Source organism: Variovorax sp. JS1663, from assembly GCF_002157355.1.
GTDB lineage: Bacteria > Pseudomonadota > Gammaproteobacteria > Burkholderiales > Burkholderiaceae_C > Variovorax.
Window position 1 is genome coordinate 56,507 of the sequence record NZ_LYMK01000007.1, and the last position, 56,651, is coordinate 113,157.

General features: G+C 69.0%; 50 protein-coding genes and 1 pseudogene (2 of these 51 running past the window's edge). 39 read left to right on the top strand and 12 right to left on the bottom strand.

Translation table 11 applies throughout. The features are described from left to right. Window positions 1-49, bottom strand: the beginning of a protein-coding gene (locus tag A8M77_RS08340; RefSeq protein WP_192871567.1) for an AraC family transcriptional regulator. The gene continues 935 nt to the left of window position 1, outside the view; 49 of the gene's 984 nt are visible here — the first part of the coding sequence; it begins with the start codon at window positions 47-49; its stop codon lies off the left edge, out of view. A 234-nt stretch (window positions 50-283) separates the two neighbouring features. On the opposite strand from A8M77_RS08340, the gene A8M77_RS08345 reads away from it, so the two are divergent. The 20 genes from A8M77_RS08345 (at window position 284) to A8M77_RS08440 (ending at window position 23,475) form a co-directional block, all read left to right on the top strand. Then, on the top strand, window positions 284-1,945 hold the full coding sequence (locus A8M77_RS08345; RefSeq protein ID WP_086921089.1) for a carboxylesterase/lipase family protein: 1,662 nt from the start codon (window positions 284-286) through the stop codon (window positions 1,943-1,945). A gap of 113 nt (window positions 1,946-2,058) precedes the next feature. Continuing rightward, entirely contained in the window at window positions 2,059-3,705 is a 1,647-nt protein-coding gene (locus A8M77_RS08350) for a 3-(methylthio)propionyl-CoA ligase (RefSeq protein WP_086921090.1), read from the top strand. A gap of 162 nt (window positions 3,706-3,867) precedes the next feature. Next, window positions 3,868-5,115: a branched-chain amino acid ABC transporter substrate-binding protein gene (locus tag A8M77_RS08355; protein WP_086921091.1), complete on the top strand. Its 1,248-nt coding sequence runs from the start codon at window positions 3,868-3,870 to the stop codon at window positions 5,113-5,115. Between the two features lie 87 nt (window positions 5,116-5,202). Further along, a complete protein-coding gene (locus A8M77_RS08360; RefSeq protein WP_086921092.1) occupies window positions 5,203-6,156 on the top strand; it encodes a branched-chain amino acid ABC transporter permease in 954 nt (317 codons plus the stop codon). A 4-nt stretch (window positions 6,157-6,160) separates the two neighbouring features. Beyond that, window positions 6,161-7,522, top strand: coding sequence for a branched-chain amino acid ABC transporter permease (locus A8M77_RS08365; protein WP_086921093.1), 1,362 nt, complete (start codon window positions 6,161-6,163; stop codon window positions 7,520-7,522). 82 nt (window positions 7,523-7,604) lie between these two features. After that, on the top strand, window positions 7,605-8,375 hold the full coding sequence (locus tag A8M77_RS08370; protein ID WP_086921094.1) for an ABC transporter ATP-binding protein: 771 nt from the start codon (window positions 7,605-7,607) through the stop codon (window positions 8,373-8,375). 12 nt (window positions 8,376-8,387) lie between these two features. Beyond that, window positions 8,388-9,083, top strand: a complete 696-nt coding sequence (locus A8M77_RS08375; protein ID WP_086921095.1) for an ABC transporter ATP-binding protein — start codon at window positions 8,388-8,390, stop codon at window positions 9,081-9,083. A 189-nt stretch (window positions 9,084-9,272) separates the two neighbouring features. Then, window positions 9,273-11,375: a 3-hydroxyacyl-CoA dehydrogenase NAD-binding domain-containing protein gene (locus A8M77_RS08380; protein ID WP_086921096.1), complete on the top strand. Its 2,103-nt coding sequence runs from the start codon at window positions 9,273-9,275 to the stop codon at window positions 11,373-11,375. Window positions 11,376-11,393: 18 nt separating this feature from the next. Next, window positions 11,394-12,872 (top strand): M20 family peptidase, encoded by a 1,479-nt coding sequence (locus tag A8M77_RS08385; RefSeq protein WP_086921097.1) that lies wholly within the window; start codon window positions 11,394-11,396, stop codon window positions 12,870-12,872. 32 nt (window positions 12,873-12,904) lie between these two features. Then, window positions 12,905-14,080, top strand: coding sequence for an acetyl-CoA C-acyltransferase (locus A8M77_RS08390; protein ID WP_086921098.1), 1,176 nt, complete (start codon window positions 12,905-12,907; stop codon window positions 14,078-14,080). A 17-nt stretch (window positions 14,081-14,097) separates the two neighbouring features. After that, window positions 14,098-15,930: an acyl-CoA dehydrogenase gene (locus tag A8M77_RS08395; protein WP_086921099.1), complete on the top strand. Its 1,833-nt coding sequence runs from the start codon at window positions 14,098-14,100 to the stop codon at window positions 15,928-15,930. Beyond that, window positions 15,930-16,133, top strand: a complete 204-nt coding sequence (locus A8M77_RS08400) for a hypothetical protein (RefSeq protein ID WP_086921100.1) — start codon at window positions 15,930-15,932, stop codon at window positions 16,131-16,133. Before A8M77_RS08395 ends, A8M77_RS08400 begins: the two co-directional genes overlap by 1 nt. Before the next feature lie 25 nt (window positions 16,134-16,158). Further along, entirely contained in the window at window positions 16,159-16,956 is a 798-nt protein-coding gene (locus A8M77_RS08405) for an SDR family oxidoreductase (protein WP_086921101.1), read from the top strand. 1 nt (window position 16,957) lies between these two features. Continuing rightward, window positions 16,958-17,419 (top strand): PaaI family thioesterase, encoded by a 462-nt coding sequence (locus tag A8M77_RS08410; RefSeq protein WP_086921102.1) that lies wholly within the window; start codon window positions 16,958-16,960, stop codon window positions 17,417-17,419. A gap of 9 nt (window positions 17,420-17,428) precedes the next feature. Next, window positions 17,429-18,445 (top strand): NADP-dependent oxidoreductase, encoded by a 1,017-nt coding sequence (locus A8M77_RS08415; protein WP_086921103.1) that lies wholly within the window; start codon window positions 17,429-17,431, stop codon window positions 18,443-18,445. A gap of 25 nt (window positions 18,446-18,470) precedes the next feature. After that, a complete protein-coding gene (locus A8M77_RS08420; RefSeq protein WP_086921104.1) occupies window positions 18,471-20,183 on the top strand; it encodes an acyl-CoA dehydrogenase family protein in 1,713 nt (570 codons plus the stop codon). 38 nt (window positions 20,184-20,221) lie between these two features. After that, window positions 20,222-21,160: a glutathione S-transferase family protein gene (locus A8M77_RS08425; RefSeq protein WP_086921105.1), complete on the top strand. Its 939-nt coding sequence runs from the start codon at window positions 20,222-20,224 to the stop codon at window positions 21,158-21,160. A gap of 117 nt (window positions 21,161-21,277) precedes the next feature. Then, window positions 21,278-22,183, top strand: a complete 906-nt coding sequence (locus tag A8M77_RS08430; protein WP_086921106.1) for an SDR family oxidoreductase — start codon at window positions 21,278-21,280, stop codon at window positions 22,181-22,183. A gap of 124 nt (window positions 22,184-22,307) precedes the next feature. Next, window positions 22,308-22,775 carry a hypothetical protein gene (locus tag A8M77_RS08435; protein ID WP_143694563.1) on the top strand — a complete coding sequence of 156 codons (468 nt, stop codon included), beginning with the start codon at window positions 22,308-22,310 and terminating at the stop codon, window positions 22,773-22,775. 340 nt (window positions 22,776-23,115) lie between these two features. Beyond that, on the top strand, window positions 23,116-23,475 hold the full coding sequence (locus A8M77_RS08440) for a DUF1428 domain-containing protein (protein WP_086921108.1): 360 nt from the start codon (window positions 23,116-23,118) through the stop codon (window positions 23,473-23,475). A gap of 15 nt (window positions 23,476-23,490) precedes the next feature. Here the strand turns inward: A8M77_RS08440 and A8M77_RS08445 are convergent, their stop codons facing one another. Next, window positions 23,491-24,423, bottom strand: a complete 933-nt coding sequence (locus A8M77_RS08445; protein WP_086921109.1) for a LysR substrate-binding domain-containing protein — start codon at window positions 24,421-24,423, stop codon at window positions 23,491-23,493. 122 nt (window positions 24,424-24,545) lie between these two features. Here A8M77_RS08445 and A8M77_RS08450 point away from each other — a divergent pair, with 122 nt between their 5' ends. Continuing rightward, on the top strand, window positions 24,546-25,241 hold the full coding sequence (locus tag A8M77_RS08450) for an FMN-dependent NADH-azoreductase (protein ID WP_086921110.1): 696 nt from the start codon (window positions 24,546-24,548) through the stop codon (window positions 25,239-25,241). A gap of 18 nt (window positions 25,242-25,259) precedes the next feature. Here the strand turns inward: A8M77_RS08450 and A8M77_RS08455 are convergent, their stop codons facing one another. The 4 genes and pseudogenes from A8M77_RS08455 to A8M77_RS08470 form a co-directional block, all read right to left on the bottom strand. Continuing rightward, window positions 25,260-25,748 carry a tetratricopeptide repeat protein gene (locus tag A8M77_RS08455; protein ID WP_086921111.1) on the bottom strand — a complete coding sequence of 163 codons (489 nt, stop codon included), beginning with the start codon at window positions 25,746-25,748 and terminating at the stop codon, window positions 25,260-25,262. 148 nt (window positions 25,749-25,896) lie between these two features. Beyond that, window positions 25,897-26,970: a DUF72 domain-containing protein gene (locus A8M77_RS08460; RefSeq protein WP_086921112.1), complete on the bottom strand. Its 1,074-nt coding sequence runs from the start codon at window positions 26,968-26,970 to the stop codon at window positions 25,897-25,899. 85 nt (window positions 26,971-27,055) lie between these two features. Next, a pseudogene (locus A8M77_RS08465) lies at window positions 27,056-27,226 on the bottom strand (alkaline phosphatase family protein); the annotation flags it as partial. An 80-nt stretch (window positions 27,227-27,306) separates the two neighbouring features. Further along, window positions 27,307-29,580 carry a glycoside hydrolase family 3 N-terminal domain-containing protein gene (locus tag A8M77_RS08470; protein ID WP_086921113.1) on the bottom strand — a complete coding sequence of 758 codons (2,274 nt, stop codon included), beginning with the start codon at window positions 29,578-29,580 and terminating at the stop codon, window positions 27,307-27,309. Window positions 29,581-29,682: 102 nt separating this feature from the next. On the opposite strand from A8M77_RS08470, the gene A8M77_RS08475 reads away from it, so the two are divergent. From A8M77_RS08475 to A8M77_RS08510, 8 genes are all read left to right on the top strand, one after another. Continuing rightward, window positions 29,683-31,158, top strand: coding sequence for a sensor histidine kinase (locus tag A8M77_RS08475; RefSeq protein WP_086921114.1), 1,476 nt, complete (start codon window positions 29,683-29,685; stop codon window positions 31,156-31,158). Beyond that, window positions 31,155-31,793: a response regulator transcription factor gene (locus tag A8M77_RS08480; protein ID WP_086921115.1), complete on the top strand. Its 639-nt coding sequence runs from the start codon at window positions 31,155-31,157 to the stop codon at window positions 31,791-31,793. Before A8M77_RS08475 ends, A8M77_RS08480 begins: the two co-directional genes overlap by 4 nt. A gap of 126 nt (window positions 31,794-31,919) precedes the next feature. After that, window positions 31,920-32,441 (top strand): GlcG/HbpS family heme-binding protein, encoded by a 522-nt coding sequence (locus A8M77_RS08485; protein ID WP_086921116.1) that lies wholly within the window; start codon window positions 31,920-31,922, stop codon window positions 32,439-32,441. 14 nt (window positions 32,442-32,455) lie between these two features. Continuing rightward, window positions 32,456-33,151 carry an ankyrin repeat domain-containing protein gene (locus tag A8M77_RS08490; protein ID WP_086921200.1) on the top strand — a complete coding sequence of 232 codons (696 nt, stop codon included), beginning with the start codon at window positions 32,456-32,458 and terminating at the stop codon, window positions 33,149-33,151. 44 nt (window positions 33,152-33,195) lie between these two features. Beyond that, window positions 33,196-33,843, top strand: coding sequence for an FMN-binding negative transcriptional regulator (locus A8M77_RS08495; RefSeq protein WP_086921117.1), 648 nt, complete (start codon window positions 33,196-33,198; stop codon window positions 33,841-33,843). Next, window positions 33,844-34,053 (top strand): hypothetical protein, encoded by a 210-nt coding sequence (locus tag A8M77_RS08500; RefSeq protein ID WP_086921118.1) that lies wholly within the window; start codon window positions 33,844-33,846, stop codon window positions 34,051-34,053. After that, window positions 34,040-35,119, top strand: coding sequence for a tRNA adenosine(34) deaminase TadA (gene tadA, locus A8M77_RS08505; RefSeq protein WP_086921119.1), 1,080 nt, complete (start codon window positions 34,040-34,042; stop codon window positions 35,117-35,119). The genes A8M77_RS08500 and tadA overlap by 14 nt, the downstream gene beginning before the upstream one ends. Beyond that, on the top strand, window positions 35,116-36,048 hold the full coding sequence (locus A8M77_RS08510) for an LD-carboxypeptidase (protein ID WP_086921120.1): 933 nt from the start codon (window positions 35,116-35,118) through the stop codon (window positions 36,046-36,048). The genes tadA and A8M77_RS08510 overlap by 4 nt, the downstream gene beginning before the upstream one ends. Window positions 36,049-36,116: 68 nt before the next feature. On the opposite strand, the gene A8M77_RS08515 is transcribed toward A8M77_RS08510, so the two are convergent. Continuing rightward, window positions 36,117-36,398, bottom strand: coding sequence for a hypothetical protein (locus A8M77_RS08515; protein ID WP_086921121.1), 282 nt, complete (start codon window positions 36,396-36,398; stop codon window positions 36,117-36,119). A gap of 365 nt (window positions 36,399-36,763) precedes the next feature. On the opposite strand from A8M77_RS08515, the gene A8M77_RS08520 reads away from it, so the two are divergent. The 4 genes from A8M77_RS08520 (at window position 36,764) to A8M77_RS08535 (ending at window position 41,067) form a co-directional block, all read left to right on the top strand. Next, window positions 36,764-37,711 (top strand): adenylate/guanylate cyclase domain-containing protein, encoded by a 948-nt coding sequence (locus A8M77_RS08520; RefSeq protein WP_086921122.1) that lies wholly within the window; start codon window positions 36,764-36,766, stop codon window positions 37,709-37,711. A gap of 93 nt (window positions 37,712-37,804) precedes the next feature. After that, a complete protein-coding gene (locus tag A8M77_RS08525; protein WP_086921123.1) occupies window positions 37,805-39,199 on the top strand; it encodes a phenylacetate--CoA ligase family protein in 1,395 nt (464 codons plus the stop codon). Between the two features lie 88 nt (window positions 39,200-39,287). Continuing rightward, the gene (locus tag A8M77_RS08530) at window positions 39,288-39,506 is read left to right on the top strand and encodes a hypothetical protein (protein ID WP_086921124.1); all 219 of its coding nucleotides are present in this window, start codon (window positions 39,288-39,290) and stop codon (window positions 39,504-39,506) included. A gap of 136 nt (window positions 39,507-39,642) precedes the next feature. After that, entirely contained in the window at window positions 39,643-41,067 is a 1,425-nt protein-coding gene (locus A8M77_RS08535) for a methyl-accepting chemotaxis protein (protein ID WP_443270649.1), read from the top strand. Here the strand turns inward: A8M77_RS08535 and A8M77_RS08540 are convergent. Continuing rightward, window positions 41,064-41,837 carry an MHYT domain-containing protein gene (locus A8M77_RS08540; RefSeq protein ID WP_086921125.1) on the bottom strand — a complete coding sequence of 258 codons (774 nt, stop codon included), beginning with the start codon at window positions 41,835-41,837 and terminating at the stop codon, window positions 41,064-41,066. The genes A8M77_RS08535 and A8M77_RS08540 overlap by 4 nt on opposite strands. 211 nt (window positions 41,838-42,048) lie before the next feature. Here A8M77_RS08540 and A8M77_RS08545 point away from each other — a divergent pair, with 211 nt between their 5' ends. The 5 genes from A8M77_RS08545 (at window position 42,049) to A8M77_RS08565 (ending at window position 48,691) form a co-directional block, all read left to right on the top strand. Further along, entirely contained in the window at window positions 42,049-42,327 is a 279-nt protein-coding gene (locus A8M77_RS08545; RefSeq protein WP_086921126.1) for a hypothetical protein, read from the top strand. A 75-nt stretch (window positions 42,328-42,402) separates the two neighbouring features. Next, window positions 42,403-42,774, top strand: a complete 372-nt coding sequence (locus tag A8M77_RS08550) for a hypothetical protein (RefSeq protein WP_086921127.1) — start codon at window positions 42,403-42,405, stop codon at window positions 42,772-42,774. A gap of 95 nt (window positions 42,775-42,869) precedes the next feature. After that, window positions 42,870-44,177: a TolC family protein gene (locus tag A8M77_RS08555; protein ID WP_086921128.1), complete on the top strand. Its 1,308-nt coding sequence runs from the start codon at window positions 42,870-42,872 to the stop codon at window positions 44,175-44,177. Then, on the top strand, window positions 44,174-45,484 hold the full coding sequence (locus A8M77_RS08560; RefSeq protein WP_086921129.1) for an efflux RND transporter periplasmic adaptor subunit: 1,311 nt from the start codon (window positions 44,174-44,176) through the stop codon (window positions 45,482-45,484). The genes A8M77_RS08555 and A8M77_RS08560 overlap by 4 nt, the downstream gene beginning before the upstream one ends. Window positions 45,485-45,502: 18 nt before the next feature. Then, complete coding sequence (locus tag A8M77_RS08565; protein ID WP_086921130.1) at window positions 45,503-48,691, top strand: CusA/CzcA family heavy metal efflux RND transporter; 3,189 nt, start codon at window positions 45,503-45,505, stop codon at window positions 48,689-48,691. Here A8M77_RS08565 and A8M77_RS08570 read toward each other — a convergent pair. From A8M77_RS08570 to A8M77_RS08585, 4 genes are all read right to left on the bottom strand, one after another. Continuing rightward, entirely contained in the window at window positions 48,637-49,659 is a 1,023-nt protein-coding gene (locus A8M77_RS08570) for an alpha/beta fold hydrolase (RefSeq protein WP_086921131.1), read from the bottom strand. The genes A8M77_RS08565 and A8M77_RS08570 overlap by 55 nt on opposite strands. A gap of 182 nt (window positions 49,660-49,841) precedes the next feature. Further along, window positions 49,842-52,307, bottom strand: a complete 2,466-nt coding sequence (locus tag A8M77_RS08575; protein WP_086921132.1) for a response regulator — start codon at window positions 52,305-52,307, stop codon at window positions 49,842-49,844. Further along, window positions 52,304-54,007: a SpoIIE family protein phosphatase gene (locus A8M77_RS08580; RefSeq protein ID WP_158100893.1), complete on the bottom strand. Its 1,704-nt coding sequence runs from the start codon at window positions 54,005-54,007 to the stop codon at window positions 52,304-52,306. Before A8M77_RS08580 ends, A8M77_RS08575 begins: the two co-directional genes overlap by 4 nt. Window positions 54,008-54,156: 149 nt before the next feature. Continuing rightward, on the bottom strand, window positions 54,157-55,989 hold the full coding sequence (locus tag A8M77_RS08585; protein WP_086921134.1) for an acyclic terpene utilization AtuA family protein: 1,833 nt from the start codon (window positions 55,987-55,989) through the stop codon (window positions 54,157-54,159). 145 nt (window positions 55,990-56,134) lie between these two features. On the opposite strand from A8M77_RS08585, the gene A8M77_RS08590 reads away from it, so the two are divergent. Beyond that, window positions 56,135-56,651 carry the start of an acetyl/propionyl/methylcrotonyl-CoA carboxylase subunit alpha gene (locus A8M77_RS08590; protein WP_086921135.1) on the top strand. It continues 1,478 nt past the right edge of the window, so only the first 517 of its 1,995 coding nucleotides appear in the window; the start codon lies at window positions 56,135-56,137; its stop codon lies off the right edge, out of view.

Below are 56,651 nucleotides of genomic sequence, written 5' to 3' on the forward strand. Positions count from 1 at the left end.
CCGCATCGTGCAACAGCGATTGCGCGTCCAGCCCTTCGGCCTCGAACATCGTGAGCACGCCTTCCAGCCAGGCGGCCGAGCTGCTGCGCCCGCCCGGCTGCGGGCCGCCGCCGGACCGGAGGGGGCGCAGCTGGGAATTCGGGGGGATGGAGGCTCCTGAAGTCACTGTTTTGGCGCGCTTGCGATAGGGGGAAATGGCGGGGCGGTTCCTAGAATGCTTTCGATCCCGGCGCGCGGCAGTATGGGTGCCCGTCGCCGCGGCAGGAATTCCGATTAACCCGGTATGGAGGCGAGACGCGCGATGCCAGTACGAGCCCACGGTCCCACGGTGCGCCCGACCTCGGCCGGCGAGATCGAGGGCGTGGACGACAGCGCCGGCTCCGGCACCTGGTCGTGGAAGGGCATCCCATTCGCCCAGCCGCCGGTCGGTCCGCTGCGCTGGCGCGCACCGGCGGCGCCCGAGCCCTGGACCGGCGTGCGCGAGGCCCGCAGCTTCGGCCAGGCCTGCCTGCAGATCGGCCGCATCTACGGCCCAGGCGCCAACAACCGCTACGACGCGACCATCGCCAGCACGCTGAACACCCCGGTCGGCAGCGAGGATTGCCTGACGCTCAACATCTGGCGCCCGGCCTCCGCGGCGCAGAAGCTGCCCGTGCTGTTCTTCATCCATGGCGGCAGCAACATCTCGGGCTACACGGCCGACCCCGTCTATGACGGCGCGCGGCTGGCCATGGCCGCTGATGCCGTGGTCGTCACCGCCAACTACCGTCTGGGCGTGCTCGGCTTCCTGAACCTGCCCCAATTGCACACCGGCAGCGGCTCGGGCGAGGACTCCGGCAACTTTGCCCTGCTGGACATCATCGCCGCGCTGCGCTGGGTGCAGACGAACATCGCGGCCTTCGGCGGCGATGCGGGCAACGTCACGGCCATGGGCCAGTCCGCCGGCGCCATCAACCTGCTGGCCCTCATGACCTCGCCGCTGGCCCAGGGACTGTTCCACAAGGCCATGCCGCTGAGCGGCGGCATCTCGCTGGCCAGCAACCTGCCGGCGGGCAGCCTGCCCACGCTGCTGCCGGCCTCCGCCTACCTTGCGCAGGGCAGGGCGCTGCTGCTGCACCTGCTGGTGGACGGCGGCAAGGCGGCCGATCTCGAGGCCGCCGAAAGCTACGCCGCGGGCCAGACCGATGCCCAGATCGCCGACGACCTGCGTGCCCAGGACGCCCGGACCATCCTGGGCACCGTACTGGCCAAGGGCCTGACCGGCTCCGGGCCGATCCCCGATGGCACGGTGGTGCCGGCCGACCCGATCGCCGCCATCGCCGCAGGGCGCTACGCGAGGGTGCCGACCGTGGTGGGCATCACGCGCGACGAAGGCAAGCTCTTCGCCCCCTTCCTCACGCTCTTCGGCGGCAAGCCGGGCATCCGGATCGACGATGCCACGCGCTTCACGCTGATGCAGGACTTCGACCCCGACGCGCCCGCCGCGCTGAGCGCGGACTGCATCCTCGACCCCTCCTACCTGCCGGTGACCGCGCCGGGCACCGGCTACGACGCCGTGACCGACCTGATCACGCAGCGCTTCATGGCCGCGAGCCGCGACAACCTGCTGGACACCCTGAAGACGCGGCAGTCCGATCTCTGGCACTACCAGTTCGACTGGGCGCAGGAGCCGCCGCCGTGGAACGAGGTATATGGGGCCGCGCATGCCTTCGACCTGCCTTTCGTCTTCGGCAATTTCGGCCCCTCGGTGTTCGCCAACGCGACCAACGGGCGCGCCAACCAGGCCGGCAGGCAGGCCCTGTCGGACGCCATGATGGCCAGCGTCGCCGCCTTCCTGCGCACGGGCGATCCGAACGACCCCGCGCTGGGCGCTGCCTGGCCACCCTGGCCAGCGAGGATCGTGCTCGACGCCACGCCGGACGCCGCGCGCATCGGCGTCCGCTGAAGCGCCCCGACTGCGGGTTTGTGTCATTGGAATTCGCACGCAGTTGCGTGAATCTCGGCTGCGCAGGCTCGCGGGAGCGCCGCGGCCCGTCCATCTGAACAAGGAGTTGATCGATGTTGGGTTTGATGCAGGACCAGCCGCTCTTGATCTCGTCGCTGATCGAGTTCGCCGAGCGCCACAACGGAGACGGCGAGATCGTCTCGCGGCGTGTCGAGGGCGACATCCACCGCAGCAGCTGGCGCCAGATCGCGTCACGTGCGCGACAGGTTGCCAACGCGCTGGACCAGGAGCAGCTGCTCTTCAGCGATCGCGTCGCGACGCTGGCCTGGAACGGCTACCGTCATCTCGAGCTCTACTACGGCGTCAGCGGCAGCGGCCGCGTGCTGCACACCATCAACCCGCGGCTGCATCCCGACCAGATCGCCTGGATCGCGAACCATGCCGAAGACCAGATCCTGTGCTTCGACCTCAGCTTCCTGCCGCTGGTGCAGGCGGTGCACGCCAAGTGCACGACGGTGCGCAAGTGGATCGCGCTGTGCGACGCCGACAAGCTGCCCGAAGGCAGCGGCATTCCCAACCTGGTCAGCTACGAGTCCTGGATGGCCGCGCTGTCCGACCGCTACGACTGGCCCCGCTTCGACGAGAACTCCGCCTCGAGCATGTGCTACACGAGCGGCACCACGGGCAACCCCAAGGCGGCGCTCTACAGCCATCGCTCGACCCTGCTGCATGCCTACGCCGCTGCGCTGCCGGACGTGATGAGCCTGTCGGCCCGCGACTCGGTGCTGCCGGTGGTGCCGATGTTCCACGTCAACGCCTGGGGCATCCCGTACTCGGCCGCGCTCACCGGCTGCAAGCTGGTGTTCCCCGGCCCCGCGCTGGACGGCAAGTCGGTCTACGACCTGATCGAAGGCGAGCACGTGACCTTCGCCGCCGGCGTGCCGACGGTCTGGCAGATGCTGCTGGGCCACATGCAGTCGCAGGACCTGAAGTTCTCCGCGCTCAAACGCACCGTCATCGGCGGCTCGGCCTGCCCGCCGGCCATGATCAACGCCTTCCAGCAGCAGTACGGCGTGGAGGTGCTGCATGCCTGGGGCATGACCGAGATGTCACCGCTGGGCACCCTTTGCACGCTCAAGAACAAGCACCTGGCGCTGTCGCAGGACGAGCAGACCACGCTGCGCCTGAAGCAGGGCCGGGCCATCTTCGGCGTCGACATGAAGATCATCGACGGCAACGGCGAGGAGCTGCCCTGGAACGGCAAGGCCTCCGGCGACCTGCTGGTCAAGGGGCCGTGGGTGGTCAAGGAGTACTTCAAGGGCGAGGGCGGCGATCCGCTGGTGCCCGATGCGCAGGGCCGCGGCTGGTTCCCCACCGGCGACGTGGCCACGATCGACGCCGACGGCTTCCTGCAGATCACCGACCGCAGCAAGGACGTGATCAAGTCCGGCGGCGAGTGGATCAGCTCCATCGACATCGAGAACATCGCGGTCGCCCATCCGGCCGTCGCGATCGCCGCCTGCATCGGCGTGCCGCATCCCAAGTGGGACGAGCGGCCCATCGTGGTCGTGGTGAAGAAGCCTGGCGCCGAGCTCACGCGCGAGGAGCTCCTGTCCTTCTACGGCGGCAAGACGGTGGCCAAGTGGCAGGTGCCTGATGACGTGGTCTTCGTCGAGGCCATTCCGCTGGGCGCGACCGGCAAGATCCTCAAGACGAAGCTGCGCGAGCAGCTGCGCGACTACAAGCTGCCGGAGTGCTGAAGAACGTCCATCCTACCGACCGGTAGCACCAGCCCGGTGCGGCCTGTCGCATGGGTGATAGAAACCATCCCCGCGGCAGGTTTCTTACGGGCATTCCCTGACGGGCAGGGGTGCAAAGACCAGTAACCTCATCTCGCATTGCAGCATGACCAGGAGACAGAAATGAAGTTCGCACTGAGCACACTGAGAATTGCAAGCGCGGCCGTCCTCGCCGCCGTCGCCACCGGCGCCATGGCCCAGAAGGGCGAGACGGTCAAGATCGCATGGCTCGATCCGCTGTCCGGCCTGATGGCCGCGGTGGGCACGAACCAGCTCAAGACCTACCAGTTCCTGGCCGAGGAGTTCAACAAGAAGAACGTCGCCGGCGTCAAGTTCGAGATCATCGGCATCGACAACAAGCTCAGCCCGCAGGAGACCACCAACGCGCTGCGCTCGGCCCAGGACCAGGGCGCCCGCTACGTGCTGCAGGGCAATGGTTCCGGCGCCGCGCTGGCCATCATCGACGCGCTCGAGAAGAACAATGCGCGCAACCCCGGCAAGGAAGTGCTGTACATCAACTACGCCGCCGTCGACCCGGACCTCACCAACAGCAAGTGCAGCTATTGGCACTTCCGTCTGGACGCCGACACCTCCATGAAGATGGAGGCGCTGACCACCTTCATGAAGGACCAGCCGGACGTCAAGAAGGTCTACCTGCTCAACCAGAACTACTCGCACGGCCAGCAGGTCGCCAAGTTCGCCAAGGAGAACCTGGCGCGCAAGCGGCCCGACGTGCAGGTGGTCGGCGAGGACCTGCACCCGCTGGCCCAGGTGCGCGATTTCGCGCCCTACGTCGCCAAGATCAAGGCCTCCGGCGCCGACACCGTCATCACCGGCAACTGGGGCTCCGACCTGGCGCTCCTGATCAAGGCCGCCAACGACGCCGGCCTCGGCAACGTCAAGTTCTACACCTACTACGGTACGGTCAGTGGCACGCCGACCGCCATGGGCGCGGCCTCGGCCGGCAAGGTCTACCAGGTGGGCTACGGCCACTACAACATGGGCGGCGACATCCAGCGCCTGTCCGAGGAATTCAACAAGAAGTTCAACGAGGACCGCTACACCTCCTCTGCCTACACCGCCTTCACGATGCTGAGCGAGGCCTTCGCCAAGGCCAAGTCGACCGACCCGGTGAAGGTGGCCGCGGTGCTGGAAGGCATGAAGTTCAAGAGCTTCAACGGCGAGGTCGAGATGCGCAAGACCGACCACCAGCTGCAGCAGGGCCTGTACATCGCCAAGTGGGAGAAAGCGGAAGGCAAGTACAAGGTCGATGCCGAGAAGACGGGCTACACCTTCGTGCCGGTGAAGTACTACGAGCCCTACGTGGCCAGCACGCCGACTTCCTGCCAGATGAAGCGGCCCAGCCCCTGATGGCATAGGACCACCGCACCACAGGCCGGTCGAGGCCCGACTTCAAAACTCGGGCCTTTTTCATTTCCGCTCGATCCCACTGGAACGATGAACCTCGAATTCTTCGTCATCTCGCTGCTCAACGGCGTCAGCTACGGGCTGCTGCTGTTCATGCTGAGTTCCGGCCTGACGCTGATCTTCAGCATGATGGGCGTGCTCAACTTCGCGCACGCCAGCTTCTACATGCTGGGGGCCTACGTGGCCTACACCCTGTCGGGCATCGTCGGCTTCTGGCCGGCCCTGTTCATCGCGCCGCTGCTGGTGGGCCTGCTGGGCGCCGGCTTCGAGCGCTTCAGCCTGCGGCGCGTGCACAAGTTCGGCCATGTGCCGGAGCTGCTGGTGACCTTCGGTCTCTCCTACCTGATCCTGGAACTGGTGCAGCTGGTTTGGGGCCGCTCGACCGTGCCCTACGGCCTGCCGCCGCAGCTGCAGGGGCCGCTGTTCACGCTCTACGGCACCCAGTTCCCGAAATCGCGCTCCTTCATCATGTTGGTGGCACTGCTGATGCTGCTGTCGGTCTGGCTGGTGCTGACGCGCACGCGCATCGGCCTGGTGATCCAGGCGGCGCTCAAGCATCCCGAGATGGTGGAGGCGCTGGGCCACAACGTGCCGCGCGTCTTCATGCTGGTGTTCGGGGGCGGCGCCGCGCTGGCCGGTCTGGCCGGGGTGGTGGGCGGCAACACCTACGTCACCGAGCCGGCGATGGCGGCCTCGGTCGGCTCGATCATCTTCGTGGTGGTGGTGGTCGGCGGCATGGGCTCGCTGGCGGGCGCCTTCCTCGCCTCGCTGCTGATCGGCATCATCCAGACCTTCGCTGTCGCCATGGACCACTCGCTGGCCTCCGGCCTGCAGGCGCTCGGCGTGGCGGTGGGCGAGCAGACCTTCGGCTGGGAGCTGCTCAGGCTCACGATCTCGCAGGTGGCGCCGATCCTGCCTTATCTGTTCCTGGTCCTGATCCTGATCTTCAGGCCCAAGGGCCTGCTCGGCACGCGAGAGGATTGAGACCATGAGCACGACACACAACAGCCTGCAGCAGGCCCAGGCCTCGGCCACGCCGGCACAGGCCGGCGCATCGCGCCCCACGAAGTACTACCGCTTCAAGCCCTGGAACATCGGCCGCTACCTGATCTGGAGCCTGTTCGCGTTGGCGCTGATCGTGGCGCCGCTCGTGTTCCGCAGCAGCCTGGCGCTGACCATGGCATCGCAGATCGGCTATCTCATCATCATCTGCCTGAGCTACAACATCCTGCTCGGCCAGGGCGGCATGCTGAGCTTCGGCCACGCTGTCTACACCGGGCTCGGCTCCTTCATCGCGATCCACGCGATGAACCTGGCAGGCAAGGGCGGCTGGCCGATCCCGCTGGTGCTGATCCCGGTGATCGGCGGGCTGGCCGGCATGTTCTTCGCGATCCTGTTCGGCTTCGTCACCACCAAGAAGTCGGGCACCACGTTCGCGATGATCACGCTGGGCATCGGCGAGCTGGTGGCGGCCATGTCGCTGATGTTCCCCACCTTCTTCGGCGGCGAAGGCGGGGTGACCACCGACCGTGTCTACGGCAACTTCCTGGGGCTCAACTTCGGCCCGCAGATCCAGGTGTACTACCTGATCGCGGTCTACTGCTTCGTCTGCACCGCGCTGATGTACGCCTTCACCGGCACGCCGCTGGGCCGCATGCTCAACGCGGTGCGCGACAACCCGGAGCGGGTCGAATTCATCGGCTACAACACCCAGCGGGTGCGCTACTTCGCCTTCATCATCGCCGGCTTCTTCGCCGGCGTCGGCGGCGGGCTGGCGGCGATCAACTTCGAGATCGTCAACGCGGCCGACAGCCTGAACGCCATCCGCTCCGGCGGCTACCTGCTGTTCACCTTCCTGGGCGGGGCGACCTTCTTCTTCGGGCCGATCATCGGCGCGGTGCTGCTGGTCTTCGCCTCGGTGCTGCTGTCGGAGCTCTCGAAGGCCTGGCAGCTCTACTTCGGCCTGGTCTTCGTGTTCATGGTGATGTTCGCGCCCGGCGGCATCGCCAGCCTGATCATGATGAACCTGCGGGTGGCGAAGTTCGGCAAGTTCAACCGCTTCTGGGGCCTGTACGGCGCCTTCTTGCTGGCGGCCATTCCGCTGATCGTCGGCGCGGCGGCGGTCATCGAGATGATCTATCACATCCAGCTCAACTCGGCCCTCGGGCCCTCGCTCAACTTCTTCGGCGTGACGCTCGACACCTCGGGCTTCGCCAGCTGGGCGATCTCGGCGGCACTGCTGGCCGTCGGCGTCGGCCTGGTCGAAGTCATCCGGCGGCGCTTCGTGCGGGTCTGGGGCAAGGCCCAGGAGGAGATCGAGGCCGAGATCAAGCGGAGGGAGCTGGCATGACCGCAGCGCAGAACCGCTTCAAGCAAGGTCGCGCCCCCTCGGGGGGCAGCGAGGACACGGCAGTGCCGAGCGTGGGGGCCCTATGACCCATGCACTGGAATTGAAGGGTCTGCGCAAGAACTTCGGCAAGACCGAGATCATCCGCGGCGTCGACCTGGCGGTGGAGGCGGGCGACCGCGTCGCCATCATCGGCCCCAACGGCGCCGGCAAGTCCACGCTGTTCAACCTGATCAGCGGGCGGCTGACGCCCACCAGCGGCGAGGTGCTGCTGCACGGCCAGCGCATCGACGGCATGAAGCCCTTCGAGGTCAACCGGCTCGGGCTGTCGCGCAGCTTCCAGATCACCAACATCTTCCCCAAGCTCAGCGTGTTCGAGAACCTGCGCTGCGGGGTGCTGTGGAGCCTGGGCTACCGCTACAGCTTCCTGCGTTTCCTCTCGAACCTCGACGACGCCAACGAGCGTGCCGAGGAACTGCTGCGTCAGGTGGGCCTGGAGAAGAAGCGCGACGTGCTGGCGGTGAACCTCACCTACGCCGAGCAGCGCGCGCTGGAGATCGGCATCACCATCGCCGGCGGCGCCAGCGTGATCCTGCTGGACGAGCCTACTGCCGGCATGAGCAAGACCGAGACCGCGCACTTCATCGCGCTGATCAAGCAGGTCACGGTAGGCAAGACCCTGCTGACCGTGGAGCACGACATGGGCGTGGTCTTCGGCCTGGCGGACAAGATCGCGGTGGTGGTGTATGGCGAAGTGATCGCTTTCGACACCCCGGCCGCGGTGCGGGCCAATGCGCGCGTGCAGGAGGCCTACCTCGGCTCGTCGGTCGCGGACGCGCAGGGCGCAGGACACTAGGGATCGGTTGACATGCTCAAGCTCGAAGACATCCACGCCTACTACGGCAAGAGCCACGTGCTGCACGGCGTCTCATTCGGCGTCAACGCCGGCGAGATCGTCGCGCTGCTGGGCCGCAACGGCTCGGGGCGCTCCACCACGGCCAAGGCCATCATGGGCCTGGTCCACGCCGAGGGCGGCCTGCACTGGAAGGGGCAGGACATCCTGCGCCGCAAGGCCTACGAGATCGCGCACCTGGGGCTAGGCTACGTGCCCGAGAACCGCGACGTGTTCCCCAAGCTCACCGTGCACCAGAACCTGCTGCTCGGCCAGAAGGGCAGCGGCAAGGGCAGCCGGTGGTCCTTCGACGACATGTACGGCATGTTCCCGCGCCTGAAGGAGCGCCAGCACACCGAGGCCGGCGTTCTCTCCGGCGGCGAGCAACAGATGCTGACCCTGTGCCGCACGCTGATGGGCGACCCGGACCTGATCATCATCGACGAGCCGACGGAAGGCCTCGCGCCCAAGATCGTCGAGCTGGTCGGCCAGTACCTGCGCACGCTCAAGGACAAGGGCATCTCGGTGCTGCTGATCGAGCAGAAGCTCACCATCGCGATGCAGATCTCCGACCGGGCGCTGGTCATGGGCCACGGCAGCATCGTGTTCGACGGCACGCCGGACAGCCTGCGCGCGGATGCGACCATCCGCAAGGAGTGGCTCGAGGTCTGACGCGTTGTGAATGTCTCGCCAGCGACTGAACTTCATTGCGAGGTCGCGGCAAAGGCCTAGAATTCCCGAAAAAAAGAACGTCCGTGCTTTTTAGATGCGGTGCAGCAGCGCAAGGTGCATGCTCCCCGTCTCGAATCCGGTGTCCCGAATCCGCTTTTTCGATCCTCTCCCATCCCAAAGGAACGCAGCATGACGGCTGAATACAAAGTGCTCGGCGATGTCGCCGTGATCACCCTGGCGAATCCCCCGGTCAATGGCCTGGGCTACTCGACCCGCGTCGGCATCACCGAGGGCCTGTCGAAGGCGCTGGACGACGCCGCCGTCAAGGCGATCGTGATCACCGGCGCCGGCAAGGCCTTCTCCGGCGGCGCCGACATCAAGGAGTTCGGCACGCCCAAGGCGATCCAGGATCCCAACCTGCTGAGCGTGATCCTGGCGCTGGAGCATTCGACCAAGCCCGTCGTCGCGGCCATCCATTCGGTCTGCATGGGCGGCGGCCTGGAACTGGCCCTGGGCTGCCACTACCGCGTGGCGGCCCCCGGCACCAGCGTCGCGCTGCCCGAGGTCAAGCTGGGCCTGCTGCCCGGCGCCGGTGGCACGCAGCGCCTGCCGCGCGTGCTGGGCGTGGAGACCGCGCTCAACATGATCGTGAGCGGCGAGGCCGTCAAGAGCGAGCTGCTCGCCTCGCTGCCCGGCCAGAAGCTGTTCGACAAGCTGGCTGGCTCGCCGGAGTCGCTGTTCGATGAAGCGGTCGAGTTCGCCAGGTCGGTGGCCGCCAGGGACGGCGAGCTGCCACTGGTGCGCAACCTGCCGTGCAAGCATCCGCAGGGCGATGCGTACTTCCAGTTCGCGCGCAACACGGTCGGCGCGATGTCGAAGAACTACCCCGCGCCGCTGAAGTGCGTGGATGCCGTCGAGGCGGCGACCAAGCTCAAGTTCGACGACGGCATGGCCGAGGAGCGGCGCCATTTCACCAACCTGATGTTCACGCCCGAGTCGATCGCGCTGCGCCACCTGTTCATGGCCGAGCGTGCCGCCTCGCGCATCCCCGACGTGGCGGACGACACGCCGCAGCGCGCCATCAAGACGGTGGGCGTGATCGGCGCCGGCACCATGGGCGGCGGCATCACCATGAACTTCCTGAATGCCGGCATCCCGGTCACCATCCTCGAGACGAAGCAGGAGGCGCTGGACCGCGGCATCGCGACCATCCGCAAGAACTACGAGGCGCAGGTCAAGAAGGGCAAGCTCAAGGCCGACAAGTACGAGCAGCGCATGGCGCTGTTGAAGACCACGCTGTCCTATGACGACCTGAAGGACGCCGACCTGATCATCGAGGCCGTGTTCGAGGAACTCGGCGTCAAGGAAAAGGTGTTCGGCGAACTGGACCGCGTCGCCAAGCCCGGCGCCATCCTGGCCTCCAACACCTCCACGCTGGACGTGGACAAGATCGCCGCCTTCACCAAGCGCCCGCAGGACGTGGTCGGCATGCACTTCTTCAGCCCGGCCAACGTGATGAAGCTGCTGGAAGTGGTGCGCGGCGCGAAGACCGGCAAGGACGTGCTCGCCACGGTGATGAGCGTCGCCAAGAAGATCAAGAAGACGGCCGTGGTCTCGGGCGTGTGCGACGGCTTCATCGGCAACCGCATGATCGAGCAGTATTCGCGCCAGGCCGGCTTCCTGCTGGACGAAGGCGCCACGCCGCAGCAGGTGGACAAGGCCATCGAGAAGTTCGGCTTCGCCATGGGCCCGTTCCGCATGGGAGACCTGGCCGGCAACGACATCGGCTGGGCCATCCGCAAGCGCCGTGCCGTCGAGTATCCCGACATGAAGTACAGCCGCACCGCCGACAAGCTGTGCGAGTTGGGCCGTTTCGGGCAGAAGACCGGGGCAGGGTGGTACGACTACCAGGCCGGCAAGCGCGACGCGATCCCGTCGGCGCTGGTCACCAAGATGATCGAGGACCACCGCAAGGAACTGGGCATCACCCCGCGCAAGATCTCCGACGACGAGATCGTCCAGCGCCTGGTCTATGCGCTGGTCAACGAAGGCGCCCACATCCTCGAGGACGGCATCGCCTCCAAGTCGGGCGACATCGACATGGTCTACCTCACTGGCTACGGCTTCCCGATCTGGCGCGGCGGCCCGATGCACTACGCGAACCAGGTGGGCCTGTACAACGTGGCGGAGGCCATGAAGCGCTTCGCGAAGAACCCGCGCGACGACGCGGCCTTCTGGCAGCCCGCGCCGCTGATCCAGAAGCTGGTGGCCGAAGGCAAGCAGTTCGGCTGAAGCCCGCGGGGACCGGTCGTGATCAAGAGGTTGGTGCAAGCAGGGCTCGCGCTGCTGGCGGCGCTCGTGGCGCTGGCCGTGGTGGTCGCGGGCAACACCTGGCGCCGGCCTTCGCTGCAGCTCCAGATGCCGCCGATCCAGAAGGCGGCGGTGGACGAGCGCGCCGCCGCCCAGCGGCTCGCCGGCGCGATCCCGATCCGCACTGTCTCCAGCTTCGAGGGCCTGCAGCAGAACGGCGAGGAATTCAAGAAGCTCCACGCCTACCTGGCCCAGCAGTTCCCGAAGCTGCACGCCACGCTCAAGAAAGAGGTGATCGGCGACAACGCGCTGCTCTACACCTGGACCGGCAGCGACCCGTCCGCCAGGCCGATTGCGCTGATGGCCCACCAGGACGTGGTGCCGATCGCCCCCGGCACCGAGAAGGCCTGGGAGGTCGACCCCTTCAGCGGCGAGATCAAGGACGGCTTCATCTGGGGCCGCGGCGCCTGGGACAACAAAGGCAATCTGCTGGCGCAGATGGAAGCCGTCGAGATGCTGCTGGCCCAGGGCTTCCAGCCGCGGCAGACCATCTACCTGGTGGCGGGCGACGATGAAGAGGTCAGCGGCCTGCGGGGTGCCAGGCCCATCGCCGAGCTGCTGAAGTCGCGCGGCGTGAAGCTCGAATGGGTGCTCGACGAGGGCCTGCTGGTCACCGAGGGCGTGCTGCCGGGCCTGGACAAGCCGGCCGCGCTGATCGGCCTGGCCGAGAAGGGCTACGGCACCTTCTTCCTGTCGCTGGACGTGCCGCCCGGCCATTCGTCCATGCCGCCCTCGCGCACCGCGATCGGCAGCATGAGCGCCGCGCTCGCCCGCCTCGAAGCCGACCCGATGCCGGCCGCGATCAGCGGCGTGGCCGGCGAGATGTTCGCCACGCTGGCGCCGGAGATGAGCGGCTTCAACCGCATCGCGCTGTCCAACCTGTGGCTCTTCGGCCCCGTGGTGCAAGGACAGCTCGAAAAGGGCGCCAGCAGCAACGCGATGCTGCGCACCACCACGGCGCTGACCATCGTGCGCGCCGGCAACAAGGACAACGTGCTGCCCGGCCGGGCCGAGGCTGCCGTCAACTTCCGCGTGCTGCCGGGCGACAGCCTGGCCTCGGCGGAAGCGCATCTGCGCAAGACCCTGGCCAACGACGCGATCGCCATCAAGGCCTACCCCGGCAACTCCGAGCCCTCGCCGGTCTCGTCGACCGACAGCCTCGGCTACCGCACGATCGCCCAGTCGGTGCGACAGGTCTTTCCGGAGGCGGTCGTCGCGCCCGGCCTGATGATCGCGGCCACCGACTCGCGCCATTTCTCGATCATCAGCGACGCGGTCTACCGCTTCTCGCCGGTGCGTGCCAAGCCGGAGGAGCTGCCGCGCTTCCACGGTACCAACGAGCGCATCTCGATCGCCAACTACGTCGAGATGATCCAGTTCTATCACCAGCTGCTGCGCAACACCGCGCAGCCCCAGTAAGTTTCTTCTTTCCCGTTGCAAAGGACCTCACCATGACCCGCGCCGTCATCGTCTCCACCGCCCGCACGCCGCTCGCCAAGAGCTGGAAGGGCGCCTTCAACATGACGCATGGCGCCACGCTGGGCGGCCATGCCGTGCAACACGCGGTGGCACGCGCCGGCATCGAACCCGCGCAGGTCGACGACGTCATCATGGGCTGTGCCAACCCCGAGGGCGCCACCGGCGCCAACATCGCGCGCCAGATCGCGCTGCGCGCCGGGCTGCCCATCACCACCTCGGGCATGACCATCAACCGCTTCTGCTCCTCCGGCCTGCAGACCATCGCGACCGCCGCGCAGCGCATCGTGGCGGGCGAGGGCGAGGTCTACGTGGCCGGCGGCGTGGAGAGCATCTCCTGCGTGCAGAACGAGATGAACAAGCACATGCTGGCCGACCCCTGGCTGGTCAAGCACAAGCCCGAGATCTACTGGAACATGCTGCAGACCGCCGAGCAGGTGGCCAAGCGCTACGACATCGGCCGCGACGCCATGGACGAATACGGCGCTGCCAGCCAGCAGCGGGCCGCCGCGGCGCTGGAGAAGGGCCTGTTCAAGGACGAGATCGCGCCGATCACCGTGCTGGCCGGCGTGGCCGATCCCGTCATGGGCCTGCGTACCAAGGAAGTGACGGTGGAGAACGACGAGGGCATCCGCGCCGGCACCACCAAGGAAGGCATCAGCGGCATCCGCCCGGCGATTCCCGGCGGCCTGATCTCGGCCGGCAATGCCAGCCAGTTCTCCGACGGCGGCGGTGCCTGCGTGGTGGTGGAGGAGTCCTATGCGGAGAAGAAGGGCCTGAAGCCGCTGGGCCGCTTCCTCGGCTTCGCGGTCGCCGGCTGCGAGCCCGACGAGATGGGCATCGGCCCGGTGTTCGCCATTCCCAAGGTCCTCAAGCGTCTGGGGCTCACGATGAACGACATCGACCTCTGGGAGCTCAACGAGGCCTTCGCGGTGCAGGTGATCTACTGCCGCGACAAGCTGGGCATCCCGGGCGACCGCCTGAACGTCAACGGCGGCGCCATCGCGGTGGGCCACCCCTACGGCGTGAGCGGCCAGCGCCTGACCGGCCATGCGCTGATCGAAGGCAAGCGCCGTGGCGCGAAGAAGGTCGTGGTGACCATGTGCATCGGAGGCGGCATGGGCGCGGCGGGGGTGTTCGAGGTTCTCTGACCTGGACAGCGAAAGCCATGAGCCTTCGTCCCACCCTCGACTTCCTCCTCTACGACTGGCTCCAGGCCGAATCGCTCAACCAGCGCGAGCGCTTCGCCGACCATTCGCGCGAGACCTTCGATGCGGTGCTCGACACCTGCGAGCGCATCGCGCGCGAGAAGTACGCGCCGAACAACCGCATCGTCGACGCCCAGGAGCCGCATTTCGACGGCGAGAAGGTGATCCTGCCGCAGGCCACGCACGAGGCCCACAAGGCCTTCGTCGAATCGGGCATGCTGAGCGCGGCGCAGGACTACGAGATCGGCGGCATGCAGCTGCCCTACACCTTGCAGGCGGCCGCCAACAGCTTCTTCGCCATGGCCTCGGTCAGCATCGGGGCGAACATGCTGACCAGCGGCAATGCCAACCTGCTGATGGTGCACGGCACGACCATGCAGCAGGACGTGTTCGCGAAGAACGAGTTCTCCGGCCGCTGGGCGGGCACCATGTGCCTGTCGGAGCCGCAGGCCGGCTCCAGCCTCAGCGATGTGGCCACGCGCGCCGTGCCCGACGGGCCGGACTTCCAGGACGATCCGCTGGGCCCGCGCTATCGACTCACCGGCAACAAGATGTGGATCTCGGCGGGCGACCACGAGCTGACGGAGAACATCGTCCATATCGTTCTGGCCAAGATCCCGGACGAGAACGGCAAGCTCGTTCCCGGTACGCGCGGCATCTCGCTGTTCATCGTGCCGAAGAAGCTGGTCGACACCGAAGGCCGCCTGACCGGCCAGCGCAACGACGTCGCGCTCGCGGGCCTCAACCACAAGCTCGGCTGGCGCGGCACCACCAACACGCTGCTGAATTTCGGCGAGGGCAAGTTCCCCGTGGACGGGAAGGCCGGCGCGGTGGGCTACCTGGTCGGCGCGCCCGGCAAGGGCCTGCACTGCATGTTCCACATGATGAACGAGGCGCGCATCGGCGTCGGCACCGCGGCCACCATGCTGGGCATGGCGGGCTATTACGCCTCGCTGGACTACGCGAAGAACCGGCCACAGGGCCGGCCCGCGGGACCGGCCGGCAAGGACGCGGCCAGGCCCCAGGTGCGCATCATCGAGCACGCCGACGTGCGCCGCATGCTGCTGGCACAGAAGTCGTACTGCGAGGGCGCGCTGGCGCTGGAGCTGTACTGCGCGCGCCTGGTCGACGAGCAGAAGACCGGCGAACCCCAGGCTGCCGACGACGCGCGCCTGCTGCTGGAGGTGCTCACGCCCATCGCCAAGAGCTGGCCCAGCGAGTGGTGCCTGGAGGCCAATTCGCTGGCCATCCAGGTGCACGGCGGCTACGGCTACACGCGCGACTTCCCGGTGGAGCAGTACTGGCGCGACAACCGGCTGAACATGATCCACGAGGGCACGCACGGCATCCAGGCGGCCGACCTGCTGGGCCGCAAGGTGCTGATGGAGGACGGCCGCGGGCTGCAGCTGCTGGCCGCGCGCATCACCGGCACCGTGGCCCGCGCCGTGGCCGTGCCCTCGCTGGCCGCCCATGCCAAGGCGCTGGCCGAGGCTCTGCAGCGCGTCGGGAGTGCGACGCGCGCCGCATGGTCCACGGGCAGCCCGCAGGAGGCCCTGGCCAACGCGGTGCCGTACATGCAGGCCTTCGGCCACCTGGTGCTGGCCTGGATCTGGCTCGACGTGGCCGAGCGCGCCCTGCAGGGCGACGTGTCCAAGGCCCGGCCGGCTACGATGGGGCGCGTCGGCGCCGCCGACTATTTCTTTCATTACGAGCTGCCGAAGATCGACGCCTGGCTCCAGGTGGTGGAGCGCCGCGATCCGACCTGCGCAGCCTTGCCCGAGGAAGCCTTCTGATGACCCAAGACCCCGCGAAGCCCCATGCCGCGCTGGAGAAATGGACGTGGATCCTGATCTACGTCGGACTGTTCCTGCTCATCCTGGGCATTGCGACCGGCCGTGCGAACGAGGCGGTCGGCTGGTCCGTCGCCGTTCCCGGCGCTGCGCTGGCCGCGGTCGGCATCGTGCTGATCTACGTCCGCTCCAAACTCAAACCCTGATACCCCGAAGACAACGGAGAAGTCCATGAGCGCAAGAAGCATCCAGGAACTATTCGACCTGAGCGGCAAGACCGCGCTGGTCACCGGCGGCTCGCGCGGCCTCGGCCTGCAGATGGCCCACGCGCTGGGCGAGGCCGGCGCGAAGATCATGCTGAGCTCGCGCAAGGCCGAGGACCTGGAGCAGGCCGCCGCCGAGCTGCAGTCCGCCGGCATCGACGCACGCTGGATCGCGGCCGACTGCTCGAAGGAGGAGGACACCCGCCGCCTGGCCGACGAGACCCTGGCGCGCATGGGCGCGGTCGACATCCTGGTCAACAACGCGGGCGCCAGCTGGGGCGCACCGGCCGAGGACCACCCGGTGGAGGCCTGGGACAAGGTGATGAACCTCAACGTCCGCGGCTACTTCATCCTGGCGCAGCAGGTCGCGCGCGGCTACATGATCCCCAAGAAGAGCGGGCGCATCATCAACATCGCTTCCATCGCCGGGCTGAACGGCAACCCGCCCGAGATGCAGACGCTGGCCTACAACACCTCCAAGAGCGCGGTGATCGGCTTCACGCACACGCTGGCGGCCGAATGGGGCCGGTACGGCATCAACGTCAACGCGATCTGCCCCGGTTTCTTCATGACCAAGATGGCGGCCGGGCTGATCAAGTCGCTGGGCGAGGAAAAGATGGCCGCGGCGGCTCCCCTGGGACGCCTGGGCGACGACGAGGACCTCAAGGGCATCACGCTGCTCTATGCCAGCGATGCGGGCAAGCACATCACCGGCCAGTGGATGGCGGTGGATGGCGGCGTGAGCGTCGTTCTGGGCGCGGCCTGACATGGCTTCCGATTCCGACGACCTCAACCTCCGCTCCTTCACGAGCCGGATCCCGTTCGCTCGCCACCTGGGCTTCAAGATCACGAAGTTCGAGGGCGGCGAATCCGAGATCGAGTACACCCCACAGCCCGAGCATCTCAACACTTTCGACGTGGCCCACGGCGGTGCCTGCATGACGCTGCTCGACATCACCATGGCCGCAGCGGCGCGCAGCCAGACACCCGAAATTGGCTGCGTCACGATCGAGATGAAGACCAGCTTCATGCACCCGTCGGTCGGTCCGCTGCGCGCGCGCGGCCGGCTCATGCACCGCACCGCCACGCTCGCGTTCACCGAGGCGACGATCTACGATGCACAGGATCGAGCCTGCGCCCATGCCACCGGCACCTTCAAGTACGTGAAGAAGCGCCTGCCCACCGGCCCGGCGAGCGCCAATGAGATGCGCCCGCCGTCCACCGATTAGGAGACCCCCATGCCCACCAACCGCCAGCAACTGCTCGACAACCGACCCGAGGGCGAGGCCGTCGCCTCCAACTTCAAGCTGGTCAGCAGCGAGACGCCGGCGCTCCAGGACAACCAGGTCCTGGTGCGCCACCACTACATGAGCCTGGACCCGTACATGCGCGGCCGCATGAACGATGCCAAGAGCTACGCCCAGCCGCAGCCCCTGGGCCAGGTGATGCAGGGCGGCACCGCCGGCGAGGTGGTCGAGAGCCGCCATCCCAAGTTCGCCGCGGGCGACAAAGTGGTGGGCTTCGGCGGCTGGCAGGAGTACAGCGTGGTCGATGCCTCGCAGCCCGGCATGCTCCGGAAGGTCGACACCACCCACGTGCCGCTGTCGCACTACCTCGGCGCAGTCGGCATGCCCGGCGTGACGGCCTGGTACGGCCTGGTGAAGATCATCCAGCCCAAGGCCGGCGAGACCCTGGTGGTCACGGCCGCCAGCGGCGCGGTCGGCAGCGCCTTCGGCGCGCTGGCCAAGGCGCGCGGCTGCCGCGTGGTCGGCATCGCGGGCGGTCCAGACAAGTGCCGCTACGTCAAGGAAGAACTGGGCTTCGATGCCTGCATCGACTACCGGCAGTATCCCGACGCGAAGAGCATGAGCGCTGCGCTGAAGGAGGCCTGCCCCGGCGGCATCGACGGCTACTTCGAGAACGTCGGCGGCTACATCTTCGACGCGGCGCTGACGCGCACCAACGCCTTCGCGCGCATTGCGCTGTGCGGCATGATCGCGGGCTACGACGGCCAGCCGCTGCCGCTGGCCAATCCAGCGCTGCTGCTGGTCAACCGCATCAAGCTCGAAGGCTTCATCGTCAGCGAGCACATGGACGTCTGGCCCGAGGCGCTGGCCGAGCTGGGCCAGTTGGTCGGCACCGGCAAGCTCAAGCCGCGCGAGTCTGTCGCGCAGGGCATCGAGGCGGCGCCGGAGGCATTCCTGGGCCTGCTCAAGGGCAAGAATTTCGGCAAGCAACTGGTCAAGCTGATCTAGGCGCCGGCGCGCCAGGGAGACCGCGATGGACGCGACGCACGAGGTCTTCAACCAGCCCACGCCGCTGGCGGGCTACAACCTGTTCGAGACGAACAGGGCCTTGCGCGATGCGCTGAAATTCAACGCGCCGCAGTTGCAGCTCGCGCCGCTGGAACACCTCGGCGGCGTGCTCGGCTCGGCCGAGATGCAGGCGCATGCGCGGCTGGCCAACACGAACGCGCCGGTGCTGCACACGCACGACCGCTTTGGCCGGCGCATTGATGAGGTGGAGTTCCATCCGAGCTACCACGCGTTGATGAAGGCGGCGGTGGGCGCGGGGCTGCATGGCACGCCGTGGGGGAGCCCCCACCCTAACCCTCCCCCAGCGGGGGAGGGAACCGATGCCTTGCTCCCTCCCCCGCTGGGAGAGGGCCGGGGTGGGGGCAGCCCCCACGTCCAGCGCGCCGCCGGCTTCATGCTCTTCACCGAGCTCGAGCCCTCGATCCTGTGCCCGATCTCGATGAGCTACGCCGTCACGCCCGCGCTGCGCGGCAATGCGGCCGTCTTCGCCGACTGGGCTCCCAAGCTCGCCAGCCTCTGGTACGACCCGCAGCTGAAGCCCTGGCGCGACAAGCCCGGCCTCACCATGGGCATGGGCATGACCGAGAAGCAGGGCGGCTCCGACGTGCGGGCCAACACGACGCGCGCCGTGCGCGCCGGCAGCGACGCCTGGGGCGAGCGCTACGAGATCACCGGCCACAAGTGGTTCTTCTCCGCGCCGATGTGCGACGCCTTCCTGGTGCTGGCGCAGGCGCCCGCCGGCCTGAGCTGCTTCTTCCTGCCGCGCGTGCTGGAAGACGGCAGCCGCAATGCGATCCGCATCCAGCGCCTGAAGGACAAGCTGGGCAACAAGGCCAACGCGAGCTCCGAGGTCGAGTTCCACGGCGCCAGTGCCTGGCTGGTGGGCGAGGAGGGCCGCGGCATCCCGCAGATCCTCGAGATGGGCACCATGACCCGGCTCGACTGCGCCCTGGGCACCAGCGGCCTGATGCGCCAGGCCCTGAGCCTTGCGCTGCACCACACGCACCAGCGCCAGGCCTTCGGCAAGCCACTGGTCGAGCAGCCGCTGATGAAGAACGTGCTGGCCGACATCGCGCTCGAGAGCGAGGCCGCCACCGCGCTCGCCATCCGCCTGGCGCGCGCCTTCGACCGCCCGCTAGACGCGCACGAGCGCCTGATGGCGCGCCTGCTCACGCCGGTTGCCAAGTTCTGGATCTGCAAGCGCGGCAGCCACCTCGCCCAGGAGGCGATGGAGTGCCTCGGCGGCAACGGCTACGTGGAGGAGGGCGGCGAGGGCGTGATGGCGCGCGTCTACCGCGAGATGCCGCTCAATTCCATCTGGGAGGGCGCCGGCAACATCATGGCGCTGGACCTGTTGCGTGCCACGCGCAAGGGGGACGCCGTCGCCGCGCTGGCGCAGGAGCTGGCGCCGGCGCGTGGCAGCCACGCCGCGCTCGACCGCCTGGCCGACGCGCTGCCCGGACGCATCGAGGCCATGGCCACCGAGGTCGAGGCGCGCCGCCTCGCACAGGACCTGGCGCTCGCGGTGCAGGCTGCGCTGCTGGTGCGGACCGCGCCTTCGGCGGTGTCGAATGCCTTCTGCGCCTCGCGCCTCGGCGGCGACTGGGGCCACGCTTTCGGCACCCTGGGCGCCAGCACCGATTTCGACGCGATCATCGCGCGCGCGTGCCCACAATAAAGCAAGTAGCCAAGAAGCCTCGATACCCAAGGAGTCCCATGGCCGACCTGATCCTCCATCACTACGCCACCTCGCCCTTCTCCGAGAAGCTGCGCCTGATCCTGGGCTACAAGAAGCTGGCCTGGAAGTCGGTGATCATTCCGCAGATCGCGCCCAAACCGGAACTGGCGGCACTCACCGGCGGCTACCGCCGCACGCCGGTGCTGCAGATCGGCGCCGACATCTACTGCGACACCGCGCTCATCTGCGACGTGCTGGAGCACGTCGCCCCCATGCCCTCGATCTACCCCGAGCCGGGCAAGGGCCTGGAGCGGGTGGTCGCACAGTGGGGCGACAGCACCCTGTTCTGGGCCGCGATGGGCTACAGCTTCAGCGGCAAAGGCCAGGCCGACATCTTCGCGAACACGCCGCCCGAGACGGCCCGCGCCTTCGCCGAAGACCGCAAGGCGATGAGCGTCAACATGGTCCGCCACCGCCCGGGCGACGCCGCAGCCGCCTACAAGTCCTACCTGCGGCGCCTGTCCGACATGCTGGACGACACCGACTACCTGCTGGGCGCCTATCCGACGGTGGCCGATTTCGCCTGCTACCACCCGCTGTGGTTCACCCGCAAGCGCACGCCCTCGATGGCCGGCGTCCTGCAGTTCACGCCGGCGGTGGGGGACTGGATGGACCGCATGGCCGCGATCGGCCACGGCACGATGGAGAGCTTCGACGCGGCCCAGGCCATCGCGGTGGCCGCCGCCTCGACGCCGCACACGCTGCTGTCGGACAGCACTTTCCAGGACGAGCACGGCATTGCACTGGGCACGCACGTGACGGTGGCGGCCGAGAGCTTCGGCCCCGAGCCCAGCGAGGGCGAGCTGATCGCCGCGACGCGCACGCACTACACGCTGCGCCGCAAGGATGCCCGCGGGGGCACGGTGCACGTGCACTTCCCACGCGTCGGCTACACGCTGCGGAAGCTGGAACCTTAGCTCTCCCCCAGGCTTCGCGCACTTCGTGTCGCTTTCGCCAACCCCCTTCCGGGGGCAACACCAGCGGCCCGGCGAGGCCGGTTCCGCGGTGTTCCACGCAACCACAAGGATGTACAGATGATTCAGGATTTCAAGGGCACCACCGCCGTCCTCACCGGCGCCGGTTCCGGCTTCGGCCTCGAATGCGCCCGCATCGGCGCGGCACGCGGCATGAACCTGGTGCTGGTCGACGTGCAGCAGGACGCACTGGACCGCGCTGCCGCCGAGATGGAAGCGGCCGGCGCGCAGGTGCTGGCGCGCAAGGTCGACGTCTCGGATGCGGCGCAGATGGAAGAGCTCGCACAGGCGGTCAAGGAGCGCTTCGGCGCACCGCACTTCGTGTTCAACAACGCGGGCGTGGGCGCCGGCGGCCTGGTGTGGGAGAACACCGTGGCCGACTGGGAATGGGTGCTCGGCGTCGACCTCTGGGGCGTGGTGCACGGCGTGCGGCTGTTCACGCCGATGATGCTGGAGGCCGCCGCGAAGGACCCGGCGTACCGCGGCCACATCGTCAACACGGCCAGCATGGCGGGCCTTCTGACGCCGCCCAACATGGGCATCTACAACACCGCCAAGGCCGCGGTGGTAAGCCTGACCGAAACGCTCTACCAGGACCTCAAGCTGATCACCGACCAGGTCGGCGCCAGCCTGCTGTGCCCGTACTTCGTGCCCACCGGCATCACCAGCAGCGAGCGCAACCGCCCGGGCGCGCTGGCCGCGGACAAGCCGACGAAGAGCCAGCTGATCGGCCAGGCGATGAGCAACAAGGCGGTCAGCAGCGGCAAAATCACCGCGGCGGAGGTGGGGCACAAAGTCTTCGAGGCCATCAGCGCCAACCAGTTCTACGTGTTCAGCCATCCCAAGGCGCTGGGCAACGTGAAGAGCCGCATGGAAAACATCGTCGCCATCACCAATCCTGCCGATCCCTTCCTGGAGCGGCCCGATATCGGCGCGCAGCTGCGCGCCCAGCTGCGCGCGAGCTGAGCACAAGGCGGCACGATCGATCGCGTGTCGGCCCCAGGCGGGCAGGCACGTAGGCCGCCGCTGGCAGACAGCAGGGCCACTTTGGCGACACTGGCCGGATGACTGTTCGCCTTCGACCCCGGTGATGCAGCAGGTCCATGCCATGGCTGCCCCCGCGCAGCACGCGCACGGTCCGGCGCGCGCGCACCTCACCAAGGCCGATCTCGGCGCCCAGCTGGCCCGCCGCGCCGACGAATGGGTGCGGCATGCCGAGCCCGGCGATCTGCTGCATGTGCTGCTCTGCGGCGGCTTCGGACCGGTGATCGAGGAGGAGGGCGGGCGTGTGCGCACCGGCATCGAGCTCGGCGGCGCGCCGGGCCCCTTGTCGCGGATCGGCATCATCTGGTCCGACCTCCCTCCCACCGAAACACTGCCCATCGTTGCCATGGTCTGGGAGGCCACGCCGCCGCCCGCGGACAGCCGTCTCTGGGAGGCCTGGCTGGCGCTCGACGGGCATGCGCGGGAAGGGGCGCGCCGCTTCCTGCATGACGAGATCGGCCAGAACATCACCCTCTTCGAGGTCTGCGCCGAAGCATGGCTTCGCGAGAATTAAACCCTTCGTAGTATCTGTTGCATTCGGTTGTAACCCCCTGCTTCTTCAACAGGCAATCCGGCGGGAACCCTTGTGGGACAAGGCTTCGCGCACTTGCTCATGCAGTTTTCCACAAGCTTTTCCACCTTCCGCGGGGACATGTCCAACGCTGTGGCCCGCCAACTGTTTCGCGAAAACTGCACTTGATCGGGCGGGTGCGGACTACCCTGACCGGATGCGCCCAAGATCTGCAGGGGGATTGCAAGGCGCCACTGGAGCGGGCTTATACTGAACCAGTCGGTTATGTTTTTGCGCACCTGCTGTGTGCCGCATGTTTGCCAACCCACCCAAGGAGATCTGCATGGCTTACGTCGATGGATATGTTCTTCCGGTCCCCAAGCGCAACATCGAGCAGTACCGCGAGATGGCCACCAAGGCAGGCAAGATCTGGCGCGAGCACGGTGCCCTTGAGTACCGCGAATGCGTGGCCGATGACGTGAAATCCGGCGAGGTCACCTCCTTCCCGCAGGCCGTGATCCTGAAGGACGACGAGGCGGTGATCTTTTCGTACATCGTGTTCGAGTCGCGCGCCCACCGCGACGAGGTGAACGCCAAGGTGATGGCCGACCCCCGCCTGGCCGACATGATGGACCCCAAGACCTTGCCTTTTGACGGCAAGCGCATGTTCTGGGGTGGCTTCGAGACGCTGGTCTCGGTCTGACGACGACGCTCGCGCTCAGGCTCCGCCGGCCTGGGCAGCGATCCATGCCCAGACGGCCTGGATCGCCGGCTCGCGTTCCCTGCCCCTGGCTGCAGCCAGGAAGTAGCTGCCGGTCTCGAGCACCGGCCCGAAGGGCTGCAGCAGCGCGCCGCTTGCCAGTTCCCCTTCCGTGAGTGTCAGGCTCAGCAGCGCCACGCCCTGGCCGGCGAGCGCGGCCAGCAGCGCATGCGTCTCGTCCGAGAAGGACAGGCCGGACGAGGCCGCGCCGCGCGTGCGCGCGCTGGGCTGAACGAGGCCCGCCTGCTCGAACCAGCGAGGCCAGACGGCCGGCGCCTGCGCATTCGGCTGCCAGTCGCAGTGGATCAGCCGGTGCTTCGACACATCCCGCGCGCGCCGCAGGCCGAGTGCCGGGCTGCACATCGGCGCATAGCGCTCGGGCATCAGTTCGGCCGTCGCGAGGCCCGGCCAGTTGCCGCGGCCGGAACGGATGGCGAGGTCCGCATCACCGCGCACCAGGTCGACCAGCGTATCGCTCGCATGCAATCGCAACTCGATGCCGGGGCAGGCCGCGCGAAAGGCCGCCAGGCGCGGCAACACCCACTTGGCAGCAAAGGCAGTGTTGGTGCTCAGCGTCACGGTCTCGGCTGCGGCACGCGTTCGCAGCGCCCGGACGCCGGCTTCGATCTGATCGAAGCCCTCGCGCAATGCATGAAACAGCCCCAGGCCCGCGGGCGTCAGCGCCAGTTGCCGTGTGAGGCGGTGGAACAGCGGCTGGCCCAGGCTCGCCTCGAGGCCGCGCACCTGGTGGCTGATGGCCGTGGGCGTGACCGACAGTTCGGCCGCCGCGCGCTGGAAGCTCGAATGCGCCGCTGCGGCCTCGAAGGCCCGCAGCGCCGACAGGGGCGGTAGGCGCCGGCTTGGCCTGACAGGTGAATTCAAATCATCCATGTGGAAGAAATCGTCGTTTGTGATGGAAGTGAGTCAATCCTAGATTTGTCTCAGGCGAGCGAGCGAACAAGGGTACGACACGCGAGCCGCTCTCATCCATCCATTCCACGAAAGCCTTCTTCATGAACACGCTTCTGCACATCGACGCCAGCGCCCGCCCGGGCCGCTCCGGCATCGATCCCCATGGTTCCCACACCCGCCGGCTGTCGGCGCGCTTCGTCGAACGCTGGCGGGCGGTGCGGCCTGGCGACCGCATCGATCACCTCGACGTGGGCCGCAAGCCGCCTTCGCCGGTCAGCGGCGAGTGGGTGCATGCCGCGTTCACTCCGGCCGCCGCGCGCGCGCCGTGGATGCACGAGACCTTGGCCGAAAGCGATCGGCTGGTGGATCAGCTCATCGCCGCCGATCTGATCGTGGTGGGCCTGCCGATGTACAACTTCGGCGTGCCGGCGCAGTTCAAGGCCTACATCGACAATATCGTGCGCGTGGGCCGCACGTTCGGCTTCGACCGGGCGCGCGGGGAGCGGCCGTACTGGCCGATGCTGGCCGATGCGGGCAAGCGCCTGGTGCTGCTGAGCGCGCGCGGCGATTTCGGCTACGGCAAGGGCCAGCGCATCGCGCACCTCAACCATGTGGAGGCCAGCGTGCGCTCGGTGTTCGGCTACATCGGCATCACCGAGGTGCACGAATTCGCGGTCGAGTACGACGAGTTCGGAGACGAGAGGCTCGCGCATTCGCTGGCGCAGGCCGAACTGGGCGTCGACCGCCTGGTCGATGCGCTCGCGGCACCGCGGCACGCGCCGCCGGCCATGGCCTGAGCGCGGCGCAGGCCGCGCCTATTCCTCCGGCACGTACTTGTTGCCCGCCGCCTTGTACCGCTCGATCGCCTTGCTCAGGTCCTCGAGTTCCTCGCAGGGCGTGCTGCACAGGCGCTGCAGCCGCGCCTGCCGCTCCTCGGCCTTGGGCAGGTTGTCGAGGATCAGGTAGAGCTCGCCCGAATATTCGAGGGCGCCGCGATGGTTGGGGTCGATGCGCAGGGCCGCGTCGTAGAAGCGCTCGGCCGCCGCATAGTCCGGCGACTTGCTCTTGCGCAGGCTGTAGCCCATCAGGTTGTTCCAGTCGGCGTTGCCGGGGTCGTTGACCCGCTTGAGCTCGGCGATCGCGCGCTGCCAGTTCTTGGCCTCGATCTGCGATCGCGCGCCCGCGAGCCGCAGCGCCGGCGGGGTGGAATCGTTGTCCGCAGCGAGGGCCGGCAACTGGGCGGTGGCGGCCAGCGCTGCGCCGGCAAGCAGGTGACGGAGGATTCGGGCGGTGGCGGTGTTCATCCGCTCATTTTGCAGCGCGCTCGAAGATTTGCGCCATACGCCATGCGGGCTCAGTCGCTCAGCCTGCCGAAGCCCCGGTCGCACGCCAGCACGATCGCGCGGCCGCGGTTTCTGCACAGTCCCGAATGAAGAACGTTGACCCGGGCGGTCAATCAACCGGATGGCCGGTGCCTCCATCGTCACGTCGCATCGCGAGCGCCTGCGCCAGCGCCAGCACCGACAGCGGCGCCGATCCCTCGGCCTTGTTGTTGATCGCCACGTAGGCCGATTGCCCGGCGTCGGTGGTGCCGGCGATCACGCGGGCCAGGGCTTCGCGGGTCTCCGGATCGGGATCGGCGAGCCTGTCGAAGGGCTCGTAGAGCTTCTTCGCCTCTTCGTAGCCGTAGGCGCCGTGCAGGCGGTTCAGGTTCCATCGGCACACCAGTGGCCCCGGCCACAGCGCGCGCAGCATGGGCAGTTGCCCGGCGATCGGCGGCATCTTGGGATGCAGGCCCAGGCAGTAGGTCGCGCCAGCCTCTCGCAGCACCCCCGCCAACTCCGGCGTCAGCAACCCGGGGTTGCGTAGCTCGACTGCGACCACCGCATCCGGCGCCTGTGGCCGCAGGGCCGGCAAGGCCAGCAGCATGCGCCGAAGGCGCTCCAGCAGTTCGGGCAGACGCGCCAGCATCGGCCCGGGCAGGGGGCTGAGCTGGAACACCAGCACCCCCAGTTTCGAGCCCAGGCCCGCCAGCGCGGGCGCGGCGAATTCCTGCACCGCCAGCCCCGGATCGAGGAAGGCCGGGTTGGCCTGCATGCCCCGGCCGTCCTCGCCGCGCACCAGGGCATCGGCCACCAGGCTGGGCGCCTTCACCATGAAGCGGAAGTCCTCCGGCACCACCGCCGCATAGGCGGCGTACTGGCTGGCGGTGAGGGGCCGGTAGAAGCTGCGGTCCAGGCTCACGGAGCGGAAGAGCGGATGCCGCGCATAGGCCGCGAGACCGTGCTTCGACAGCACCGACTGCTCGTAATCACCCTCCCAGACCATGCCGGCCCAGCCCGGGAAGAACCAGGAGGAGGTGCCGAGCCGGAGCTGCGGCGGCAAGGCCTGCGCCAGCACCTGCTGGCTGGGATCGGGCGGCGCAGGGCGGACCTTCGGCTCGCCCGGTGCGGGGCGTTTCCTGGCCGCCGGCGCGGGGTCTGGCGGGGCGGCCTGCGGGAGATCATCGAACAGGGAGTCTTGCATGGCGATACGCGGGTGATGCCGCTCATTTTCTGCCACGCCAACGGAGACGACACCGGCGCCCAGGGGCGCGCCGGCCGAGATCCCGCTTCTTCGCGAAGGGCGAGACGATCATCGCCGGAATGCGCGTGCCCGGCCCCCAGCGGTCACCCTTGGGCACGGCCGCGTGGCCGTAGAAGCCGCCGTTCTCGTCGTAGGTCACCACGACCAGCATGTTCTTCCACTGCGGGCTGGCCTGCAGCTTCGCGATCAGGCCGGCGGGCCGAGATCTGCGACGTGATCACCTTCCGGCGCACGCTGACCGACGCGGATCAACTGCCGCGGAAGAAATAGCGCGATCTATTCGGGCATCAGTGTCATCGCCGTGCGCAGGCCGCTGGTGGCAGATGGCCCGATCCAGAGATCGAACTGGCCCGGCTCCACGGTGGGCGTCATGTCCTGGCCGATGAACATCAGGTCGGCGCGCGTGAGCGTGAATTCCACGGTGGCGGTCTGGCCCGCAGGGATCTTCAACTTGCGGAAGCCCTTGAGCTCGCGCACCGGCCGCGTGACGCTGGCCGCGCGGTTGGCGATGTAGAGCTGCGCCACTTCCTCGGCCTCGCGCTGGCCGGTGTTGGTGAGGCGGGCGCGCACGGTCAGCGCGCCGTCCCAGGCCATGCGCGCGGGGCTCGACTCGATCGCGTCGTAGCGCACGCGCGCATAGCCCAGGCCATGGCCGAACGGAAAGGCGGCATCGTTGCTCGCATCGAGGTAGCGCGCCTTGTAGAAGGCGGCCGGCGCATCCGCCAGCTGCGGCCGGCCGGTGCGCTTGTGGCTGTAGTAGTAGGGCACCTGGCCCGGCGTCTGCGGAAAGCTCACCGGCAGGCGGCCCGAGGGGTTGACCTCGCCGAACAGCACATCCGAGATGGCCGGCCCGGTCTGCGAGCCGAGGAACCAGGTGACCAGGATCGCATTCGCGTTGCGCACGGCGCCGCGCAAGGCCAGCGCGCGGCCGTTGCGCAGCAGCACCACCACCGGCTTGCCGGTGGCCGCCACCGCCTCGGCCAGCTGCTGCTGCGCGCGCGGGATCTCGATGTCGCTGCGCGAGCGCGCCTCACCCGACATCTGCTCGTTCTCGCCGATGGACAGCACCACCACGTCGGCCTCGCGCGCGGCGGCCACCGCGGCCTCGATGCCCCCGGGGATGGGCGTCTCCACATTGCTGCCGCGGACCACCGTCAGCAGTTCCGGCGAGCCGAGCGACCGGCGCAGGGCCTGGTCGATGCCCACGGGCGCGGCCTGGCCGGGGAAGATGCGCCAGGGGCCGAACAGGTCCTCGGTGCCGGCGAAAGGGCCGATGAGCGCGATGCGCTGGCCCGAGCGGGACAGGGGCAGCACATCCTTCTCGTTCTTCAGCATGACGATCGAGCGGGCCGATGCCTCGCGCGCCAGCGCCTCGTGTGCCGCGGCGTCGAAGCGCGGGCCCGGCGTGTCCTCCAGGCCCCTGAAGGGATGGTCGAACAGCCCGAGCCGCTGCTTGACCCGCAGCACGCGGCGCACCGCATCGTCCAGCCGCGACATCGGCACCTCGCGCGAGGCCACCAGGTCCGGCAGGTACTTCATGTACAGGCCGCTCTGCATGCTGACGTCGGTGCCGGCGAGAAAGGCACGCCGGGCCGCATCACGCCCGTCGGCCGCGAAGCCGTGCGCGATCAGTTCTTCGTCGGCCGTGTAGTCGGAGACCACGAAGCCCTTGAAGCCCCATTCGCCGCGCAAGACGCCGGTCAGCAGCGCGCGGTTGGCGTTGGAGGGAATGCCGCCGATCTCGTTGAAGGCGCTCATCACGGAGAGTGCGCCGGCGTCGATGGCTGCGCGGAAGGGCGGCAGGTAGACCTCGCGCAGGGTGCGCTCGGAGAGGTCGACCGCGGCGTAGTCCAGTCCGCCCTCGGCCGCGCCGTAGCCGGCGAAATGCTTGGGCGTGGCGAGCATCGCATCGGCGTGGCCCAGTTCCTGGCCCTGGAAGCCGCGCACGCGTGCCGCGGCGAACTGCTGGCCCAGGTACACGTCCTCGCCCGCGCCCTCGATGCCGCGGCCCCAGCGGGCGTCGCGCGCGATGTCCACCATCGGCGCGAAGGTCCAGCGGAAGCCGTCCGCCGTGGCCTCGACCGCGGAGGCATGGGCAGTGCGCTCGGCCAGCGCCGGCTCCCAGCTTGCGGCCTCGGCCAGCGGCACCGGGAACACGGTGCGGAAGCCATGGATGATGTCGGCGCCGAAGAGCAGGGGAATGCCCAGGCGCGATTCCTTCACCGCCGCCTGCTGCGCGCGGCGCTTGCCCTCCAGGCCTTCGTTGTTGAAGAGGCCCGTCACGCGGCCGGCGCGGATCTGCGCGAGTTGCTCCTCCTCGCTCTGGCGCGCGGCCTGCGGGTTGGCGACCGTGTCGACGGCGGCGGGGGCGTAGAGGCTCAACTGGCCCACCTTCTCTTCCACCGTCATGCGGACGATCAGCGATTCGATGCGCGCTGCCGACACCGGGTCCAGGCCGCCGGGCGAGAGGCGGGTGGCGCAGGCGCTGAGGAAGAGGGGAAGGGCGAGAAGGGCGAGGCGGAGGCGTGGAAGTCTGCTGCGAACGCTCATTGGTCCAATTGTCGCGCCTGGCCAAAGTCTCGGGAATTCGTCAGGCTCTTGCCGGAACGCAGCCGAGCAGGCTGCCGCATCGCCGCGGGCACAATCCGCGCCATGAAGCATGGGTTGCGCGCACGGGTCGGATGGTGGCTGGCTTGGCTGGTGCTCGCCGTCGCCGGCGCGGTCTGGATCGCGCGCGCGGAGTTGGCGCAATTGCAGGACGACTTCGAGACGAACGCGCGCATCGCCCACCGGCTGCTGAGCCAGCAGGTGGTGCAGTACGACGCGGTGCTGGCCACGCTGGCCTTGCTGGAGACCGCAGCCGATGCCGGCCGGCCCGAACAGCGGCTGTCGTCGGTCTACCCCTCGATCCTCGGCGTCGAGCGGCGCAACGCGGGCGCCGAGTGGCCCGACCCCGCGCTGGCCCGGGCGGAGGCGCGCTCGCGCGAGCTGCGCCGGCCGGAGCTCGCGAGTCAGGACTTCCCGCGCGGGCGCTACCGGCTCGTGATCGGCGCGACGCCCACCAGCTATGCGCTGGACATCGACCTGGCCGCCACCGTGCCATGGCGCGACTGGCCCATGGACCCGAAGAAGAGCCCGGTGCGCGTGCTGGTCGAGCGCGGCAACCAGCAATTCGTGGTGCAGCCCGGCCGGGACGCGGCCGCGCAGGGCTGGACCTTCGATTTCCGCAAGGTGCTGGCCTCGGACAGCCAGGCCTTCGACGTGGTCGCGCAGCGACACGTGGGCTGGAGCGAGTTGCCCTGGGCCTGGATGGCGGCGTGGGCGATCGCGATGGCCGTGGTGCTGGGCGGAGCCGTCGCGCTGCGGCGCCAGCGCATCGAGCGCCGCCGCGCCGAGGAGCTTCTACGGCTCGGCCAGGTCGCGCGCCTCAATGCGCTGGGCGAGCTGGCAGCCGGCATGGCGCACGAGCTCAACCAGCCGTTGACGGCGGTGCTCGCCAACACACAGGCGGCGCGCCGCCTGCTCGACGAGGACCCGCCCGAGCTCGCCACCGCGCGCGGCGCCATGCAGCAGGCTGCGGAACAGGCGCGCCGCGCGGCCGACGTGGTGGGGCGCCTGCGCCGCGCGATCGAGCGGCCGGGCCATGCTGGCGCCGCCAGGCCGGTGCCGCTGCAGGAGGCCGTGCGCAGTGCGCTGCACCTGCTGGCGCCCGAGTTCGACCGGCGCGCCATCGCGCCCGTGCTCGAAGGCGCCTCGCACGCGCCGGTGCACGTGCAGGCCGAGCCGGTGGCGCTGGAGCAGATCGTCCACAACCTGCTGATGAATGCGATGCAGGCACTGGACGAGTTGCCGGCGGGGGAGCGGCAATTGCGGCTCGCGGTCGAGCGCGAGGGCGGGCAGGGTGTACTCAGCGTGAGCGACAACGGGCGCGGCATCGCGCCCGAGCTGCTGCCGCGCATCTTCGAGCCCTTCTTCAGCACCCGCGAGGGTGGCCTGGGGCTGGGCCTGAGCCTGTGCGAGACGCTGGCCGGTGCGATGGGCGGCACGCTGGCCGCCGAGCCCGCGGTACCGCGCGGCGCGCGCTTCACGCTGCGCCTGCCGCTGGCGATGCAGGAGGGCCAGGCATGACGCGCAGCGAGCCGCAGTCGCCGCTCATTCACGTGATCGACGACGACGACGCGGTGCGGGCCAGCCTGTCGCTGCTGATCGGCACGGTGGGCCTGCGCACGCAGGGCTGGTCGGATCCGCAGGCCTTCGTCGAGGGCTTCGACCGCGGCGGCATCGGTGCCATCGTGCTCGACGTGCGGATGCCGGGCATCAGCGGGCTGACGGTGCTGGAGACGCTGGTCGCGCAGGGCGTGGACCAGCCCGTGATCATGCTGACCGGGCACGGCACGGTCGAGATGTGCCGCCGGGCCTTCAAGGCCGGTGCGGCGGAATTCCTGGAGAAGCCGGTGGACGACGAGCAACTGCTGGAAGCCCTGCAGCAGGCGGTGCGCCAGCATGTGCGCTCGCGGGAGCGGACGCAGGCGGACCAGGCGGCGCGCGATCGGCATGCGCAGCTGTCGGAGCGCGAACGCGAGGTGCTGCGCTTCATCGTCGAAGGGCTGACCAACAAGGAAATCGCGCGTGCCCTGGCGCTGTCGCCGCGCACGGTCGAGACGCATCGCGCCAACCTGTTCGCCAAGCTCGGCTGCGATTCGCTGGCACAGCTGATCCGGCGCTATGCGGTGCTGGTCGCCGATGTGCCTGATGCGCCGTGACGCTCCGTAGTTCTACGGAGGCATCGACGTAGCCGTACGAATGGCGACGGCGAGCTGCGATTTCTACAGTGGCGCTGCGGCTGGCAAGGCGCCGGCGCAATACGAACCACCACTGGAGAGAACTACATGCATCCGACCCTTCGCCGCGGCGCGCTCGCCGTTTCCTTCGCCGCCTTCGCCATCGGCGCACACGCCCAGGCACAGGCGCCGGCGCAGAGCCCCGCCGTTCGCAGCGAGAAGAACCTCTCGCTCGAACTCGCGAACCAGATCGCCGCCGCCACCGTCGCCGCCTGCGCGGCCAACGGCTACTCGGTCGCCGCGACCGTGGTCGACCGTGCCGGCGTGGTGCGCGCCGTCCAGCGCGCCGACAACGCTGGCGCCCATACCGTGGCCGCGAGCGAGCGCAAGGCCTGGACCTCGGCCTCGGCCAAGGCACCCACGCTGGCGATGATGGAGAACGCCCAGAAGAACCCGGGTGCTGCCAACCTGGTGAACATCCCCGGCTTCCTGCTGCTTGGCGGCGGCGTGCCGGTGAAGGCCGGCAACGAGGTCATCGGCGCGGTCGGCGTCGGCGGCGCGCCGGGCGGACATCTCGACGAGCAGTGCGCCAACGCCGGCATCGAGAAAGTCAAGGCGCAGCTCGGCTGAATGCGATGAAGCCCATGCATCGCCGTTGCTCGTGGCTCGCGCTCCTGGCTGCGCTCGCGATGGCGGCTGTGGCGCCGGTGGCGGCCCAGGTGCCGCCCTCGGCTGCGGAGGTGCTGGCCTACGAGGGCGTGCACCAGGCCGCCTGGCGTGGCGACCTTCCGCGACTGAAAGAGCTGGTCGCGGCCAGGGCGGATCTCGAGGCGCGCGACGGCCGCGGCCGCACTGCGCTGCACGTGGCCACGCACGCGCGCCAGCGCGAGGCGATCCGCGTTCTGGCGCAGGCCGGCGCGAAGCTCGACGTGCTGGAGGACGACCGCTACGACGCCATCACCATCGCCGCCGTGGCCGACGATCCGGCGACGCTCTCGCTGCTGCTGTCGCTGGGCGCCAGCCCGCGCCAGACCACCAGCCGCTACGACGGCACCGCGCTGATCGCCGCCGCGCACCTGGGCCACGACGAGGTAGTGCGCCGGCTGATCGCGGCAGGCGCGCCACTGAATCACGTGAACAACCTGCACTGGACCGCGCTGATCGAGTCCATCGTGCTGGGCGACGGCGGCCCGCGTCATCAGCGCACGCTGGCCGCGCTGGTCGATGCGGGGGCGAACCTGCAACTGGCCGACCGGCAGGGCAACACGCCGCTGCGGCTCGCGAAGGCGCGGGGCTACAAGGCGATGGTCGACAAGCTGAAGGCCGCGGGCGCGAAGTAGCGACGGCTCGGGGACAATCGGGCCATCCACGAGGAGTCGCCCCGATGTACATGCCGCCCCATTTCGACAGCAAGGACCGCGCGATCGCCGCGCAGCTGATGCGCGAGCATCCCTTCGCCAGCCTGATCTCGGTGGACGACGAAGGCCAGCCCTTCGGCACCCACCTGCCGCTGGTGCTGGACGACCGCCGGGAGGAGGGCGGCTTCGCCCTGCTGGGCCATTGCGCCAAGCCGAATCCCCTCTGGCGCCACCTGCAGGCACGGCCGCGGGCGCTGGTGACCTTCCTCGGGCCGCATGCCTACATGTCACCCTCGGTCTATCCCGACCTGGCGCGGGTGCCGACCTGGAATTACCTGGCCGTGCATTGCACGGTGGAAGCGCGGCTGATCGAGTCGCCCCCCGAGAAGGATGCACTGCTCAAGCGCCTGATCGGCGATCACGAGCCGGCCTACGCCCAGCAATGGCGCGACCTGGGCGAGGAATTCCAGCTCAAGATGTTGAACGGCATCGTCGGCTTCGAGCTGCAGGTGACGGCGCTCCAGTGCAAGCTGAAGCTCAACCAGCACCGGCGCGAGGCGCATGCGGCCATGTATGCGCAGTACAGCGCCGGTTCGCCCGACGAGCAGGCCCTCGCGGTGTGGATGCAGCGCCTCGGCCTGAAGACCGAGGCCGCCCCGGCGGAGGAACGCTGAATGCGCGCGCTCGGCCTGTTGGGGGTGCTGCTCGCGCTGGTGATCGTGGGCGTGCTGGTCAAGAAGCAGCTGGGCGGGATGGCGGCCGGGCCGTCCGCAGCCCCGGGGCAGGCGCCGGCGACGCAGCCGCGCCAGGTGGAGCAGCAGTTCAAGCAGGCGCTGGACGCCGCCATGCAGCAGCCCCGTCCCGTCCCCGATGACGCCCGCTGACGCGCACTGGATGCGCCTCGCGCTGGACGAGGCGCATCGCGCGGCCGAAGCCGGCGAGGTGCCGGTGGGCGCGGTGCTGGTGAGGGAAGGGCGGCTGCTCGCGAGCGGACGCAATGCCCCGGTAGCGCTGCACGATCCCAGTGCCCATGCCGAAATGAATGCGCTGCGCGCCGGCGGCGCGGCGCTGCGGAACTACCGCCTCGACGGCTGCGAGCTCTACGTCACGCTGGAGCCCTGCGCGATGTGCGCCGGCGCCATGCTCCATGCACGGCTGGCCCGCGTGGTGTTCGGCGCGGCCGATCCGAAGACCGGCGCTGCCGGCTCGGTGCTGGACCTGTTCGCCAACCGGCAGCTCAACCATCGCACGCAGGTGGAGGGCGGGGTGCTTGCCGACGAGTGCCAGCAGGCGCTGCAGGACTTCTTCAAGGGCCGGCGCAGCGCGGCGCGCGAGGCGGCCGAGCCACTGCGCGACGATGCGCTGCGCACCCCGCCCGAGCGCTTCGAGGCGCTGCCCGACTACGGCTTCGCGCCGCGCTACATCAGCGACCTGCCGCAGCAGCGCGGCTGGCGCATGCATTACCTCGACGAGGGGCCGGTTGACGCCCCCTGGGCCTGCCTTTGCCTGCATGGCCCGGGCGAATGGAGCTACTTCTTCCGTCACCTCGCGCGCGTGCATGGGCTGAGGGTGCTGGCGCCGGACCTCATCGGCTTCGGCCGCAGCGACAAGCCCAAGCGGGAGACGGTGCACCAATGGCCCTGGCACCGGGATCTCCTGCTTGCCTGGCTGGAGCGCCTGCAGCCGGGGCCGCTCGCGCTGGTTTACAGCGCGGGCGCGGGCGAGCTGGCGACCCTGCTCACCAGCGCCGCACCGGAGCGCTTCATGCTGGCCATGGCTGCGCCCGATGGCGGCACGAGCGCGGACGCCGCCTGGCGCGCGCCCTTTCCCGATCGTGGCTTCGAAGCGGCGCTGCGGGCCTTCGGCCCCGTGCCCGAGGAGGTCTCGGGTCCCAGCGAACAGCAGGCGGAGCTGATCGCGCGTGAGGCGATGGGATACTTCGGCCCGTGAAAAAGAAGCACATCTACATCTATTCCCCCTCCAGCGCCGTGCGCGACAAGGCCGCCTTCAAGCGCGGCGTCAAGCGCCTGCAGGCGCTGGGCCACGAGGTCGAGGTCGACGAGGCTGCGCTGGCCACCCACCAGCGCTTCGCGGGCGACGATGCGACCCGCCTGGCCGCCATTGCACGCGCGGCCGCCAGCGGCGCCGACGTGGCGCTGATCTCGCGCGGCGGCTACGGGCTCACGCGCATCCTGGATGCCATTCCCTACAAGGCGGTGGCCAAGGCCATCGGGCGCGGCACCGAGTTCGTGGGCCTGAGCGACTTCACCGCCTTCCAGTGCGCGCTGCTCGCGAAGACGGGCGCGGTCAGCTGGTCGGGGCCGGCACTCGGGGAAGATTTCGGCGCCGAGGACGGGCCCGACGAGATCATGGAAGCCTGCTTCGACGACCTGCTGCACGGGCAAGGCGAAGGCACCGGCTGGCGCGTGCCCAAGCGCGAGGGCGAGTCCCTCGCGGGCTTTCGCAGCCTGCACGACGCGACGCTGTGGGGCGGCAACCTCTGCGTGCTGACCAGCCTGCTGGGCACGCCTTACTTTCCGGCGATCGACAAGGGCGTTCTCTTCCTCGAGGACGTGAACGAGCATCCCTACCGGGTGGAGCGCATGCTCGACCAGTTGCGCCATGCCGGCGTGCTGGCGCGCCAGAAGGCCGTGCTGATCGGGCACTTCACCGGCACGCGCAAGGTGCCGCACGACCGCGGCTTCGACATGCAGACGGTGGTGACTCGCCTGCGCGGGCTGATCAAGGCGCCGGTGCTGACGGGCCTGCCCTTCGGCCATGTTCCGACCAAGGTGCTGCTGCCGCTCGGCGCCCATGTCGAGGTCGCGGCCGATGGACGCGATGTCTTCATGGTGTGGGGGCACAGGCACGCCCACTGAACAGGCCGCAAAGAAAAAGCCGCTGCGAAGGCAGCGGCTTGGCGTGCGGGAGGAGGGGACGCGCCTTCTCAGGTGGTGATGCGGTGATGCGGCCGCGGCACCAGCGCGCCGGGCAGGCCACCCTTGAACAGGCGATTGATCTCGCGCATCTGGCGGCGGGCGGCGGCTTCGCCATCAATGGCGCTCAGGGCCGTCAGCACGTCCTGGCGCAGGTACCAGAGCGCTTCCATGTCGCCCGCGAAGCGCACCCGCTGGGCGACGCGCTGGGCGGAATGGCCCCCATGGCCTTGAAGGAGCGAAAGCATGGCGCTGCGGATCTGGCCCATCTGGCGGTCCGTGGAGCGGCCCATGCCGAGGATCGGAGACGACAGAAATCGGAAGAAACTGTGGAGTGACGCCATGAGACGAAGGTGGGATGCCTGGAGCCCTGATGGCTACAACGTTAAGCGCGTAGGATTTGGCGCACAAGGGGAGGAAAGGGGAGGAAGCATGATTTCATGTTGAAAAACAACATACTTCACAAATTTCTTCATGCTTTAGGCGAGCAATTGATACCTAAGTTGTACTAACCATGTGAGCCTGTTTGTACAGGTGTGTTTCCGAATGAAAAAGCAACAACTTCGGTCGCCAAGGTGTCGATTTGATGCCGCTTTGGGGCGTTTTTGCTGTGCTTTGCCATAATCCCTCGGCGCGAGCCACCAAAATTTGCACATAAATGACCGGTCATTCCACTGTCGTTTTCGCTGACCTGACCGGGAGCACCCGGGTCTTCGAAGCCATCGGCAACGCCCGGGCCACGGAGACTGTCACACGCCTGATCCAGTGGATCGGCGGCGTCTGCGAATCCCACGGTGGCCGTGTCGTGAAATCGCTGGGCGATGGCGTGTTCGCGATATTCGCCAGCGGCGCGAGCGCCACCCGGGCTGTGCTCGAACTTCAGCGCAACCATCAGAAACGTCTCCAGACCTGGCCAGCCCCGCTGCGCATGGAGTTGCAGATAGGCGTGGCCAGCGGCGAGGTGGTGGAGGTGGATAGCGACTGCTACGGCGACGCCGTCAACCTGGCCTCCCGCCTGAGCGACCTCGCCGGTCCAGGCCAGATCTGGGCGACCGAGTCGGTCATCGACCAACTGCAGGGCGGGGAGGCGCGGCACCGCAGCCTCGGGCCGATCAACATCCGCGGCAAGAACGAAATGCCGGTGGTGCACCGCATCGACTGGCAGGACGAGGTCACCGAGTTCCTCACCATGCCGGCTTCGCTCGCCGCGCCGTCGCGAGGGGCGGATTCCTCCTTCGGGCAAATCGAGCTGGCGTGGCTCGACGTCCGCTCCATGTTCCGCGCGGAAGAGCTGCCGATCCATCTGGGCCGGGTCGACGACGCACAGTTCGTGGTCAACGATCCGCGCGTCTCGCGCCTGCATGCGCGCATCGAGGCGCGGCAGGGCAGCTGCGTGCTGGTCGACATCAGCACTTACGGCACGTGGGTCCGCTTCCACGGCACCGCCGGCGCCAGCGGCGAGATCGCGCTGCGCCGTGACGAGTGCGTGCTGCATGGCAGCGGCGAAATCGGGCTGGGCGCGCCCCTGAGCGACTTCAGCGCGCCAACGATCTCCTTCAACACCACCGGCGGCAACGTGCTGCTCTCGCGGCGCGACGCCCGCTGAGCCTGCACGGCGCGCCGATCGCCCGTCGCCTTTCCCGGTATTCCTTGGCAAGCGGCGCGGCTGCGTCCACCATGGTGGATTTCTTCCGCCGCCGTGCTGCCCCCCTTCGATCCCTGGCTGACGAACCGCATCGCCCTCGACGCGGCTGCGGCCGCGCATGCCGGCGCATCAGCGCTCGCGGCGCGGCGTGAACAGCGCCTGGCCGACCTGCTGCGCGCCGCCGCGCGCGGATCGGCCTTCTACCGTCGGCTTTTCGAGGGGCGGGACCCGGCGGCCATCCGCCTCGAAACCCTGCCGGTCGTGCGCAAGGCCGAGTTGATGCGCGCCTTCGACGACTGGGTCACCGATCCTGCGCTGCGCCTCGATGCGCTGCGCCGCTTCACCGCCGATCGCTCGCGCATTGCCGATGCCTTCGCCGGGCGCTCCGTGGTGTGGGAGAGCTCGGGCAGCAGCGGCGAGCCGGGCATCTTCGTGCAGGATGCGCAGGCGATGGCCGTGTACGACGCGCTGGAGTACCTGCGTCGCCCGGCGGCGCGTTCGCTCGAGCGGCTGATGAACCCGTTTGGCCTGGGCGAGCGCATTGTCTTCGTCGGGGCGACGGGTGGGCATTTTGCGAGCACGGTTTCGATCGAGCGCCTGCGCCGGCTCAACCCGGCCCTGGCGCTGAGCCTGCGCAGCATCTCCTTCCTGCAGTCGGCCGAATCGCTGGCGGCGCAGCTCGACGCATTGCGCCCCACGGTGATCGCCACGTATCCCAGCGTGGCGCTGCTGCTGGCCGAGGAACGCCTGGCCGGCCGGCTGCAGGCAGCACCGCAGGAAGTCTGGACCGGCGGCGAGAACCTGTCGGCCGCCTGCCGCGGCTTCGTGCAGCAGGCACTCGGTTGCGCGGTGGTCAACAACTACGGCGCCTCCGAGTTTCTGACGCTGGCCAGTGAATGCCGCCAGGGCCGGCTTCACCTCAACAGCGACTGGGCAATCCTCGAATCGGTGGATGCACGAGGCCGCGTCGTGGCGGCGGGCGAGCGCGGCACCACGACACTGCTGACCAACCTCGCCAACCATGTGCAGCCGCTGATCCGCTACGACCTGGGCGATCGGGTGCAGCAGGACCCCGCTGCCTGTCCCTGCGGCAGCGCGCTGCCCGTGATCGAGGTGGAAGGCCGCAACGACGACGCGTTGCGCCTGGGCCGTCCTGGCACGCGGACCGTCTGCGTCCCGCCGCTGGCAGTGAGCACGGTGTTGGAGGACGATGCCGGCCTGTTCGATTTCCAGCTCGTGCAGGAAGGCCCCTGCGAACTGCTCCTTTGCACCGGCCTGCAGGGCAAGGCGGCGGATGCCAGCCTGCGCCGGGGGCGCAGCGCGCTGTCGGCCTTCCTGGCCCGGCAGGGGGCTGTCGGCGTGCACATCCACTGCAGGAGCGGGGAGCGCGAGCGCCGCGGCATCAGCGGCAAGGTGCAACGGGTGCTCGTGGCCGCACCCGAGGCTTGAAGGTGCGGCCGGCATCCACTAGGCTTGATGTTTCGCCCGGCCTGGCGCTTCGCGCGATCCGAACCTCGAGTCCCCTGGGAGAACCCTCATGACCTTCGCCTCTGTCACTGATCTGCCGAACGGTCCTTACGGCAGCTTCCAGTCACTCCTCGAACTGCAAACCGCCATTCTTCAGAGCCTGATGCGGGCGCAGCAGGCCCAACTCCAGATGATGACCGTCTGGCAGCAGCCCTTCGCCGCCGTCAACCAGGAACTCTGGGACCAGTGGATCTGCCGCTTCGGCGGCGGCGTTCCCATCGACGGCTGAGGGCGTAGACACCGCGATCCGGCGGATCTGCGGGTTTTCACCTAGCTTGAAGGCCTCAAGTTTCGCGGGGCCGCTGCCGATAAGTCTCGTGACCCGGCCCGGAATCGGCGGCCGTCTAGGAACAAGCATGCGGAATATGAAGATCGCGACCCGCCTCGGGTGGGGTTTCGGGATCGTGCTGCTGTTGATGGCTGCATCGATCGCGGTGGGCATGGTGCGTCTGCGCGGCATGGCCGAGATCCATGCGCGGGCCGGCGCTGCGCAGCAGGAAGCGCTGGCGGGCGGCCTCCGCCAGTTGTCCCAGCCCGGTGCGGGCGGGGAGGCCGTGCAGAAGCAGCTGGCCGCCGTGGCCGCACTGCAGGCACAGCAGGCGAAGACGGCTTCCGCGGAGGTCGAAGAGGTCATCGCCGGCGCGCAGTGGCTGCTGTTCGGGCTGGGGCTGCTCGCGCTGGGCGTCGGCGTGGGCTGGACCATCGGCATGGTGCGGGCCATCGTGCGGCCGCTGGACGAGGCCATCCTGATCGCCGAGACGGTGGCGTCGGGCGACCTCAGCAAGGAATTCGAGACCGAGCGCGGCGGCGAGTTCGGCCGCCTGCTGCGCGGCATGGGCGAGATGGAGGACACGCTGACCGACGTGGTGACCCGCATCAAGGAGTCCACCGATTCGATCGTGACGGCGTCCAGCCAGATCGCCTCCGGGAATCAGGATCTGTCCTCGCGCACCGAGGAGCAGGCCAGTTCGCTGGAGCAGACCGCTGCCTCGATGGAAGAGCTGACCTCCACCGTCAAGCAGAACGCCGACAACGCACGCCAGGCCAATCAGCTGGCGCTCTCGGCCTCCGACGTGGCGGTGAAGGGCGGCGACGTGGTCAGCCAGGTGGTGGACACCATGGCGTCGATCCATGCCTCCTCCAGGAAGATCGTCGACATCATCGGCGTGATCGACGGCATTGCCTTCCAGACCAACATCCTGGCACTCAACGCAGCGGTCGAGGCCGCGCGGGCCGGGGAGCAGGGCCGCGGCTTCGCCGTCGTGGCCGCGGAGGTGCGCAACCTCGCGCAGCGCTCCGCCGGCGCGGCCAAGGAGATCAAGGGCCTGATCGACGATTCGGTGGGCAAGGTCAACGCTGGCACCGCACTGGTGAGCGAAGCCGGCCGCACCATGGAAGAGATCGTGGGCAGCGTCAGGCGGGTGACGGACATCATCGGCGAGATCACCGCCGCCAGCCACGAGCAGACCCAGGGCATCGAGCAGATCAACCAGGCCATCACGCAGATGGACCAGGTGACGCAGCAGAACGCCGCGCTGGTGGAAGAGGCCGCGGCTGCCGCGGCGTCGATGCAGGAGCAGGCCGGCAAGCTGTCGCAGGTCGTGGGCACCTTCAAGCTCGACGACGACGAAGCGCCGGCTGTGCCAGTGCCCGTGCAGGTTCGGCCGGCACCGGTTGCCGTGCGGCCCAAGCTGCCGGTGAAGCCCGTGCAGCGGATCGCCGGAGCGGCGCCGCGTCAGCCTGTCGTGCCGGCAAAGCTGCCTGCAGGCGGCGACTGGGAGAGCTTCTAAGCCGTGCGCGACGCGCTGCGCGGCGCCGCCGCGACCTGGGCCGCGAAGCTGAGGATCTGCTCCAGCGCGATGATGAAGGCCGCGCCCACCGCCACCAGCGTGACCAGCACCGGCAGGTCCAGCGCGCTGATGATGCCGAAGCCATTCGGAATGGCGCGCGGATTGGCCGTGGTGCAGATGAAGTCCGCCGCACCCATGCCGGTGTAGTGCATCGAGCACACGGCCACGCCCATCACCAGCGCGGCCGCGAGGCGCACGCCGATCGTGCGCGTGTTGAAGGCCAGCCAGAGCGCCGCGCTGGCCGCCGCCATCGCCATCAGCACCGAGACCGCCACGATTCCCAAGTCCCAACGGATGAAACCGCCGAAGCGCATGCCGTACATGCCCAGGTAGTGCATCACCGCCACGCCCAGGCCCAGCAGGGAGCCGGCCGTCACGATGCGCCTCGGATCCTTCGGCGCCTGCGCCACATAGGCCAGCGCGACGGAGGAGGCCACGATGGCGGCGACCAGCGAGACCAGCGTCTCGAACAACGAGTAGCCGATGCCCATCTGCAGCTTGACCGCGACCATGCCGATGAAGTGCATGGACCACACGCCGATGCCGCCGAGCGCGACACCCGTGACGAGGCTGTTGGACAGGCTGGTGCTGCCGTCCGCCCGGCGGATGCGGCGGGCCGCCGTCAGCGCGACGAAGGCGCCGATGACCGAGAGCAGGTAGGACAGCCCGACGAAGCCGAACTGGTAGACGGGGACGATCAGAGTTTCCATCTGAGATTCCGAAGCCCCACAGGGCATTGTTATTGGTGGTAACGATGTTATTCTTTGTTACTACTTTTAGATGTGATCGATTTCACGCGAAACAAAAGTTCTCGTTTGAGATCGGAGGTTCTTCTGCGGCCGTGGCTGCGAGAGGGCTGATGCTGCGGCGGCAGAATGGCCGCAGGTCCCCTGGCCCCTCGTACCCCTTTTCGCGACGCGCATGAACACCGAAACACCCGCCCCGCCACCTCCCCATGCCCAGGCCGGTGCCTGTGCCTATCTGCTGCACGTTCTCCTGCAGGAAGCCGAGCGACGGCAGGCTGGCTTCATCGGCACCGTCATCGCGGGAGTGGTGCGCGACCACCAGAGCATTCCCGGCGACATTCCCGAGAAGCCCCTGGTCGATGCCATCTTCGAGGAGACGCTGCGGATCCTGCGGCACGCGAACGAGCCCTTCGGCCCACCTGCCCTGGAGCCGGCGCCGCGGCCGCGGGGCTGATGGCGCGCCGGAATGACCAAGATGCCATGCAGGGCCATCGCTTCCCCTTGACGCCGCCCCGTTAGACTCGCCGCCATGTTTCGCTGGCTGCTCGCCGTCTTCGCCTTCATGCTGGCCACCCAGTTCGCCTGGGCGGCGGCCGCTGCCTATTGCGGGCACGAGTCGAACCCGGCGGCGGCGCACGTCGGCCACCACGCGCACAAGCATGCGACGGCGCCGTCCGATGCAGCGCATGCCGACACCACGACCGACCTCGCCAAGAGCCCCCTGGGCGCCGACCACCCGGATTGCAGCTACTGCCACGGCGGCGTCGCGCAACCGGTCACGCTCAAGATCTCCGTCGCAGCCATGCCGGCCGCCAGGCGCTTTGCGCCTCCGGCGCCGCGCCCCTTCCTCTGCGCGATCGACGACGACATCGATCGCCCCAAATGGACCCGCCTCGGTTGAGCCGGCGCGTGTCCTGTCTTTCCTCATTCCTTCCTTGCTGATGGCCTGACGACCCGCGCCGGATTCCTTGTCCTGTTTCTTGACCGGAGAATTCGATGTGCAGGTTTCCCGTGCCCATGGCGCTCGCGCTCATGGCACTCGCGAGCGCCGGTGCGCTCGCCCAGAACAATCCATCCGCGGACGCGGTGCCCCAGGCCGCCGCGCCGGCGGCCGCCCCGGCCGCATCCCTGACCCTGGCCGCCGCGGTGGCGCTGGCGCTGGACCACAGCCCCGAGCTGTCGGCCGCCCGGCGCGAGATCGAGGCCGCCGAAGGCGCCCGCATCCAGGCCGGCGTGCTGCCGAACCCGAGCCTGAGCGTCGAGCTCGAGGACACGCGCCGCGAGACGCGGACGACCACCGTCCTGCTCAGCCAGCCCATCGAGCTCGGCGGCAAGCGCGGTGCCCGCATCGAGGCGGCGGAGCGCGCGATCGAGCTCGCCCGCGTGCAGCTGGAAGGCCGCGAGGCCGAGCTGCGGGCGAGCGTTACCGCCGCCTTCTTCGCCGCGCTCATCGCGCAGGACCGGGTGCGCCTGGCGCTGGCCTCGCTGGCGCTGGCGAACACTGGCAGCCAGGCCGCGGGCAAACGGGTCAGCGCCGGCAAGATCTCGCCGGTCGAGGAGACCAAGGCGAAGGTGGCCGAGGCGAACGTGCGCCTGGAACTGGTGCAGGCCCAGGGCGAACTGCGGACCAGCCTGCAGCAGCTGCGCGCCGTCACCGGCGCACCCACGCCGATCGGCGGGGTCGATGGCGATGCCCTGGCGATGCCACCGTTGCCGCCCGAAGCGCTGCTGGAGGAGCGCCTCCAGCGCGCCCCCGCGATGCGCCAGGCCGGCCTGGACGTGCAGCGCCTGCGCGCGCTGGCCGAGCTGGAGCGGGCCAAGCGCGTTCCGGACATCACGCTGACCGTCGGCGCCAAGCGGCCGCAGGAGATGGCGCGCAGCCAGGCGGTCGTCGGGATCTCGGTGCCGCTGCCGATCTTCGACAGCAACCGGGGCAACCTGCTGGAGGCCCTGCGCCGGCAGGACAAGGCGGGGGACGAGGCCCGCGCCCTCGAACTGCGCCTGCGCGCCGAGGCCGGCGCCGCGCTGCAGCGTCACAACACCGCCCGCACCGAGGCGGCGGCGCTGCAGGCCGAGATCCTGCCGGGCGCGCAGAGCGCCTTCGACGCCGCCACCAAGGGCTTCGCGCTGGGCAAGTTCAGCTACCTCGAGGCCCTGGACGCGCAGCGCACCCTGCTGCAGGCGCGCGCCCAGTACCTGCGCGCGCTGGCAGATGCCCATCGCTCGATCACGGACCTGGACCGCCTCCTGGGCGGCCCGGACCCGACCGCAACCGCATCCCCGATTTCCAAGGAGCGCCCATGACCACTCCGAGCAACGCGAGCGGCCTCAGCCGCGGGCACCGTCTTGCCATCCTCTTCATCGTCGTCCTGAGCGTGGTCGCGGCCGCGCTGATCTGGCGCATCGGGCCAGCCGGCACCTCCGAGGAAGGCCACGGCCACGGCCATGCGGAAGAGGCCGGCAAGGAAGGCGACGACCACGGCCATGGCCACGAGCACGGGAAGGACGCGCATGGCCATGCGGAAGAGGCCACCGCCAAGGCACCCCAGGAAGGCGCCAAGGCGGTCGAAGCCAAACAGCCCGCGGGCAGGGTGACCCTGTCCGATGCCCAGGTGCAGTCCGCCGGCATCGCGCTGGCGGAGAGCGCGCCGGCGACGATCGGCAGCTCCACGCGCTTCCCGGGCGAGATCCGCTTCAACGAGGATCGCACCGCCCACGTCGTGCCCCGCGTGGCGGGCGTGGTCGACAGCGTGCATGCCGACCTCGGCCAGCAGGTGCGCAAGGGGCAGGTGCTGGCGGTCATCTCCAGCACCGTCGTGTCCGAGACCCGGGCCGAACTGCAGGCGGCGCAGAAGCGCCAGCAGCTGGCCCGCACGACCTACGCGCGCGAGAAGACCCTGTGGGAGCAGAAGATCTCGCCCGAGCAGGACGTGCTGCAGGCCCGCCAGGCGCTGCACGAGGCGGAGATCGCCGCCGCGAACGCGAGCCAGAAGCTGTTCGCGCTCGGCGCCTCGGCCCAGGGCAGCGCGCTCGGGCGCTTCGAGCTGCGCGCGCCCTTCGACGGCATGGTGGTCGAGAAGCACATCGCGCTCGGCGAATCGATCAAGGAGGACGCCAACGTCTTCACCCTCTCCGACCTGTCCACCGTCTGGGCCGAGATGAGCGTGGCCGCGCGGGACCTGCAGCGGGTGCGCGTGGGCGAGCGCGTCATCGTGCGCTCCGGCGCCTTCGAGGCGAGCATCGAGGGCAAGGTGGCCTACGTGGGGGCGCTGATCGGCGAGCAGACCCGCACGGCGCGCGCCCGCGTCGTGCTGCCGAACCCGCAAGGCGCATGGCGGCCGGGCCTCTTCGTGGACGTGGAGCTGGTCGCCGAGGAGGTGAAGGCGCCGGTCACGGTCGCGGCCGCCGCGCTGCAGACCGTCGACGGCAGGCCGGTGGTCTACCTGAAGGTGCCGGGCGGCTTCATGCCGCAGCCGGTGCGCGTGGGGCGCAGCGACGGCCAGCGCGTCGAGATCCTCGACGGGCTCCAGGCCGGCGCGCCGCATGCCGCGGCAGGCAGCTTCGTCCTCAAGTCCGAGCAGGGCAAGCGCTCCGCCACGCACACGCACTGAGGCAGGAAGCAGGCACACATGTTCGAACGAATCATCCGCTTCGCCGTCGAGCAACGATGGCTGGTGCTGCTCGCCGTGCTGGGCATGGCGGGCATCGGGATCTTCAGCTACCAGAAGCTGCCGATCGACGCGGTCCCGGACATCACCAACGTCCAGGTCCAGATCAACACGGCCGCGCCGGGCTATTCGCCGCTGGAGACAGAGCAGCGCGTCACCTTCCCGATCGAGACGGCGATGGCCGGCCTGCCTGGCCTCCAGGAGACGCGCTCGCTGTCCCGCTACGGGCTGTCGCAGGTCACGGTGATCTTCCGCGACGGCACCGATCTCTACTTCGCGCGCCAGCTGGTGAACGAGCGCCTGCAGACGGCGGCCGGCGAGATGCCCGACGGCATCCATCCCGCGGTGGGGCCGATCTCCACCGGCCTGGGCGAGATCTACCTGTGGACCGTCGAGGCCCGTGAGGGCGCCAGGAAGCCGGGCGGATCGCCCTACACCCCGACGGACCTGCGCGAGATCCAGGACTGGATCATCAAGCCGCAGCTGCGCAACGTGCCGGGCGTGACCGAGATCAACTCGATCGGCGGTTTCGCCAAGCAGTACCAGATCGCGCCCAGCCCGGAGAAGCTCTCGGCCTACGGCCTGTCGATGGCCGACGTGGTCAAGGCGCTCGAGCGCAACAACGCCAACGTCGGCGCCGGCTACATCGAGCGGCGAGGGGAGCAGTACCTGATCCGCGCGCCCGGCCAGGCGCGCAGCCTGGACGACCTGCGCAACGTCATCCTGACGAGCAGCGGCAGCACGCCCGTGCGGGTGCGCGACGTGGCCGAGGTCGACATCGGCCGGGAGTTGCGCACCGGCGCGGCCACCGACAACGGCCGCGAGGTCGTGCTGGGCACGGTCTTCATGCTGATCGGCGAGAACAGCCGCATCGTCTCGCAAGCCGTGGCCGAGCGGATGGTGCAGATCAACAAGACGCTGCCCGAGGGCGTGGAGGCCGTGACCGTCTACGACCGCACGGTGCTGGTCGACAAGGCGATCGCCACGGTCAAGAAGAACCTGCTGGAGGGGGCGGTGCTGGTGATCGCGGTGCTGTTCCTCTTCCTCGGCAACCTGCGTGCCGCGATCATCACCGCGCTGGTGATTCCGCTGTCGATGCTGTTCACCTTCACCGGCATGGTGAGCCAGAAGGTCAGCGCCAACCTGATGAGCCTGGGCGCGCTGGACTTCGGCATCATCATCGACGGCGCGGTGGTGATCGTCGAGAACTGCGTGCGAAGGCTGGCCCATGCGCAGGCCCACCACGGGCGGCCGCTGACGCGCGGCGAGCGCTTCCACGAGGTCTTCGCCGCCTCGCAGGAGGCGCGGCGGGCGCTGCTCTTCGGGCAGTTGATCATCATGATCGTCTACCTGCCGATCTTTGCGCTCACGGGCGTGGAGGGAAAGATGTTCCACCCGATGGCGCTCACCGTCGTGATCGCGCTGCTCGGCGCGATGATCCTGTCGGTCACCTTCATCCCCGCGGCCGTCGCGCTGTTCATCGGCCACCGCGTCTCGGAGAAGGAGAACCGGTTGATGTCGTGGGCGCGGCGCGCCTACGAGCCGCTGCTGGCGCGTGCGCTGGGCGCGAAGGCGGTGGTCGTCACCGCCGCGGTGGCGGCTGTGCTGCTGTCCGGCCTGCTGGCGACACGGCTGGGCAGCGAGTTCATCCCCAGCCTCAACGAAGGCGACTTCGCGATCCAGGCGCTGCGCATTCCGGGCACCAGCCTGAGCCAGTCGGTGCAGATGCAGCAGCAGCTCGAGCAGACGCTGAAGCGCAAGTTCCCCGAAATCGAGCGGGTCTTCGCCCGCACCGGCACCGCGGAGATCGCATCGGACCCGATGCCGCCCAACATCTCGGACGGCTACATCATGCTCAAGCCGATGGACCAGTGGCCCGAGCCCAGGCGCACCCGCGAGCAACTGCTCGCGGCGGTGCAGGAGGAGGTGAACGCCATTCCCGGCAGCAACTACGAGTTCTCGCAGCCGATCCAGCTTCGCTTCAACGAACTGATCTCCGGCGTGCGCAGCGACGTGGCGGTCAAGGTCTTCGGCGACGACATGGAGGTGCTGGACAGGACCGCCGGGCAGATCGAGAAGGTGCTGGGCGCCATCGCCGGCGCGCAGGAAGTGAAGGTCGAGCAGACCACGGGGCTGCCCATGCTCACCATCGAGATCGACCGGGAGAAGGCGGTCCGCTACGGCCTGAACATCGCCGACATCCAGGACACCGTCGCCACCGCGGTGGGCGGGCGCGAGGCGGGCACGCTGTTCGAGGGCGATCGGCGCTTCGACATCGTGGTGCGCCTGCCCGAAGCCCTGCGTGGCGACATCGAGGCCATCCGCCGCCTGCCCATCGCGCTGCCGGTGGGGAACGGGGCAGGGCGCGTCAGCTTCATCCCGCTCGCCGAGGTCGCCAACCTGTCGCTCGCGCCCGGTCCGAACCAGGTCAGCCGCGAGAACGGCAAGCGGCGCATCGTGGTCAGCGCGAACGTGCGCGGGCGCGACCTCGGCTCCTTCGTGAGCGAGGCGTCGGCGGCCATCGAGGCGCAGGTCCGGATCCCGGCCGGCTACTGGACCACCTGGGGCGGCCAGTTCGAGAACCTGCAGTCGGCGACGCAGCGCCTGCAGATCGTGGTGCCGGTGTCGCTGCTGCTGGTCTTCACGCTGCTGTTCGCGATGTTCGGCAACCTCAAGGACGGACTGCTGGTGTTCACCGGCATCCCGTTCGCGCTGACCGGGGGGATCCTCGCGCTGTGGCTGCGCGGGATCCCACTGTCGATCACGGCCGCGGTGGGCTTCATCGCACTGTCGGGCGTCGCGGTGCTCAACGGGCTGGTGATGATTTCCTTCATCCGCAACCTGCGCGAGTCCGGCCGCCCCCTGGACGCCGCGATCCACGAGGGCGCGGTCACGCGCCTGCGGCCGGTGCTGATGACGGCCCTGGTCGCGTCGCTCGGCTTCGTGCCGATGGCGATCGCGACGGGCACCGGCGCGGAGGTGCAGCGGCCGCTCGCCACGGTGGTGATCGGCGGCATTCTTTCCTCCACCGCGCTCACGCTGCTGGTGCTGCCGGTGCTCTACCGGCTGGCGCACGGGCGCGACGAGGAGGAGGCCTACAGCCGCGCGACGTCCAGCACGGCCGCTGCGAAGGCGGCAGGCGCTTCCTGAGGCAGGTTGTGGCCGATGCCGCCGCTGAGGTTGCGGTGCTCGTAACGGCCCGAGAACTTGCTCGCGTAGGCCCTCGGTTCCGGATGCGGCGCGCCGTTGGCATCGCCTTCCAGGGTGATGGTCGGCACGCCGATGACCGGCGCCTGGGCGAGGCGCGCCTCGAGTTCGCGGTACTTCGCTTCGCCTTCCGCCAGGCCCAGGCGCCAGCGGTAGTTGTGCACCACGATGCGCACGTGGTCCGGGTTGTCGAAGGCCGCGGCGCTGCGCTCGAAGGTGGCGTCATCGAAGGCCCATTTCGGCGATGCGGTCTGCCAGATCAGCCTGGCGAACGCCTTGCGGTTCTTCTCATAGCCCAGCCGCCCCCGTTCTGTCGCGAAGTAGTACTGGTACCACCACTGCAACTCGGCCTCCGGCGACAGCGGCACCTGGCCGATCTGCTGGCTGCCGATCAGGTAGCCGCTGACGGAGACCAGCGCCTTCACGCGCTCGGGCCACAGCGCCGCCATGATGCAGGCAGTGCGGGCGCCCCAGTCACAGCCCGCAATGGTCGCCTTCTGGATCTTCAGCGCGTCCATCAGGGCAAGGATGTCGACGGCGACCACGCTCTGCTGGCCATTGCGCGGGGTCGTGTCGGAAAGGAAGCGGGTTCCGCCGTAGCCGCGCAGGTGCGGCACGATCACCCGGTGGCCGGCCGCCGCCAGCAGCGGGGCGACGTCGACATAGGTATGGATGTCATAGGGCCAGCCATGCAGCAGGATCACCGGGGCGCCATCGGCGGGGCCGAGTTCGGCGTATTCGATGTCGAGCACGCCGGCGTGGATGTTCTTCAGCGGTGTGAGGCGCCTCGGCGGCGCTGCCGGCGCCGCGCTCTGGGCCAGCGCCGTCGTGGCGGTGAACTGGGCGGCCATGGCGCCGAAGGCTGCGGCGCCCAGGAACGAGCGACGGGGCAAAGCGTGTTTGTTTGACATGTTGGGGTCCTTGCGAGGTGGAGGGGGCCCGTTCGGGCTCTGGCGGAATGAATTGTTGTGGCGACGCGTGCCCCGGCGGCGCACCTTCGTATGCCTCTGTATCCGGGGCAGCTTTCGCCACAGTAAATTTCACGGCCCTTGGCCGGGCCGGCGCGCTGGCAGCGGGTCCGCCTGCGATGGGCTCAGGCCGTTTCCTTGCGTCCCGCGAAATAGGCATCCAGGCGCGTGCGCTCCTGCTCGAAGGCCGACATGCCGGCGAGCACCGTCTTCCAATCGCCGGTGCGGCTGGCGCGATCGATGCGCTCGCACGCGGCGGCGAACGCGAGCGCGCCGACCATCTTGCTGGCGCCCGCCATGCGATGGGCAAAGCGGGTGACCTGGGGCACGTCGTCATCGGCCACGGCCTGCCGCAGCCCGGCCGAGTCGTCCTCGCAGGTCAGGCGGAAGGCGGCGAGCACCTGGCTCACCATCGACGCATCGCCGGCGCAATTGGTGGAGAGAAGCGCCTGGTCGATCGGGCACGCGGAAGAAGTGGGGTCCGTATCCGAGAACGCCGAAACGGCAGGCGGGGAGGGCGCCTGCGGAAGCGGCAGCCATCGATCGAGCTTGTCGGTCAGCTGCGCCAGCTCCACCGGCTTGACCAGGAAGTCGTCCATGCCGGCGGCGAAGCAGGCCTCGGCCTCTCCCTGCAGCGCGTTGGCGGTGCAGGCGATGATCGGTACGCGCTCGGCACCCGCGTCGGATTCCAGCCCGCGGATGCTGCGCGCCAACTCGTAGCCGTCCATGTGGGGCATGTGGCAGTCGGTGATGATCAGCCCGAAGCGGCCCGACTTCCATGCCGTCAGGCCTTGCACGCCGTCGTCCGCGGTCTCGGCGGCATAGCCCAGCGTGCGCACCTGGCGCAGCAGCAGCATGCGGTTGACGGGGTGGTCGTCCACCAGCAGCACCAGCGTTCCCTCCGCCTCGGCCTGCGCGGTGTCGGGCGCCGTGCGGCGCATGGCCGTGTGCGGAAGAGGGCGCGCGCCATCGGGGCCGCCGGCCGGAAGGGGCTCGGCGATGGGCAACGGCAATTCCAGGGTGATGGTCGTGCCCTTGCCCGGCTCGCTGTCCATGCGGATCGAGCCGCCCATCATCTGTGCCAGCTGCCGCGAGATGACCAGCCCCAGCCCGGTGCCGCCGGGCCGCCGCCGCGCCTCGTCGTCCTCCGCCTGGCTGAAGGGCTGGAACAGGCGCTGCTGGTCCTCGGGCGAGATGCCGATGCCGGTGTCCTTGACCTCGAAGCGCAGGCGCTCCACGCCGTCCGAACGGCCCAGCCACTGGACGTTGAGGTCGATCCACCCCTCGGAGGTGAACTTGATCGCGTTGCTGACGAAGTTGTTGAGGATCTGGCGCAGGCGCACCGGGTCGACCCGCAGCGCCGGACTGACGCGCGGGTCCACCATCCGCCGCACGATCAGGCCCTTGCTGCTGGCATTGCCCAGATAGATGCTTTGAACCTCCTCGATGACGCGCTTGATCGAGACGACCTCGGGGCGGACCTCCAGCTTGCCGGCCTCGATCTTCGAGAAATCGAGGATGTCGTCGATGATGCGCAGCAGCGACCGGCTCGATTCGCGCACCAGCCCGAGCGTCTCGCGCTGCTCGGCATCCAGCTCGGTCAGGCCCAGGAGCTCCAGCATGCCCAGCATGCCGTGCATGGGTGTCCTGATCTCGTGGCTCATGGTGGCCAGGAAGGTGCCCTTGGCGCGGTTGGCGGCCTCCACCTCGGCGCTGCGCTGCGCGAGGGCGGCATTCAGGCGCTCGATCTCGCGCTCCTTCTTCTTTCTTTCCGTCACGTCTTCCGACATGGTCAGCACGTAGCGCGGCTGGCCGGTCTCGTCGAGGATCGGGATTTTCTTCGCGTGGAGGACGCGCACGCTGCCGTCGCGGGTGTGCAGGTTCTCCTCGGGAATGTCCACTTCGCGGCCCAGCGCGAGCGCCTCCCTGTCCTTGGCCGTGAAGAAGTCGGCCTCTTCCCGGGAGCTGACGAACTCGTAGGCCGTCTTGCCCAGCAGCTCCTGCTGGCTGCGTCCTGTCAGCTCTTCCATGCTGCGGTTGACGCGGAGGATCTTCAGGTCCTTGGCGTCCTTGACGATGACCTGGTAGGGGATGTGATGGATGATCGAGTTGAGGAACGCGTTGGCCGTTTCCAGTTCAGCGGTTCGCAGGTGGACGCGCGCCTCGAGATCGGCGTTCAAGGTGCGCAGGTCTTCTTCCACCTGGCGCAGGGCCGCCATGTGCTGGCGTTCGGCGATCGCCCGCCGGACCGAGTAGCCCAGCCGGTGCAGGCGCAGCTTGATCACGTAGTCCGTGGCGCCGGCCTCCATGCACTGCACCCCTTCCTCCTCGCGCAGCAGATCGGTGGAAATCACGATCAACAGGATGCCCGGATGCTGCTGCAGCACCTCCTGCACCAGCGCCATGCCGCCGACTTCGTAGTCGCACAGCACCAGGTCGAAGGCTTGCCGCTGCAGGGCGTCGACGAAGTCCTCCCGGGTCTGCACCCAGGCGATGTCGCAGGCCAGGTCCTCGGCCTGCAGCCCGGCCCCGATGCGCTGCGCATCGGCCGGGTCGTCCTCGAGGTGCAGCACGCGGATGGATGTCGTCATGTGGGCCCGTCCCGCTCGCTGCGCAGCGACTCGACGACGTCCCTGAACTCCTCGCGGTTGCGCTCGCTCAGCGCGGAGAGGGCCTCGTGCGCCTTCAGGATCCGCTTCTGCACCGCGGCCTGGCCACCGGCGGCGTCCAGCGCGTAGAGCTCCGGCGCGGCGGGCCCGTCCTCGCGCACCGCGGTCAGCACCTGCTGCATGCTCAACTCCTCGAACATGGCGCGGATGGCCGGCGGCACGTCGGCGAGCGTCACGCCGCCCCGGGCGACCAGTTCGTGCACGGTGCCGAGGCAGGTGCTGTCCATGTACTCGCAGCCGGAGAGGTCCAGCACGAGGGACCGCCCGCCGTCCAGCACGGCCAGCGCCGCTTCGTGGAAGGCGTCGCAATGCATCCAGCTGGCCCGGCCGCGCAGCGCCAGCCAGGCGACATGGTCGGCCTCGCCGAAGAACACCACCTCGCCCTCGGGCCGCGGCGCGACGGATGCGGCAGCCGCGGGAAGCTCGGCACCGTTGTCGAACCAGGAGGCGCCCGCGTGCGCGTCGATCAGCAGGATGGTGCAGTCGTCCCGGTCCGCGCCCGCCGGCGCGGCGCCGTGCAGCTGCGCCATGACCTCCTGCGCGCTGGCCAGCGGCTTGGCGAGCACGTCCTGCAGCAGCTCCAGCTCGCGCTCGGACCCGGAGGGCAGGAGCCCATCGGTGTAGAGCAGGATCCGGTCGCCCGCCAGGAGCTGGAAGCGCTCCTGCCCGAAGTGCGCATCCGGCGCCAGCCCGAGCGCGGGACCGGTGCGGCGGACCAGGCGCGTTTCCCGACCGTCGCGCGCGTGCAGCACGGGCGGATGGCCAGCCGATGCGAGCGTGAGGCTGGCGTCCGACGTGTCCAGCAGGCCGAAGACGGCTGTCAGGAACAGTCCCGGCGCGGCATGCGCCTCGCAGATCGAGCGGTTCACCGCGGCCAGCACCTCCGCCGGCGGCAGCGCGAAGCCGGTCGCCGGGTCCATCAGCACGAGCCGCTGCTTGAACAGCACCGAGAGCATGGCCGAGGTCACGCCGTGGCCGGTGGCGTCGGCCAGGTAGAAGGCGAGGTGCTGCTCGCCCAGCCGGATCACGTCGTAGAGGTCGCCACCCACGTGCTGCCCCGGCCGGTAGACCGCCTGGATGCAATAGCCTTCCATGGGCGGCGGGCTGCGAGGGAGCAGGGCGCGCTGGATCACCTCCGCCCGCTCCAGGTCGCGGCGCAGCAACTCGGAGGTCTCCTCGAGTTCGCGAACCTTGTGCTGCAGCGCCAGGTGCAGCCGCTGGCGTTCGGCCAGAAGCTGGCGCCGCTCGAGCGCGTTGCGCACGGCGACGCTCATCTCTTCCTTGCGCGGCGACTTGGGCAGGAAGTCGAAGGCGCCGAGCCGGATCGCGGCGACGGCAGAGTCGAAGGTCTCGAGGCCGGACAGCACGATCCACATGGCTTCGGGCACGGCCTGGCGTCCCCAGCGCAGGAGTTCGAGGCCGTCCATGCGCGGCATCATGATGTCCGTCAGCACCAGCGCGACTTCGGGATGCTCACGCAGGACGTGTTGCGCCGCGATGCCGTCGGCAGCCTCCAGCACTGGCGCGCAGCCGAGGCTTTGCAGCGTCAGCTTCACCATCAGGCGGGTCACCGGCTCGTCGTCCACCACCAGCGCGACGGGAGTGACAGGGTCGAGGTTCATGGCATCGGCAGGGAGCGCCTGCGCCTTGTGGGGAGGAAATTCTCCGGGCCGGCGGGCGCGATGGCAAGCCGGGGATGACACCGTGGCGAAGGGCAGGGCGACGATTCCGCCTCGGGGCCGCCGCAGTCGCATGCGGGCGTCACCGAGTGCTACGCGCCGCGTGAAAGTCCGGCGCTTCTGCGCAGGCCCTCGGCGACGCTGCGGGGGACCGGCACCGCCATGTCCAGCAGCATCTGGCCCATGCCCTTGCCCAGCGGATCCATGCGCATGGAGGAGGGGCCTCCGCCGCCGAGCGCCTCGTGCAGCAGCAGGTTCATCGAGGCCGTGCCGGGAAGGTAGAAGCGTTCCACCTTTCCATGGACCAGGTGCTGGAAGTACGCGCGCACGCCTTCGGGCGTGACCCGGGTCCACAGCAGGGGGAGCCACTCGGGCCGACGCGCGACCAGGCCGATGTTCGACAGGTTGCCCTTGTCGCCGCTGCGGGCCCAGGCCAGGTCGACGAGCCGCACCTCTTCCTGCGCCTCCTCGGGTTCGACATACAGCGGTGGGAGAAGGGCTGGGCTCGCTTCCGGCACGTGGCCTTCACCAACCGCAATGTCGACCGCATGGCGTTCCCCATCGAGGACGAAGGACACCGGCACCGCAATCTTGTCCAGCAGAAAGGCAAAGGGCTTGATCAGGGGAGAGACGGCCGGCCGCCCGCCACCCGGGCCGGTCGTGCCGGGGGCCCACGAGGTGCCCGAGGGGGCGATCTCGCGCGCGAACATGGCAAGGGCCGCCTTCTGCGGGTGGTTGGCCACCACGCGCAGCATGACCTCGCGCACGGACTGCGTGTGCGCGTGCGGGCCGTACAGCGACTCGGCCCCGATGACCTCGATGTACGTCGACGTGAAGGGCGGCTCGCCGCTCCCCTTCAGGATCTCGCTGGTGCGCTCGATGATGGCCTCGGCCGTCCGTTGCGCCTTCTTCACGGCATCGATGCCCACGATCACCATGCTGCCGGCGCAGCGGAAGCCGTCCAGCTGGGTGGCGGATACCTTGTAGGTGGGCGTCGGAGGCCGGCCCCTGGCGCCGCTGACGCGCACGCGATCGGGACCTTCCTGCTCGATGGTCACCGCCCGGAAATCGCAGCTGACGTCGGGCAGCAGGTAGGCGCCCGGGTCGCCGATCTCGTAGAGCATCTGCTCCGCGACTGCGGCCCGGATCACCTTGCCGCCCGTGCCGGGCGGCTTGGTCACCACGAAGTTGCCATCCGCATGGCACTCGATCACGGGGTAGCCGATGTGGGCCCAATCGGGGATGTCCTCCCAATCGGTGTGCAATCCGCCGGTGGCCTGGCAGCCGCATTCGATGATGTGGCCGGCGAGGCTGCCCGAGGCCAGGAGGTCATGGTCGCCTGCTTGCCAGCCGAACTCGTGCATCAAGGCCCCCAGCGTCACGGCGCTGTCGACGCAGCGGCCGGTGATGACCACCTCGGCGCCGGCGGCCAGGGCGGCGGCGATGGGCTGGGCGCCCAGGTAGGCGTTGGCGCTCAGCACGGTGTCGGGCAGCGGCTCGTCGGTGAACATGTCGGTGATACCGCGATCGCGCAGGCCGGGCATCTGCGCGGCGACGTCGTCGCCTTCGACGACCGCGACGCGCAGCTCGATGCCTTGGGCCTGTGCCAGCGCGCGCAGCGCATCGGCACAGCCCTCGGGGTGGATGCCGCCGGCGTTGCTGATGACCTTGATGCCGCGCCGCTTCACCTCGGGGAGGACGGATTTCATGGCGATGTCGACGAAGTCGGTCGCATAGCCCATCTCCGGTTTTTTGGCGCGTGCCGAGGCCAGGATGGCCATCGTGGTCTCGGCCAGGTAGTCGAAGACCAGGTAGTCGATGTTTCCGTGCGCCACCAGCTGCGGCGCGGCCACCATGCTGTCTCCCCAGAAGCCGGAGGCGCCCCCGATCCGGACGATTTTGCTGGCGAGAGGGGCCTTGCTCATGGGTGTGTGATCCCTGTGCTGGATGACGTGTGCGAGCCTATCGTTCGAGGGGGCCGATGGCTTGTGTCAACTCGCTGCCGCGTGCATTCGGGCAGCCACTTCGCGCAAGCCTCCCATGGGGACGATGACCTAGGCTGCGGACGCCATGACCGCATCCACCCAGGCCACGCCCTTCCACAAGATCCTGATCGCCAACCGGGGCGAGATCGCGCTGCGCGTGATCCGCAGCGCGCGCCAACTCGGCTACCGGACCGTGGCGGTGTATTCCACCGCCGACGCCGGTGCGCGCCATGTCCTGGAGGCTGACCAGGCGGTGTGCATCGGGGACCCGCTGCCGGCTCAGTCCTACCTGCGCATTCCGGCGGTCATCGAGGCGGCCAGGCGCACGGCGGCCGACGCGGTGCATCCCGGCTACGGCTTCCTGGCGGAGAACGAGGACTTCGCGCGCGCCTGCAAGGAGGCCGGCCTGGTCTTCATCGGGCCCTCTGCCGAAGCCATCGCCGCGATGGGGCACAAGGCGGGGGCCAAGACGCTGATGCAACAGGCCGGCGTGCCCTGCATTCCCGGCTATCAGGGCGAGGACCAGACGCCGGAGCGGCTGGCGGAAGAGGCCGGGCGCATCGGCTTTCCCGTGATGATCAAGGCCACGGCCGGTGGGGGCG

What these genes read in the sequence shown, in the direction of transcription:
- A8M77_RS08360 (WP_086921092.1), top strand. Translation starts at nt 5,203, where the DNA reads ATGAACCTCGAATTCTTCGTCATCTCGCTGCTCAACGGCGTCAGCTAC.
- A8M77_RS08550 (WP_086921127.1), top strand. Translation starts at nt 42,403, where the DNA reads ATGTTTCGCTGGCTGCTCGCCGTCTTCGCCTTCATGCTGGCCACCCAG.
- A8M77_RS08405 (WP_086921101.1), top strand. Translation starts at nt 16,159, where the DNA reads ATGAGCGCAAGAAGCATCCAGGAACTATTCGACCTGAGCGGCAAGACC.
- A8M77_RS08555 (WP_086921128.1), top strand. Translation starts at nt 42,870, where the DNA reads ATGTGCAGGTTTCCCGTGCCCATGGCGCTCGCGCTCATGGCACTCGCG.
- A8M77_RS08500 (WP_086921118.1), top strand. Translation starts at nt 33,844, where the DNA reads ATGCGCGCGCTCGGCCTGTTGGGGGTGCTGCTCGCGCTGGTGATCGTG.
- A8M77_RS08350 (WP_086921090.1), top strand. Translation starts at nt 2,059, where the DNA reads ATGTTGGGTTTGATGCAGGACCAGCCGCTCTTGATCTCGTCGCTGATC.
- A8M77_RS08395 (WP_086921099.1), top strand. Translation starts at nt 14,098, where the DNA reads ATGAGCCTTCGTCCCACCCTCGACTTCCTCCTCTACGACTGGCTCCAG.
- A8M77_RS08475 (WP_086921114.1), top strand. Translation starts at nt 29,683, where the DNA reads ATGAAGCATGGGTTGCGCGCACGGGTCGGATGGTGGCTGGCTTGGCTG.
- A8M77_RS08575 (WP_086921132.1), bottom strand. Translation starts at nt 52,307, where the DNA reads ATGACGACATCCATCCGCGTGCTGCACCTCGAGGACGACCCGGCCGAT.
- A8M77_RS08365 (WP_086921093.1), top strand. Translation starts at nt 6,161, where the DNA reads ATGAGCACGACACACAACAGCCTGCAGCAGGCCCAGGCCTCGGCCACG.
- A8M77_RS08520 (WP_086921122.1), top strand. Translation starts at nt 36,764, where the DNA reads ATGACCGGTCATTCCACTGTCGTTTTCGCTGACCTGACCGGGAGCACC.
- A8M77_RS08390 (WP_086921098.1), top strand. Translation starts at nt 12,905, where the DNA reads ATGACCCGCGCCGTCATCGTCTCCACCGCCCGCACGCCGCTCGCCAAG.
- A8M77_RS08570 (WP_086921131.1), bottom strand. Translation starts at nt 49,659, where the DNA reads ATGTCAAACAAACACGCTTTGCCCCGTCGCTCGTTCCTGGGCGCCGCA.
- A8M77_RS08480 (WP_086921115.1), top strand. Translation starts at nt 31,155, where the DNA reads ATGACGCGCAGCGAGCCGCAGTCGCCGCTCATTCACGTGATCGACGAC.
- A8M77_RS08535 (WP_443270649.1), top strand. Translation starts at nt 39,643, where the DNA reads ATGAAGATCGCGACCCGCCTCGGGTGGGGTTTCGGGATCGTGCTGCTG.
- A8M77_RS08425 (WP_086921105.1), top strand. Translation starts at nt 20,222, where the DNA reads ATGGCCGACCTGATCCTCCATCACTACGCCACCTCGCCCTTCTCCGAG.
- A8M77_RS08445 (WP_086921109.1), bottom strand. Translation starts at nt 24,423, where the DNA reads ATGGATGATTTGAATTCACCTGTCAGGCCAAGCCGGCGCCTACCGCCC.
- A8M77_RS08380 (WP_086921096.1), top strand. Translation starts at nt 9,273, where the DNA reads ATGACGGCTGAATACAAAGTGCTCGGCGATGTCGCCGTGATCACCCTG.
- A8M77_RS08370 (WP_086921094.1), top strand. Translation starts at nt 7,605, where the DNA reads ATGACCCATGCACTGGAATTGAAGGGTCTGCGCAAGAACTTCGGCAAG.
- A8M77_RS08435 (WP_143694563.1), top strand. Translation starts at nt 22,308, where the DNA reads ATGCAGCAGGTCCATGCCATGGCTGCCCCCGCGCAGCACGCGCACGGT.
- A8M77_RS08450 (WP_086921110.1), top strand. Translation starts at nt 24,546, where the DNA reads ATGAACACGCTTCTGCACATCGACGCCAGCGCCCGCCCGGGCCGCTCC.
- A8M77_RS08565 (WP_086921130.1), top strand. Translation starts at nt 45,503, where the DNA reads ATGTTCGAACGAATCATCCGCTTCGCCGTCGAGCAACGATGGCTGGTG.
- A8M77_RS08560 (WP_086921129.1), top strand. Translation starts at nt 44,174, where the DNA reads ATGACCACTCCGAGCAACGCGAGCGGCCTCAGCCGCGGGCACCGTCTT.
- A8M77_RS08410 (WP_086921102.1), top strand. Translation starts at nt 16,958, where the DNA reads ATGGCTTCCGATTCCGACGACCTCAACCTCCGCTCCTTCACGAGCCGG.
- A8M77_RS08495 (WP_086921117.1), top strand. Translation starts at nt 33,196, where the DNA reads ATGTACATGCCGCCCCATTTCGACAGCAAGGACCGCGCGATCGCCGCG.
- A8M77_RS08375 (WP_086921095.1), top strand. Translation starts at nt 8,388, where the DNA reads ATGCTCAAGCTCGAAGACATCCACGCCTACTACGGCAAGAGCCACGTG.
- A8M77_RS08485 (WP_086921116.1), top strand. Translation starts at nt 31,920, where the DNA reads ATGCATCCGACCCTTCGCCGCGGCGCGCTCGCCGTTTCCTTCGCCGCC.
- A8M77_RS08345 (WP_086921089.1), top strand. Translation starts at nt 284, where the DNA reads ATGGAGGCGAGACGCGCGATGCCAGTACGAGCCCACGGTCCCACGGTG.
- A8M77_RS08420 (WP_086921104.1), top strand. Translation starts at nt 18,471, where the DNA reads ATGGACGCGACGCACGAGGTCTTCAACCAGCCCACGCCGCTGGCGGGC.
- A8M77_RS08490 (WP_086921200.1), top strand. Translation starts at nt 32,456, where the DNA reads ATGCATCGCCGTTGCTCGTGGCTCGCGCTCCTGGCTGCGCTCGCGATG.
- A8M77_RS08455 (WP_086921111.1), bottom strand. Translation starts at nt 25,748, where the DNA reads ATGAACACCGCCACCGCCCGAATCCTCCGTCACCTGCTTGCCGGCGCA.
- A8M77_RS08530 (WP_086921124.1), top strand. Translation starts at nt 39,288, where the DNA reads ATGACCTTCGCCTCTGTCACTGATCTGCCGAACGGTCCTTACGGCAGC.
- A8M77_RS08355 (WP_086921091.1), top strand. Translation starts at nt 3,868, where the DNA reads ATGAAGTTCGCACTGAGCACACTGAGAATTGCAAGCGCGGCCGTCCTC.
- A8M77_RS08400 (WP_086921100.1), top strand. Translation starts at nt 15,930, where the DNA reads ATGACCCAAGACCCCGCGAAGCCCCATGCCGCGCTGGAGAAATGGACG.
- A8M77_RS08585 (WP_086921134.1), bottom strand. Translation starts at nt 55,989, where the DNA reads ATGAGCAAGGCCCCTCTCGCCAGCAAAATCGTCCGGATCGGGGGCGCC.
- A8M77_RS08545 (WP_086921126.1), top strand. Translation starts at nt 42,049, where the DNA reads ATGAACACCGAAACACCCGCCCCGCCACCTCCCCATGCCCAGGCCGGT.
- A8M77_RS08540 (WP_086921125.1), bottom strand. Translation starts at nt 41,837, where the DNA reads ATGGAAACTCTGATCGTCCCCGTCTACCAGTTCGGCTTCGTCGGGCTG.
- A8M77_RS08430 (WP_086921106.1), top strand. Translation starts at nt 21,278, where the DNA reads ATGATTCAGGATTTCAAGGGCACCACCGCCGTCCTCACCGGCGCCGGT.
- A8M77_RS08515 (WP_086921121.1), bottom strand. Translation starts at nt 36,398, where the DNA reads ATGGGCCGCTCCACGGACCGCCAGATGGGCCAGATCCGCAGCGCCATG.
- A8M77_RS08440 (WP_086921108.1), top strand. Translation starts at nt 23,116, where the DNA reads ATGGCTTACGTCGATGGATATGTTCTTCCGGTCCCCAAGCGCAACATC.
- A8M77_RS08580 (WP_158100893.1), bottom strand. Translation starts at nt 54,007, where the DNA reads ATGAACCTCGACCCTGTCACTCCCGTCGCGCTGGTGGTGGACGACGAG.
- A8M77_RS08470 (WP_086921113.1), bottom strand. Translation starts at nt 29,580, where the DNA reads ATGAGCGTTCGCAGCAGACTTCCACGCCTCCGCCTCGCCCTTCTCGCC.
- tadA (WP_086921119.1), top strand. Translation starts at nt 34,040, where the DNA reads ATGACGCCCGCTGACGCGCACTGGATGCGCCTCGCGCTGGACGAGGCG.
- A8M77_RS08460 (WP_086921112.1), bottom strand. Translation starts at nt 26,970, where the DNA reads ATGCAAGACTCCCTGTTCGATGATCTCCCGCAGGCCGCCCCGCCAGAC.
- A8M77_RS08415 (WP_086921103.1), top strand. Translation starts at nt 17,429, where the DNA reads ATGCCCACCAACCGCCAGCAACTGCTCGACAACCGACCCGAGGGCGAG.